This is a genomic window from Actinoplanes sp. G11-F43 (assembly GCF_050589265.1).
GTDB lineage: Bacteria > Actinomycetota > Actinomycetes > Mycobacteriales > Micromonosporaceae > Actinoplanes.
Genome location: NZ_JBNZCE010000028.1, coordinates 1 through 56,870, shown reverse-complemented (window position 1 = coordinate 56,870; position 56,870 = coordinate 1). Strand labels below are relative to the sequence as shown.

The 56,870-nt window shown below is 70.3% G+C and carries 51 protein-coding genes (1 of these 51 running past the window's edge); 21 read left to right on the top strand and 30 right to left on the bottom strand.

Annotation, left to right across the window (positions count from 1 at the left end; translation table 11 throughout):
• Positions 1-181, top strand: the 3' portion of a protein-coding gene (locus ACQ0O7_RS31270; RefSeq protein ID WP_430787301.1) for a hypothetical protein. Its footprint begins 293 nt before the window's first position; the window shows 181 of its 474 coding nt (coding positions 294-474); its start codon lies beyond the left edge, outside the window; its stop codon occupies positions 179-181.
• A gap of 4 nt (positions 182-185) precedes the next feature.
• Here the strand turns inward: ACQ0O7_RS31270 and ACQ0O7_RS31265 are convergent, their stop codons facing one another.
• Positions 186-812, bottom strand: a complete 627-nt coding sequence (locus ACQ0O7_RS31265) for a hypothetical protein (RefSeq protein WP_430787299.1) — start codon at positions 810-812, stop codon at positions 186-188.
• Between the two features lie 111 nt (positions 813-923).
• Here ACQ0O7_RS31265 and ACQ0O7_RS31260 point away from each other — a divergent pair, with 111 nt between their 5' ends.
• The 5 genes from ACQ0O7_RS31260 to ACQ0O7_RS31240 all read left to right on the top strand — a co-directional run bounded on the left by ACQ0O7_RS31260 (position 924) and on the right by ACQ0O7_RS31240 (position 6,091).
• Complete coding sequence (locus ACQ0O7_RS31260) at positions 924-2,807, top strand: MMPL family transporter (RefSeq protein ID WP_430787297.1); 1,884 nt, start codon at positions 924-926, stop codon at positions 2,805-2,807.
• A 5-nt stretch (positions 2,808-2,812) separates the two neighbouring features.
• Positions 2,813-3,883: a sensor histidine kinase gene (locus ACQ0O7_RS31255; protein WP_430787295.1), complete on the top strand. Its 1,071-nt coding sequence runs from the start codon at positions 2,813-2,815 to the stop codon at positions 3,881-3,883.
• A complete protein-coding gene (locus ACQ0O7_RS31250; protein WP_430787293.1) occupies positions 3,880-4,515 on the top strand; it encodes a response regulator in 636 nt (211 codons plus the stop codon). The genes ACQ0O7_RS31255 and ACQ0O7_RS31250 overlap by 4 nt, the downstream gene beginning before the upstream one ends.
• Positions 4,516-4,576: 61 nt before the next feature.
• Complete coding sequence (locus ACQ0O7_RS31245; protein WP_430787291.1) at positions 4,577-4,732, top strand: hypothetical protein; 156 nt, start codon at positions 4,577-4,579, stop codon at positions 4,730-4,732.
• Positions 4,733-4,741: 9 nt separating this feature from the next.
• Positions 4,742-6,091: a serine/threonine-protein kinase gene (locus tag ACQ0O7_RS31240; RefSeq protein WP_430787289.1), complete on the top strand. Its 1,350-nt coding sequence runs from the start codon at positions 4,742-4,744 to the stop codon at positions 6,089-6,091.
• Here the strand turns inward: ACQ0O7_RS31240 and ACQ0O7_RS31235 are convergent.
• The 3 genes from ACQ0O7_RS31235 to ACQ0O7_RS31225 form a co-directional block, all read right to left on the bottom strand.
• Positions 6,078-6,821 (bottom strand): alpha/beta fold hydrolase, encoded by a 744-nt coding sequence (locus tag ACQ0O7_RS31235; RefSeq protein WP_430787287.1) that lies wholly within the window; start codon positions 6,819-6,821, stop codon positions 6,078-6,080. The genes ACQ0O7_RS31240 and ACQ0O7_RS31235 overlap by 14 nt on opposite strands.
• 225 nt (positions 6,822-7,046) lie before the next feature.
• Positions 7,047-8,438 (bottom strand): MFS transporter, encoded by a 1,392-nt coding sequence (locus ACQ0O7_RS31230; RefSeq protein ID WP_430787285.1) that lies wholly within the window; start codon positions 8,436-8,438, stop codon positions 7,047-7,049.
• Positions 8,439-8,630: 192 nt separating this feature from the next.
• Positions 8,631-9,179 (bottom strand): CGNR zinc finger domain-containing protein, encoded by a 549-nt coding sequence (locus ACQ0O7_RS31225; protein WP_430787283.1) that lies wholly within the window; start codon positions 9,177-9,179, stop codon positions 8,631-8,633.
• Positions 9,180-9,248: 69 nt separating this feature from the next.
• Here ACQ0O7_RS31225 and ACQ0O7_RS31220 point away from each other — a divergent pair, with 69 nt between their 5' ends.
• Together ACQ0O7_RS31220 and ACQ0O7_RS31215 are read left to right on the top strand one after the other, a co-directional pair.
• Positions 9,249-10,193: an EamA family transporter gene (locus ACQ0O7_RS31220; protein ID WP_430787281.1), complete on the top strand. Its 945-nt coding sequence runs from the start codon at positions 9,249-9,251 to the stop codon at positions 10,191-10,193.
• Positions 10,194-10,263: 70 nt separating this feature from the next.
• Positions 10,264-10,896: a sensor domain-containing protein gene (locus ACQ0O7_RS31215; protein WP_430787279.1), complete on the top strand. Its 633-nt coding sequence runs from the start codon at positions 10,264-10,266 to the stop codon at positions 10,894-10,896.
• Here ACQ0O7_RS31215 and ACQ0O7_RS31210 read toward each other — a convergent pair.
• From ACQ0O7_RS31210 to ACQ0O7_RS31200, 3 genes are all read right to left on the bottom strand, one after another.
• Positions 10,802-12,070 carry an RNA polymerase sigma factor gene (locus ACQ0O7_RS31210; RefSeq protein WP_430787277.1) on the bottom strand — a complete coding sequence of 423 codons (1,269 nt, stop codon included), beginning with the start codon at positions 12,068-12,070 and terminating at the stop codon, positions 10,802-10,804. The two genes, ACQ0O7_RS31215 and ACQ0O7_RS31210, sit on opposite strands and share 95 nt — an antisense overlap.
• A gap of 119 nt (positions 12,071-12,189) precedes the next feature.
• On the bottom strand, positions 12,190-12,531 hold the full coding sequence (locus tag ACQ0O7_RS31205; protein WP_430787275.1) for a YciI family protein: 342 nt from the start codon (positions 12,529-12,531) through the stop codon (positions 12,190-12,192).
• Positions 12,528-12,986, bottom strand: coding sequence for an SRPBCC family protein (locus ACQ0O7_RS31200; protein WP_430787273.1), 459 nt, complete (start codon positions 12,984-12,986; stop codon positions 12,528-12,530). The genes ACQ0O7_RS31205 and ACQ0O7_RS31200 overlap by 4 nt, the downstream gene beginning before the upstream one ends.
• 126 nt (positions 12,987-13,112) lie before the next feature.
• On the opposite strand from ACQ0O7_RS31200, the gene ACQ0O7_RS31195 reads away from it, so the two are divergent.
• Positions 13,113-13,418, top strand: a complete 306-nt coding sequence (locus ACQ0O7_RS31195; RefSeq protein ID WP_430787271.1) for a hypothetical protein — start codon at positions 13,113-13,115, stop codon at positions 13,416-13,418.
• On the opposite strand, the gene ACQ0O7_RS31190 is transcribed toward ACQ0O7_RS31195, so the two are convergent.
• The 8 genes from ACQ0O7_RS31190 to ACQ0O7_RS31155 are packed head-to-tail and all read right to left on the bottom strand — an operon-like array spanning position 13,411 to position 21,319.
• A complete protein-coding gene (locus ACQ0O7_RS31190; RefSeq protein ID WP_430787269.1) occupies positions 13,411-13,845 on the bottom strand; it encodes an NUDIX domain-containing protein in 435 nt (144 codons plus the stop codon). The two genes, ACQ0O7_RS31195 and ACQ0O7_RS31190, sit on opposite strands and share 8 nt — an antisense overlap.
• Before the next feature lie 37 nt (positions 13,846-13,882).
• Positions 13,883-14,365 carry a cupin domain-containing protein gene (locus tag ACQ0O7_RS31185; protein WP_430787267.1) on the bottom strand — a complete coding sequence of 161 codons (483 nt, stop codon included), beginning with the start codon at positions 14,363-14,365 and terminating at the stop codon, positions 13,883-13,885.
• A 10-nt stretch (positions 14,366-14,375) separates the two neighbouring features.
• Entirely contained in the window at positions 14,376-15,407 is a 1,032-nt protein-coding gene (locus ACQ0O7_RS31180; RefSeq protein WP_430787265.1) for an NAD(P)-dependent alcohol dehydrogenase, read from the bottom strand.
• Positions 15,408-15,412: 5 nt separating this feature from the next.
• Positions 15,413-15,862: a DUF4334 domain-containing protein gene (locus tag ACQ0O7_RS31175; RefSeq protein WP_430787263.1), complete on the bottom strand. Its 450-nt coding sequence runs from the start codon at positions 15,860-15,862 to the stop codon at positions 15,413-15,415.
• A 26-nt stretch (positions 15,863-15,888) separates the two neighbouring features.
• Positions 15,889-18,117 carry a rhamnogalacturonan lyase gene (locus ACQ0O7_RS31170; protein WP_430787261.1) on the bottom strand — a complete coding sequence of 743 codons (2,229 nt, stop codon included), beginning with the start codon at positions 18,115-18,117 and terminating at the stop codon, positions 15,889-15,891.
• A 57-nt stretch (positions 18,118-18,174) separates the two neighbouring features.
• Positions 18,175-19,479, bottom strand: coding sequence for an ABC transporter substrate-binding protein (locus ACQ0O7_RS31165; protein WP_430787259.1), 1,305 nt, complete (start codon positions 19,477-19,479; stop codon positions 18,175-18,177).
• A gap of 18 nt (positions 19,480-19,497) precedes the next feature.
• Positions 19,498-20,373 carry a carbohydrate ABC transporter permease gene (locus ACQ0O7_RS31160; RefSeq protein ID WP_430787257.1) on the bottom strand — a complete coding sequence of 292 codons (876 nt, stop codon included), beginning with the start codon at positions 20,371-20,373 and terminating at the stop codon, positions 19,498-19,500.
• A 16-nt stretch (positions 20,374-20,389) separates the two neighbouring features.
• Positions 20,390-21,319 carry a carbohydrate ABC transporter permease gene (locus tag ACQ0O7_RS31155; protein ID WP_430787255.1) on the bottom strand — a complete coding sequence of 310 codons (930 nt, stop codon included), beginning with the start codon at positions 21,317-21,319 and terminating at the stop codon, positions 20,390-20,392.
• A gap of 437 nt (positions 21,320-21,756) precedes the next feature.
• Here ACQ0O7_RS31155 and ACQ0O7_RS31150 point away from each other — a divergent pair, with 437 nt between their 5' ends.
• The gene (locus tag ACQ0O7_RS31150; protein WP_430787253.1) at positions 21,757-22,212 is read left to right on the top strand and encodes a hypothetical protein; all 456 of its coding nucleotides are present in this window, start codon (positions 21,757-21,759) and stop codon (positions 22,210-22,212) included.
• On the opposite strand, the gene ACQ0O7_RS31145 is transcribed toward ACQ0O7_RS31150, so the two are convergent.
• Together ACQ0O7_RS31145 and ACQ0O7_RS31140 are read right to left on the bottom strand one after the other, a co-directional pair.
• Positions 22,213-22,599, bottom strand: a complete 387-nt coding sequence (locus ACQ0O7_RS31145; RefSeq protein WP_430787251.1) for a DUF1877 family protein — start codon at positions 22,597-22,599, stop codon at positions 22,213-22,215.
• Positions 22,529-23,545, bottom strand: coding sequence for a hypothetical protein (locus tag ACQ0O7_RS31140; RefSeq protein WP_430787249.1), 1,017 nt, complete (start codon positions 23,543-23,545; stop codon positions 22,529-22,531). The genes ACQ0O7_RS31145 and ACQ0O7_RS31140 overlap by 71 nt, the downstream gene beginning before the upstream one ends.
• Before the next feature lie 137 nt (positions 23,546-23,682).
• Here ACQ0O7_RS31140 and ACQ0O7_RS31135 point away from each other — a divergent pair, with 137 nt between their 5' ends.
• The 4 genes from ACQ0O7_RS31135 to ACQ0O7_RS31120 are packed head-to-tail and all read left to right on the top strand — an operon-like array spanning position 23,683 to position 27,951.
• A complete protein-coding gene (locus ACQ0O7_RS31135; RefSeq protein WP_430787247.1) occupies positions 23,683-24,192 on the top strand; it encodes a hypothetical protein in 510 nt (169 codons plus the stop codon).
• Positions 24,193-24,247: 55 nt separating this feature from the next.
• Positions 24,248-26,323, top strand: coding sequence for an NAD-dependent DNA ligase LigA (ligA, locus tag ACQ0O7_RS31130; RefSeq protein ID WP_430787245.1), 2,076 nt, complete (start codon positions 24,248-24,250; stop codon positions 26,321-26,323).
• Positions 26,324-26,362: 39 nt separating this feature from the next.
• A complete protein-coding gene (locus ACQ0O7_RS31125; RefSeq protein ID WP_430787243.1) occupies positions 26,363-27,271 on the top strand; it encodes a hypothetical protein in 909 nt (302 codons plus the stop codon).
• The gene (locus tag ACQ0O7_RS31120) at positions 27,232-27,951 is read left to right on the top strand and encodes a nucleotidyl transferase AbiEii/AbiGii toxin family protein (protein ID WP_430787241.1); all 720 of its coding nucleotides are present in this window, start codon (positions 27,232-27,234) and stop codon (positions 27,949-27,951) included. Before ACQ0O7_RS31125 ends, ACQ0O7_RS31120 begins: the two co-directional genes overlap by 40 nt.
• A 103-nt stretch (positions 27,952-28,054) precedes the next feature.
• On the opposite strand, the gene ACQ0O7_RS31115 is transcribed toward ACQ0O7_RS31120, so the two are convergent.
• Positions 28,055-29,110 (bottom strand): DUF2867 domain-containing protein, encoded by a 1,056-nt coding sequence (locus ACQ0O7_RS31115; protein WP_430787239.1) that lies wholly within the window; start codon positions 29,108-29,110, stop codon positions 28,055-28,057.
• A 60-nt stretch (positions 29,111-29,170) separates the two neighbouring features.
• Between ACQ0O7_RS31115 and ACQ0O7_RS31110 the strand changes: the two genes are divergently transcribed.
• On the top strand, positions 29,171-29,767 hold the full coding sequence (locus tag ACQ0O7_RS31110) for a TetR/AcrR family transcriptional regulator (RefSeq protein ID WP_430787237.1): 597 nt from the start codon (positions 29,171-29,173) through the stop codon (positions 29,765-29,767).
• A 70-nt stretch (positions 29,768-29,837) separates the two neighbouring features.
• Complete coding sequence (locus ACQ0O7_RS31105) at positions 29,838-30,080, top strand: hypothetical protein (RefSeq protein WP_430787235.1); 243 nt, start codon at positions 29,838-29,840, stop codon at positions 30,078-30,080.
• A gap of 199 nt (positions 30,081-30,279) precedes the next feature.
• Here ACQ0O7_RS31105 and ACQ0O7_RS31100 read toward each other — a convergent pair whose 3' ends face one another.
• Together ACQ0O7_RS31100 and ACQ0O7_RS31095 are read right to left on the bottom strand one after the other, a co-directional pair.
• Complete coding sequence (locus tag ACQ0O7_RS31100; RefSeq protein ID WP_430787233.1) at positions 30,280-30,624, bottom strand: hypothetical protein; 345 nt, start codon at positions 30,622-30,624, stop codon at positions 30,280-30,282.
• A 194-nt stretch (positions 30,625-30,818) separates the two neighbouring features.
• Complete coding sequence (locus ACQ0O7_RS31095) at positions 30,819-31,931, bottom strand: alpha/beta hydrolase (protein WP_430787231.1); 1,113 nt, start codon at positions 31,929-31,931, stop codon at positions 30,819-30,821.
• Between the two features lie 85 nt (positions 31,932-32,016).
• On the opposite strand from ACQ0O7_RS31095, the gene ACQ0O7_RS31090 reads away from it, so the two are divergent.
• Together ACQ0O7_RS31090 and ACQ0O7_RS31085 are read left to right on the top strand one after the other, a co-directional pair.
• Entirely contained in the window at positions 32,017-33,228 is a 1,212-nt protein-coding gene (locus ACQ0O7_RS31090; protein ID WP_430787229.1) for a sensor histidine kinase, read from the top strand.
• Between the two features lie 63 nt (positions 33,229-33,291).
• Positions 33,292-33,936: a response regulator transcription factor gene (locus ACQ0O7_RS31085; RefSeq protein ID WP_430787227.1), complete on the top strand. Its 645-nt coding sequence runs from the start codon at positions 33,292-33,294 to the stop codon at positions 33,934-33,936.
• 30 nt (positions 33,937-33,966) lie between these two features.
• On the opposite strand, the gene ACQ0O7_RS31080 is transcribed toward ACQ0O7_RS31085, so the two are convergent.
• From ACQ0O7_RS31080 to ACQ0O7_RS31050, 7 genes are all read right to left on the bottom strand, one after another.
• Positions 33,967-35,724 carry a hypothetical protein gene (locus ACQ0O7_RS31080; protein ID WP_430787225.1) on the bottom strand — a complete coding sequence of 586 codons (1,758 nt, stop codon included), beginning with the start codon at positions 35,722-35,724 and terminating at the stop codon, positions 33,967-33,969.
• Positions 35,725-35,847: 123 nt separating this feature from the next.
• On the bottom strand, positions 35,848-41,259 hold the full coding sequence (locus tag ACQ0O7_RS31075; RefSeq protein WP_430787223.1) for a carboxyl transferase domain-containing protein: 5,412 nt from the start codon (positions 41,257-41,259) through the stop codon (positions 35,848-35,850).
• A gap of 381 nt (positions 41,260-41,640) precedes the next feature.
• On the bottom strand, positions 41,641-44,832 hold the full coding sequence (locus ACQ0O7_RS31070) for an ATP-binding protein (protein WP_430787221.1): 3,192 nt from the start codon (positions 44,830-44,832) through the stop codon (positions 41,641-41,643).
• Positions 44,829-45,461: a hypothetical protein gene (locus ACQ0O7_RS31065; protein ID WP_430787219.1), complete on the bottom strand. Its 633-nt coding sequence runs from the start codon at positions 45,459-45,461 to the stop codon at positions 44,829-44,831. Before ACQ0O7_RS31065 ends, ACQ0O7_RS31070 begins: the two co-directional genes overlap by 4 nt.
• Positions 45,454-46,452: an endonuclease domain-containing protein gene (locus ACQ0O7_RS31060; protein WP_430787217.1), complete on the bottom strand. Its 999-nt coding sequence runs from the start codon at positions 46,450-46,452 to the stop codon at positions 45,454-45,456. The genes ACQ0O7_RS31065 and ACQ0O7_RS31060 overlap by 8 nt, the downstream gene beginning before the upstream one ends.
• Positions 46,452-48,200: a hypothetical protein gene (locus tag ACQ0O7_RS31055; protein WP_430787215.1), complete on the bottom strand. Its 1,749-nt coding sequence runs from the start codon at positions 48,198-48,200 to the stop codon at positions 46,452-46,454. The genes ACQ0O7_RS31060 and ACQ0O7_RS31055 overlap by 1 nt, the downstream gene beginning before the upstream one ends.
• Positions 48,201-48,529: 329 nt before the next feature.
• The gene (locus ACQ0O7_RS31050; RefSeq protein ID WP_430787213.1) at positions 48,530-49,300 is read right to left on the bottom strand and encodes a GNAT family N-acetyltransferase; all 771 of its coding nucleotides are present in this window, start codon (positions 49,298-49,300) and stop codon (positions 48,530-48,532) included.
• 53 nt (positions 49,301-49,353) lie between these two features.
• Between ACQ0O7_RS31050 and ACQ0O7_RS31045 the strand changes: the two genes are divergently transcribed.
• Entirely contained in the window at positions 49,354-49,848 is a 495-nt protein-coding gene (locus ACQ0O7_RS31045; protein WP_430787211.1) for a GNAT family N-acetyltransferase, read from the top strand.
• 21 nt (positions 49,849-49,869) lie between these two features.
• Entirely contained in the window at positions 49,870-51,123 is a 1,254-nt protein-coding gene (locus tag ACQ0O7_RS31040; RefSeq protein WP_430787209.1) for a sensor domain-containing phosphodiesterase, read from the top strand.
• Positions 51,124-51,175: 52 nt separating this feature from the next.
• Here the strand turns inward: ACQ0O7_RS31040 and ACQ0O7_RS31035 are convergent, their stop codons facing one another.
• From ACQ0O7_RS31035 to ACQ0O7_RS31025, 3 genes are read right to left on the bottom strand one after another with little or no spacing between them, the layout of a single operon-like run.
• Complete coding sequence (locus ACQ0O7_RS31035) at positions 51,176-51,844, bottom strand: GTP pyrophosphokinase (protein WP_430787207.1); 669 nt, start codon at positions 51,842-51,844, stop codon at positions 51,176-51,178.
• Positions 51,845-51,867: 23 nt separating this feature from the next.
• Positions 51,868-53,664, bottom strand: coding sequence for a diguanylate cyclase domain-containing protein (locus tag ACQ0O7_RS31030; RefSeq protein ID WP_430787205.1), 1,797 nt, complete (start codon positions 53,662-53,664; stop codon positions 51,868-51,870).
• Positions 53,665-53,696: 32 nt separating this feature from the next.
• Positions 53,697-54,275 (bottom strand): hypothetical protein, encoded by a 579-nt coding sequence (locus tag ACQ0O7_RS31025; protein ID WP_430787203.1) that lies wholly within the window; start codon positions 54,273-54,275, stop codon positions 53,697-53,699.
• 33 nt (positions 54,276-54,308) lie between these two features.
• Between ACQ0O7_RS31025 and ACQ0O7_RS31020 the strand changes: the two genes are divergently transcribed.
• A complete protein-coding gene (locus tag ACQ0O7_RS31020; RefSeq protein WP_430787201.1) occupies positions 54,309-55,097 on the top strand; it encodes a GNAT family N-acetyltransferase in 789 nt (262 codons plus the stop codon).
• Positions 55,098-56,870: the final 1,773 nt, after the last annotated feature.

The window sequence follows — 56,870 nt, the reverse complement described above, 5'->3', positions numbered from 1 at the left end:
GCCGAATCCGGAGGCGGTGCGGCGACTGCAGGACCTGCAACTACAGGACGAGACGAACATCTCGCGGCTGAGTTTCATGGGTCGGCAGCGGTTGTACGGTATCCGGCGCGATCTGGACTTCTATCCGATCTTCTGGGATCCGGAGCACCGGATCTGGCCATCGGTGAAGAAGCACACCTGACCGGTCAGAAGCCGGGGCCGTCGAAGCCCAGATGGGTGCGGTGCCAGGTGGGCGGCGAGCCGGGGGTGGCGGTGATCCGCCAGTGGTAGACGTGGTAGCCGGCCGCCGCGGTGCGGGGGATGAAGCCCCGGCCGGAGTAGAACTCCAGCAGCAGGCCGTCGCCCTCGGTGTCGCACACCGGGTCGGGGTAGACGCCTGAGTCGATGAAGAGTTCGCCGGAGCGCCACGGGAAGTCGGCGGCGCACGCGGTGGCGACGGCGACGTCCAGCGAGTCGACCGACCAGAACTCGGCTACCACCTCGGCGTACGCGAACGGGTCCACGTCGTCGCCGAGCCGCCGGCCCAGCGCGTCGATGGTGGCACGGTCGTTGAGCAGGAGCATGCCGTCGTCGGTGAACAGGACCCCGTACACCTGATTGTGGTTGTAGGACCAGGTGTCCCGCCGGATCCGGACCGCCTCGCGCACGCCGGGCATGTCGGCGATCCACCATTCGGCGGGGGCGGTGCTGATCGTCGCGTCGTCGGTGATGACCCGCACCGAGCCGTCCGGCCGTTTGATCACCTCGCCGTGGAGTGGACCGGCGACGTATGCCTCGATCGCCGCGATCAAACGTTCCTCCGCCACCCGCATGCATCCATCTTCACCTCTGCGGTGGCGAGGCAGAAGGTCCACCGGCCGGTGGACGGGAAGTCCCGTCGAACGATGCTCTCGGTGGCGGCGCCGTTCGGCGAGGCTTCGTCCATGAGGGACGCGAGATCGTGGCGGGTGATCGCCGGCTGGCTGGTGTTCGTGGCGACGTGCCTGGTCGCCGGGCTGGCGGTGGGTGGCCGGGACGCCACGACCGAGGACTACCGGGTGGGTGAGGCGGGCCGGGCGGAGGCGATGGCCGCGGCCGGCGGGCTGGAGCGAAGGCCCCAGGAGCAGGTGCTGATCTCCGGGCCGGGCCGGGACCGGGCCGCGGCGGAGATCGTCGCGCGGATGTCACGGTTGGCGGAGGTCGAGGCGGTCGATCCGGTCGTACGGTCCCCGAACGGCGGCACACTGCTGGTGGTGATCACCATGCGTGGCCCGGAGCTGGCGGCCCGGGAGCATGTCGGCGTGTTGCGGGAGCAGACGGCCGCGGTGCGGGCGGGCCATCCGGACGCGCGGGTGGAACAGACCGGCCGGGCTTCGATCGGCAGTGGCCTGGACGAGCGCCGGGCCGCCGACCTGGCCCGATCCGAGATGATCGCCCTGCCGGTGACGCTGATGGTGCTGTGGCTGGTCTTCGGTTCGGTGGCCGCCGCGACGATCCCGGTGCTGCTGGCGCTGACGTCGATCGCGGCGGCCACCGGCCTGGCCCTGCTGGCGTCGCACGTCTTCCCGGACGCCGGGGTGGGCACCAACGTGATCATCCTGATCGGCATGGCGGTCGGTGTCGACTACGCGCTGTTCTACCTGGAGTTCGACGGTGCCGGGGCGGTCGTGGTCAGTTCCGGGCTGGCGGTGGCGGTCTCGGCGGCGACCCTCTATCTGGCCTCCGACGTCATCTTCTCGTCGCTGGCCACCGCCACGATCGTGGTCACCCTGGTGGCGGTGGCGGGTGCGCTGACGGTACTGCCGGCGACGCTCGGCCGGCGGCGTCGGACCCGGACGAGGACGAGGACGGCACGATGGATCCGGCCGTCGGCCACCATCCTGGTGGTGTCGGTGCTGGCATTGCTCGCGCTGGCCGCGCCGCTGGCCGGGTTGCGGGTCACCGAGATCAGCGTCGAGACGTTCTCCCGGGAGATCCCGGCCATGCGGGTCCGTGACCGGCTGGTCGCCGTGTTCCCCGAACTGCGCGGGCAGCATCAGGTGGTGGTGCGGGCCGATCCGGAGCGGGCGGCGCGGGTACGTGCCGCGCTGGCCGGCATCGACGCTGATCCGTCCCGGACACGGGTGTCACCCGACGGCCGGATCACGGTGCTCACCCTGCCGGTGACCGCCCGGAACGACTCGCCGGAGGCGGTGGACTCGCTGACGTACCTGCGCAAGCGTCTTCTCCCGGCCGCCCTCGGCGCCGTCCCGGGGGCCGAGTGGGCGGTGTCCGGGGACGTCGCCCGGATCGTCGACTATCCGGCCCATCAGCGGGACCGGCTGCCGATGGTGCTCGGCGCGCTGCTCGCGGTCACGTTCCTGACGACCGTGGTGTTCTTCCGGTCGGTGGTGCTCGGCCTGCTCGGGGCGGCGCTGAACCTGCTGTCCGCGGCGGCCGCCATGGGAGCCCTGCTGCTGGTGTCGCCGGGACCGGTCGGGACCCGGGTGCCGCTGTTCCTGGTGGTGATCCTGTTCGGACTGTCGATGGACTACCAGTTCTTCGTGGTGAGCCGGATCCGGGCGGCGGTCCGCGCCGGCCACACCGCGCGCGACGCGGTCCGGGTGGGTCTGTCCGAGTCGGCCGGGGTGGTGACCAGCGCCGCGGTGGTGATGACCACGGTGTTCGTCAGCTTCATCTTCGTCGATCTGACCGAACTGCGGCAGATGGGGATCGTGCTGGCCGCCGGGGTGCTGCTGGACGCGTTCGTGGTCCGGGTCCTGATCCTGCCGTCGGTGTTGCACCTGCTCGGCGAGCGGGCGTGGTGGCCGGGCCGGGCAGTAGGTTGAGCGGTGTGACGGGGCCGTTCTGGGAGAGCACGCTACGGCGGTGGAACGCGGTCTGCTGGGTGCTGTACACGCTGTACTCCGTGGTGGTGCTCGCCCTGGACCCGCCCGGCCCGGCCCGGAACTGGTCGCTGGTGCTGCTGGCCGCGCTGGCCGCCGGTTACGTCCTGACGGTGCGCGGGCCACTCCACCCGTACGGCTATCTCCTCGTCCTGGTCCTCGCCCTGAGCGGACTGTCCTATCTGCGGGGCGGTTACGTGGTGCTGTTCATCGTCACGTTGCCGCACTTCTGGGTGCTCACCCGCTCGTGGCGGGCGTCGATCGGGTTCAGCGCGGCGGGCGCGGCCGGCACCCTGATCGGCAGCACGCTGCGCACCGGGTGGGGCACCGAGTTCGTGCCCAGCGTGATCTCCACCCTGATCGTGTACGCGGCGAGTGTCCTGATCGGCATGTGGGCGCACCGGGTGGTCGAGGAGAGCCACGAGTGGGCGCGGCTGCGGGAACGCGAGCGGATGGCCCGCGAGATCCACGACACGCTGGCGCAGGGATTCGCGTCGATCGTGGTGCTCGCCGAGGCGGCCCGCTCCGGCCTGGACCCGGAGCACGCCAGCGCCCGGCAGTTGCGGTCGATCGAAGCCACCGCCCGGGACAACCTGGCCGAGGCCCGGGAGCTGGTCGGTTCGGCCCGCCCGGCGACCGGCTCGATGGCGCAGACGCTGCGGCGCACCCTGGACCGGTTCGCCGAGGACACCGGGCTGGCCGTGATCGCCGACCTGGCCGACGTGCGCTGCGATCAGCCGTCCCGGGTGGCGTTCCTGCGCTGTGCCCAGGAGTCGCTGGCCAACGTGCGCCGGCACGCGCGGGCCTCGACGGTCGGGGTGACCCTGGCCCGGCAGGACGGCGACGTGGAGTTGGAGATCACCGACGACGGGGTGGGGTTCGACGTGCGGCAGGGCACCGGGTTCGGCATCGACGGGATGCGGCGGCGGTTCGCCGAGATGGCCGGGGAGCTGACGGTGACCAGCTCACCGGGCGACGGCACCCGGATCCTGGCCCGCCTCCCGGAGGCCCCGGCATGACCCGGATCCGGATCGTGGTGGTCGACGACCACACCGTGATGCGGGCCGGTGTGATCACCCTGCTCGCCGGGGACACCGGCATCGACGTGGTCGGCGAGGCCGGCGACGGCCGGGCCGCGCTGGACCTGATCGCCCGGCACGATCCCGATGTGGCCCTGGTCGACCTGCGGATGCCGATCCTGGACGGGGTGGCCACCACCGCCGCCATCGTGGCCCGGCATCCCCGGACCCGGGTGCTGATCCTGACCACCTACGACACCGACGACGACATCGAGCGCGGGGTGGAGGCGGGTGCGGTCGGATATCTCCTCAAGGACACCACCCGCGATCAGCTCGTGGACGCCGTGCACGCGGCCTCCCGTGGGGAAACCGTGCTGGCGCCCCGGGTGGCGGCGAAACTGTTCGCCCGGATGCGCCGGCCGGAGCGGGCGCCGCTGACCGCCCGGGAACTCGACGTGCTCAACGGGGTCGCCGACGGTCTCACCAACGCCGAGATCGGGGCGCGGCTGGTCATCGCGGAGGCGACGGTCAAGACGCATCTGCTGCGGCTGTTCGCGAAACTGGACGTCAACGACCGTACCCACGCGGTGGTCGTCGCTCTTGATCGTGGCCTGCTCCGCCGCACCCGGTGAGCGGCGGCGCCACAGGCCGGACACAACGGATCCGAATCGGTCACCCGGCGATAATGCCGCGATGACGACGGAGACTCTCGCGGCGGCGTTGCGGATGGCGTCCCGGCAGGCCCGGGAACGCTGCGGCGACATCCGCACCATGCCGCGCGACGGCGCTGTGCCCGGCGAGCCGAAACGGGCTCTGACCGGCTGTCTCGCGCAGACGGTCGCGGTCTAGGCTGGCGCGGTGCTTCTGGGGAACAGGTACCTGCTGCAGCAGCGCGTCGGCGCGGGCGGCATGGGTGAGGTGTGGCTCGCCGTCGACGAGGTGCTGCGGCGTACCGTCGCGGTGAAGGTCATGCTCCCGGCCGTCGCCGACGATCCCGACTTCGCGAAACGGTTCGAGGCCGAGGCCACCTCGATGGCCCGGATCAACCACCCGGGCGTGGCGTCGATCCACGACTTCGGGCGCGACCAGGGTGTGCTCTACCTGGTGATGGAATTCGTCGACGGCGAGTCCCTGGCACAGCGGCTGACCCGCGGCCGGCTCGCCCCGGACGAGACGATGCGCCTGATCGAGCAGGCCGCCGCCGGTCTGCAGGCGGTCCACGACCAGGGGCTGGTCCACCGCGACATCAAACCCGCCAACCTTCTGGTACGCCGGGACGGCTCGGTCGTCATCACCGACTTCGGCATCGCCCGGCACGAGTCGGCCAGCCAGCTCACCGCTTCGGGGGCGATTCTCGGCACCCCCACCTACCTGTCCCCGGAGCAGGTGCGCGGCGAACCGGCCGGGCCGCTCAGCGACGTCTACTCCCTGGGCCTGGTGGCGTACGAGTGTCTGGCGGGGGAGAAGCCGTTCCAGGGCGACAATCCGTACGCGGTCGCGCTGCAACGTCTCCAGCAGGGCCCCCGCACGATCAAGGTGGATCTGCCGGTCCCGGTGCAGGCGGTGGTCGAGCGGGCGCTGGCCGTCGACCCGCTGGACCGCTGGCCGTCGGCGCGGGAGCTGGCGGGTGCCGCCCGGGAGGCGGCGGCCCCGAGGACGCCGCGGTTGACCACGGCCGCCCCGGCGTCCCGCAAGCCGGTGCTGCTCGCCGCTCTGGCCGGGCTGCTGATCGTGGTCGGTGGGGTGCTGGCCTGGGGGCTGCTGCGGCCGGACACGGCACCCGCCGCCGACGGTGGGGTGGTCCCGGCGGAGCAGCAGGCCGTGGTGGTGCCGGACCTGTTCGCCGAGTGTGAGTTCGGCTTCTGCCCGGCCGAGCCGCTGTGCTGGGGTGGCCTGGTCGCCAATTCGGGTGTCGCCGTCTCGCCCCGCCGCCGGGACTGCGCCGAGGAGCACTACTGGGAGACGTTCGCCGCTGTGCCGCTGCCCGCCGGCGGAGTCACGATCAGCGAGAAGTCGCTGGTGGCGCGGCCCGAGGTGGGCGCGGTGTGCAACGCCGGGACGCTCGCCGACCGCACCGCCGACCCGTCCCGGGTGCGGAAGTGGCGGATCGACGCGTGGCCGGTGACGGTCGGCGCGGACACCCTGCTGCACTGCATCGCCAGCGCCCCGGGCGGCGAGACGACGGGTGGTGTCGTCACGCCGGGGTGAGCCGTCCGGCCACGAACGCGAACGCCTCCGGGACGATCGTGCTCCAGTAGGTGAAATCGTGCCCGCCCGGACCGTAGCGGCCGGCCGCCGGTTCGACCGGCAGCGCCCGCACGGCGTCGAGCAGGTCGTCGCCGGTGCCGCACCACAGTCCGACCGGGATGCCGGAGAGCTTCGCGGCCCCGGTGGAGACGGCGTCCCCGGGGGTGACCGCGGGGGAGAACGCGGCGACCGCCCGTACGAAATCGGGAAACGTCATGGCCAGTGACAACGCGCCCGCGCCGCCCATCGACCAGCCCCAGACCGCGATGCGGGAGATGTCGAAGCCGCGCTCGGCACACCAGGCCGGGATCTCCTCGCGGACCATCCGCTGTGGATCGTCGCCCGGATGGGGCCGCCACGCCAGCCGGTCGCCGGTGGCCCCGGCCAGCACGAACGGCGGATGTTCCCGGGCCGCCGCGGTCAGGTGCCGGCCCAGCCCGAGGCCCGGGAAGTCCGGCGGCCGTCTGGAGCCGCCGTGCAGCACCAGGCAGACCGGCAGCCCGCGCCCGTCGCCGTGCCCGTGCGGAACGGCGGTGTAGAAGTCGACGAGCCGGCCGCGGGCCGCCGAGAACCGCCGCTCGACCCGCTCAGCTCCGATCGGCGCGTCCGGAATCGTCAGCCGTCCCGGCTCGTCCCGGCAGCCCGCGATCCCGGTCAGCATTGCCGCCGTCAGCAACGTCCGTCGTCTCATGCCCGCTTCAACGAACGGGGCGGGGTGTCAGCTCCCGGAACACCGGGCCGGCGACGGCCGCGCCGTCCGGCACGGAGCGGATGCCGCCGCGCCCGGCCGGCGGCGCCGCGACCATCGTGTCCGTGCCGCCGGCCGGTCACGGACCCGGCAGGATCGCCCGCGGACATCGGGTGGTCCCGGACTTCCCGGAGCTGGAGCCACCGCTGGTCACGATCGCCGGAGCCGTCACGGTACGGTCTGCGGCGCGGTGACCGGCTGCCGGGTGCGCAGGTCCAGTGCCGAGCACGCGGTCGAGGCGATCAGCATCGCCACGCAGATGGCCAGGCCGGCGCTCACCCCGTCGTCGGTGACCATGATCCCGGTGACCACCGCGGTGGCCAGGGTCGCCGAGATCCGCTGGGACACCTGGAGGAACGCTCCGGCCAGCCCGGCCGCCCCGGCGGGCGCGTGGGCCAGGGTGAGCGCCTGGTTCGGCGACAGCATCAGCCCACCGGCCAGCCCGGACGCGAACTGGGTCAGTGACAGCGCCAGGATCAGCCCGGACTCCGGCACGGTCCGCACCACCAGCAGGGTCGCCACCGTGGCCAGCACCGATCCGGCCAGCGCGCCGACCACACCGGCCCGCCCGAACCGGGACACCAGCCGCCAGCTCTGCGACGAGGCGAGGGCGAACCCGATCGCCCCCGGGATCAGCGGCAGCGCGGCCCGCAGCGGACTCCACCCCAGGCCGTCCTGCAGATGCAGGACCAGCACCAGGTTCGCCGACAGGGTGGCGCCGAACTGGAACATCGCCGACAGGGTGCCCAGACTGAACCCGCGCGACCGCAGCAGCTCCGGCATCAGCACCGGGGTCCGGCCGGTCCGGGCGTACCGCCGCTCCCACCAGGCCAGGGCGCCGAGCGCGGCCACCGCCAGCAACGGCCAGGCCGCCGTCGGCAGGCCCGGCCCGTCCGGGAGCACGAACGGCAGCAGCAGGCACAGCGTCACGGCGGCCAGCAGGGCCAGACCGGGCAGGTCCAGAGTGGTCCGGCGAGCGCTTCCCGGTCGCGGTCCACCGGGCAGGAACTTGATTGCCAGCGGTACGGTGACCAGCCCGAACGGCACACTCATCAGCAGCACGACCCGCCACCCGAGGTCACCGCCGGCCGCACCGAGCACGGCCCCGCCGACGAGCGGCCCGAGCACCGCGGTGATGCCACCGACAGTGGCGTACGCGGAGAGTGCCCGGGCCCGTTCCCGGCCGGTGAAGAGATCCTGGAACAGCCCGTACACCTGCGGGTTGACGATGCCGGCACCGGCGCCCTGGGTGAGCCGGGCGGCCGCCACCACCCACGCCTCGGTCGCCGTCGCCCCGACCACGCCGGCCACCGTGAACAGGGTCAGCCCGCCGACGAACAGCCACTTGCGCCCGTGCGTGTCACCGAGCCGTCCGGCCGGCACCATCGCCAGCCCGAACGTCAGCGAGTAGCCCGCGATGATCCACTGGAGGGTGGCCGGGCCGGCGCCCAGCTCGTCCCGCAGCGCCGGGATGGCCGAGTTGAGACTCGCCTGGTCGAGCAGGGTGGTGAACGCGGCGGCGAGACAGACGGCGAGGACCACGGTGTTCCGGCGGGGCACCCACCGACCCTATCGAGTACGGCCCGGTCACGGTTCGTGGTCCTTACCACTCGCCGGGCCGATCCCGACCGGCTTCTCGATGTATTCGACGTACGGGCCGGCGCGCAACGCCGCTCTCGATCCACCCGGCCGGCACCTCGTCCAGCGGCACCACACGGGCGCCCAGACGGATCTCGTCGGCGATCCGCACACTCAGCGCGTGCGCCTGGCCCGGAACGCCACCATGTTGACCCGGTTGCCGCAGCGCACCGAACAGAACCGTTTCGAACCGTTGCGGGACAGGTCGATGAAGATGCCGTCGCAGTCGTCGGCGGCGCAGACCCGCAGACGGTTCGTCTCGTCCATCCGGATCACGTCGATCAGGGCCAGCGCCGCCTCCACCCGGATGCGCTCGGCCAGCGGCGCCGACGGCTCGGTGGCGTGGATGTGCCAGTCGAGGCCGTCGTGCCGGGTGAGGTAGGGCAGCGCCTGCGCCACCCGCAGCATCAGGTTGACGGCGGCGACCGCCTCGTCCCGGTCCAGGGTCCACACCGAGCGCAGCAGATCACGGGTCTCCCGCACCGCGGCCAGCTCGGCGGCGTCGTGGTCGATGCGCCCGGAGAACGGATGGTTGCTCAGCAGCGCGGCCAGCTCCTCCACCGTGGACAGCTCGTCGTCGCCGGTGCGGGAGGCGCCGGCGGCGGTGTTGGCGAGCACGGTGACGAACTCCAGCGCCTCCTCCGTGTCAGGGGCGAAAAGCAATTTGACTCCTTATCCCGGGAAGCCTAGCGTCATGGGCGTATGAAGTTTAGCCCCTGACTGGAGGATGTCGTGAAGCCGCTCCACACCGGGTTGGCCGCCGCTTTCACATCGGCCGCGACCTTCGCCACGTCGGGCGCGTTCATCAAACCGCTGCTGGAAGCCGGCTGGTCCCCGGCCTCCGCGGTCACCGCCCGGGCCCTGCTCGCCGGCCTGCTGCTGCTGCCGATCGTGGTGTTCTCGCTGCGCGGCCGGTGGGACGCGCTGTGGCGGGGCCGCTGGCGGGTGGCCGGCATGGGGCTGATCGCGGTCGCGTTCACCCAGCTGTCCTACTTCGCCGCCATCCGGCGCATCCCGGTGTCGACCGCGCTCCTCGTCGAATACCTCGCGCCACTGCTGCTGGTGATCTGGGTCGCGGTCAGCACCCGGCGCCTGCCCCGGCCCGCCGTGGTGCTCGGCTCGGTGCTCGCCATCGGCGGCCTGGCGCTGGTCATCGGGCCCGGCGCGCTGGAGGCCGTCGACCCGGCCGGTCTGCTGCTGGCCTTCGCCGCGGCGATCGGCTGCGCGGTCTACTTCGTGGTCGCCGCCCGCCCCGCCGACGGCCTGCCACCGGTCGCCCTGGCCGGATTCGGCCTGCTGCTCGGCGGCGCCGCCCTCGGCCTGGCCGGGCTGCTGGGCCTGGTCCCGGTCGGCATGACCTTCGGCGAGGTGGCCCTGCTCGGCTCCCCGGTGGCCTGGTGGGTGCCGCTGACCGTGGTGGCGTTCTTCGGCACGGCCGTGGCCTACGCCACCGGCATCTACGGCTCCGCCAGACTCGGCTCCCGCCTGGCGTCGTTCGTCGGCCTCCTCGAGGTGGTCTTCGCCTCGATCCTCGCCTGGATCGTCGTCGGCGAGTCCCTGACCTGGCTCCAGATGGCCGGTGGCGCCCTGATCCTGACCGGCATCACGGTGATCCCGGCCCCGGAGGAGAGGATCGCGGTGGAGGAGCCGGTGCCGTCGCTCGGCGTCGTGCGGTAGTGCTAGCCCTACCGGACAAGGGTGTGCTGGCATCATCGGCACGGGCCGTTCGGGGGAATAGCGTTCGGGTATGACGACGACGCCGGTTCTCATGCCCGCCATCGCGCCACGGGTCGCCACCGACTCCCGCTATGTCCTCACCGGATTTCCGCTGGCCGCGGGCGCGCTGCTGGTTCCGGTCGCGGCGCTGGCGGTCGGCGCCGGGCTGGAGGTGGCCGGGGTGGGCCTGCCGCTGATGCTGTTCGCCCTGATGCAGGCCCGCGGCTTCGCCGCCGCCGAGCGCGAGAGGGTCGCGGTGGTCCTCGGGAGACAGATCCCCGACCCCGTCTACCGGGCGGTGGACTCCTCCACCCTCCCCACCCGGCTGAGGTCCGTGCTGGCCGACCGGCAGACCTGGCGCGACCTGGCCCACGCGGCACTGCGGTGGATCCCGAGCACTGTCGCGTTCATCGTCGTGGCGACCTGGTGGGCGGCCATCGTCGGTGGTCTGACCTGGGCGTTGTGGGGCTGGTCGCTGCCCGCCGACGGGGCCGAGGTGCCCGAGCTGATCGGTCTCGGCGACTCCTACTCGACGAATGTCGGCTTCCACGCCGCGGTCGCCCTGCTGTTCATCCTGACCCTGCCACCGGTGGCCCGCTGGGCGGCCCGGTTCGAGGCCCGGTTCGCGGAGCGGCTGCTAGCAGGCGTTTCTCAGGTTCGGTAGGAGCCAGTCGGATGGCGATCAGCCGGCTCTCCGCCGACTCCGGTTCCCGGCCGAGCCGGCGCAGCAGTTCGGCACGGGTGGCGTGGAAGAGGTGATAGTCGTGCAGCCCATCGATGTGATCGACGAGCCGGAGCGCCGCGGCCGGCCCGGCGCCGGTCATGCTCACCGCGACGGCCCGGTTCAGTTCCACGACCGGGGACGGCGCGATCCGGAGCAGTTCGGTGTAGAGCCCGGCGATCTGCTCCCAGTCGGTGTCGTCCATGCCCGCCGCCGTCGCGTGACAGGCCGCGATCGCCGCCTGCAGTTGGTATGGTCCGGCCCGCCCGTGCCGCAGCGCCCGCTCGCACATCGCGGCGCCCTCGGCGATCTGCCCGGCGTCCCACCGCGTCCGGTCCTGGTCGGCGAGCAGGATCAGATCCCCGGCGGCGTCGGTGCGCCCGGCCCGGCGGGCGTCCTGCAGCAGCATCAGCGCGAGCGCCCCCAGCACCTCCGGCTCGTCCGGCATGAGCAGGGCCAGCACCCGCCCGAGCCGGACCGCTTCCCGGCACAGCCGCGGATCCCCCGAGTAACCCTCGTTGAACAGCAGGTAGAGCACGGCCAGGACGGCCGACAGCCGGTCCGGCAGCAGATGTGGCGGCGGCACCCGGAAGGGGATACCCGCGTGCCGGATCCGTTGCTTGGCCCGGAAGATCCGCTGCCCCATCGTCTTCTCCGACACCAGGAAGGCCCGGGCGATCTCCGTGGTCCGCAGCCCCGCCACGCACCGCAGGGTGAGTGCCACCTGCGCCTCGTCACTCAGAGCCGGATGACAGCAGGTGAAGATCAACTCCAGCCGCTCGTCCGGGATGTCGCCGTCGTCGATGTCCGTGCCCGGTCCCTCCTCCCTGATCGCGGGTGGTTCGGCCGTGGCGGCCGCCCGTAGCTTCCGGCGTTCCACGCCGGCCCGCCGGATGACGTCGGTCGCCCGCCGCCGGGCGGTCGTCGTGAGCCAGGCGAGCGGCTGGTCCGGCACACCGGTCTCCGGCCAGACCTGCAGCGCCCGAGCGAAGGCGTCCTGGGCACACTCCTCGGCCAGACTCCAGTCGCCACCGGTGAAGCGGACCATCACCGCGACGATCCGCCCCCACCCGCCGGCATAGATCTCCCCGATCCGCCCGTCCACAGCCTCTGACAAGACCCACCCTTCCCGGCCACCCGGCGTCCGCCGCCGGGACGCGGCGGCCTCAATTCGTNGTGGCCCGTGGTGGCCCGAATCGAGCCACCACGGGCCACACGATCGCACCCCGGCCGGGGTCAGTCCTCGTTCCAGGGCCAGACCGGGCGTAGTTCGATCACGCCGTTCCAGGCCATCGGGTGCTGGGACGCCACCTCGATCGCCTGGTCCAGATCCTCGCAGTCGAGGACGTCGAAACCGGCGATCACGTCCTTGGTCTCGGTGTAGGGGCCGTCGGTCACCAGCACCTGCCGGTTGCGTACCCGCACGGTGGTGGCCGCACTGTCCGGCCGGGTGCGGTCACCCATCAGCCGGATGCCCCGGCCGTCCATCTCCCCGGCCCAGTCGTCCACGTCGGGCGCTCCGTCGTCGTCGCCGGGCGTGAAGTCCGGGTCGACACAGACCAGCATCAGGTATCTCATCGGGCCGCCCCCGTCGTCGAAGCCATCGCGGTGATCGTGGCGACCATGTTGCTGCACAGTTCCACCAGCCGCCCACCGAGCCCGTCCGGGGTCCGGGCGCCGGTGTCTCCCGGACCGTGCCGGAAACTCTGGCGGGCCAGGGTGGTTCCCGGTTCACCGCCGTCGGCCAGCTCGTACCGCCAGGACGATCCGGCGAGTCCCGCCTGGTCGAGCACATCCCAGGCGAAGACCGTGCCGTCCCGCCGTTCGGTGACCACGCAGATCGCGGTGGTCTCGGTGCCGTCCGGGAACCGGTTGTGCCCTTCGAACCGGTCCGCGCCGGTCCAGCCACCGCCGATCGTCTCCGGACTCCACTCACCGATCCGTTCCACGGTGGTGATCAGCTCCCACATCCGTTCGCGCGGCACCGGCACCACCACCGTGATCGCCACTCCCGCACCCGTGACCAGGTCCATTCTCATCCTCTCGCCATGTTCCGTCGTGGTGATGACGAACGGCGGCGGGCCGCCACTACCGGCCGGGGCAGAAATCTTCGCCTCGGGTGCGTCGCAGAATCGGATGACGGGTGAGCTGACGGTGCGATGTCCCGGGCCGGGTTCGCCGAGGCGATGGTGGCGGCCGGGCGCGGGCAGTTCGACGCTCTCCACGCGGAGGCGCGGAGGCGCGGAGGCGCGGAGGCGCGGAGGCGCGACGCCGTGGCATTGCCGCGGGGCCCCGACACCCCCGGCATGCCGCTGCCGGCCGTCGCCGGGCGGGCTGCCGCGGAGCGGGGTGCGCGGGCGCTCGAACTGAACGTCTTCGGCACCGACCGCACCGCGATCGCCCTCTACGAGTCGTCGGGTCACCGGGTGACGGCCCAGCGGATGCGCGGGGACCTGGTCAGATGACGGGACGGCCGTCCTCGAGGTAGGCGCACGTGCCGCCGGCGCGGGCCTCTACCGCTGCGGCCACCCGCCGGGCCAGCAGCGGGATCAGGCGTTGTCCGGCTTCCGCCGGGGTGCACCAGGCCCACGAGCGCAACTCGTCGGCGGCCAGGACGATCCGCTCGGCGGTGGCGGCCGGCAACACCCCACCATCGAAGATCAACATCAAGCCGTCGGTACGGCCGGGGCGCGGCGGCACCCAGTCGGTGACCAGCAGCCGTCCGATGTAGACGGTGAGCCCGAGTTCCTCGTGCAGTTCCCGCCGGGCGGCCGTCAACGGCGACTCCTCGGCTTCGACCGCCCCGCCGGGCACCTCCCAGTTGGGCTTGTACGTCGGCTCCACCAGCAGCACCCGATCGTCGGAGCCGGTCAGCAGCACTCCGGCGCCCATCCGTTTCCGGGGCAGCGTGGCGATGTATCCGGACGAGTCAGACCCAGTGATTGTCGTGTTCGAGGAAGAAGGCGGCACGTTCGTCATCGTTCATCTCCCCGAGGTTCGCGAGTCCTTCGAAATAGCCTTCCCGGGGTGCTCCGGGCGAGAAGTGCAGCAGCATCGACACGGGCGCCCCGGACCGGTTCTTGAATCCGTGCACCCCGCCGATCGGCACATGCACCCAGTCGTGCGGTTCGGCGTCGATCCATTCCGTGCCGTTGTAGATGCTCATCACGCCGGACAGGATGTAGAACGATTCGGTGATCGTACGGTGGAAATGGGGGTCGGGCCCGGCCTCGCCCGGCCCGCACTCCCACCGGTAGACGCCGAACAGCCCGCCGGTGGACGGCCCGGTGTTCAGGTAGTGGATGCGGGTCCCGTTCTGGTCGACATAGTCGGGTTCCGCGGTGTGGGGCCGGTGCTGTGCGGCATGGGTGAGGCCGGATTCCCCGAGATATCGCGGCGGTGGATACGTCATTCTCCTATGTCTACCCGAAGGTCAGGACCGGTTTGACGACCGTTCCCTCGGCGGCGTGCCGTGCCGCGGTCTCGATCTCGGTGAACGGGTATTCGGTGACGATGCGTTCCACCGGCAAGCGGCCGAGCCGGTGCAGGTCGACGAGCTGGGGGAGAAAGGTGGCGGGGGAGGCGTCGCCCTCGATGACGCCGCGGATGCGGATGCCGTTGGTCATCACGGTCATGATGTCGAATTCGGCCCTGCCGCCGATGCCGACCAGGGCGAGGGTGCCCCGCCGGTGCAGTGATCCGATGGCCCGGTTGATCACGTCGGGCCGGCCGGTGGTGTCGATGGCGTGGTGTGCCTTGTCGAGGCCGGTGTGGGCGCCGAGCGAGACGGCCAGCGACCGCCGGGCCGGGTTGGGGTCGACGGCGATGACCGTGCAGCCCAGTGACACCGCGGCCATCACCGCGCTGAGCCCGACACTGCCGGTGCCGAAGATCGCGACGGTGTCGCCGGGGGAGGGGCGCAGCACGTTGAGGACGGTTCCGGCACCGGTCTGGACACTGCAGCCGAGGGGCGCGGCGAGCGCGGGACTCAAGGTCGGCGGGACCCGGACGACATTGCTCGCGTACGCCACCGCATGGCTGGCGAAACTGGACTGCCCGAAGAAGTTGCCGTAGACGGTGGAGCCCCCGGCGCTGAGGGGACTGCTCCCGTCGGCCCGGGTGCCCCGCATGTTCAGATCGTTGAGCAGGCAGTACGCCGGATGCCCACCCCGGCACTGGCCGCACTTGCCGCAGCTGCGGTAGCTCAGCGCCACCGAGTCCCCGACGGCCACCGTGCCGACGGCCGCGCCGACGGCTTCGACGATGCCGGCGCCCTCGTGCCCGAAGACCATCGGCAGCCGGCTCCACCGCCGCCGCATGATCAGGTCGGTGTGGCAGACGCCGGCCGCGGTGATCCGGACGAGCACCTCGTCGTCGCGGGGTTCTTCGAGGTCGACGTCGCGGATGACGAAGGGTCCGCCGGCGGAGTCGACGACCGCTGCCTGGATGCGCACCGGGCTCACTCCCGTTCGAGCAGGAAGTAGTAGTGCCGGCCGTCGTCGAGGACGCCTTTGCCGTTCATCACCCCGAGCAGGGTGTGCTCGTCGACGCGTTTGAAGTGGTCGAGGACGGGTTGCCCGTCGTACACCATGGTCGCGGTGATCTGCCCGCGGAACTCGACGGCGTACAGCGCCGCCCCGCCTCTGGCACGTTCGACGTCGTCGAACAGCTCGCCTGAGGAAGAGACGCACACCAATGGCGCGACGTCGGTGAGGGTGGTGAAGCGTTTGCCGTGCCAGCGGATCCTCGGCAGGTAGCCCTCGAACCGGTGGCCGGTGACGAACTCGCTGCCACGCCAGGACCCGAGGATCTCCTCAGGCCGTGCGGCGGGCAGCGAGTCCCAGATCGCGTCCATCTCATCGATGGTCGCCTTGTTGCCGTTGGCGCGGATCTCCGACAGTCGGCTCATAGCGCCAATATAAAATATAGGAACCGTCAGCGGGGAAGGGGAACCTTCGACCAGTCGGTGTCCGAGGCCAGATAGAAGCTCGGGTAGGACGGCTGGTTGTAGGTGGTCTGCTGCCGGGCCACCTCGACGCGGTACTGCGGATCGTGCATCAGCGTGTACAGCTTGTGGTTCGTCACCTCGGTGCTCAGGTGGATCCGGATGGACGAGCTGTCCACCGTGCGGACCAGCAACTCCTCACGCCAGTCCCCGAACACGTCGGCCACCAGGCCCGGGTTGCCCTTGGTGCCGTTGTTGGTCCGGGTGCCGTCGGCCGTCAACAGCCGCCCACGTGTCCAGTCGTCGATGCTCGGCGTCACGTCCTGTGCGCCGTTGACGATCTGCGTGGTGAGATCACCGGCCCAGCGGATGCTCTGATTCGTACCGGGAATGGTGTTCGTCAGCACCTCGCCCTTCGCGCTGTGCAGCCCGAGCGCCTCGGATCCGCCGGGCATGCTGGCCCACGACTCGATGCCCCGGGTGCCGGGCAGCACGTCGCCGATCATGCCGCGGCCGGTGTCCCGGCCCGAGTAGGTGCCGAACAGCACCTCGCCGGTACGGGCGTCGCGCATCGCCATCCCGTACGGCGCCCAGGTCCCGCCCTCATGCACGGTGAAGATCTCCAACCCCGGCCGATCAGGATCGATGTCGGTCACGTGCATGGCGTCGCCGTGCCCGAGCCGGGCCTGGACCCCGGGGGTCGCGCTGCCCTCCGGCATCTCGGCGAACGACGAGTACAGCACGTCGCCGTCGTCGTCGATGGTGGCCGAGCCGTAGACGATCTCCTGTTTCCGGTCGCCGTCCACGTCCGCGGCGCTCAGCGAGTGGAAGCCCTGCGTGGTCAGCTTGCCGTATTTCGGGGAGGTGCCGTCGACCCCGTGCGGGGAGTCGTTGAACGGGTTCGACATCGGCGTCCAGCCCGAGTCCACGAACCAGTCCTTGACCAGCTTGCGGCCGTTCCAGCGGTAGGCCACGAGCGTGGTCCGGGTGTAGTAGCCGCGGGCGAACACCGCCGACGGGCGCTTGCCGTCCAGATAGGCCACCCCGGACAGGAACCGGTCGACCCGGTTGCCCGGCTCGATCCGGGCCATCGCGTAGTCGCCCCACATCAGGCCGTCGTCGTGCCGCCCCGGCTGGTAGTCGACGGTCTGCAACTCACGCCCGGTGGCACCGTCGAAAACGGTCAGATATTCGGGGCCGTCGACGATGAAACCCTCGAACGCGCGCAGGTTGTTACGGGTGCTGCGGGCCGGCGCGTACACGTCCATGAAATAGTCGGTCAGCGCCTCGGCGTCGGCCCGGCTGAGCGGATACCGGTACCGCGGCTCGATGCCGAACGCCTGCTCCAGCGTCGCCGGCCAGCGACCGGCCCGCACCTCGGGATGTCTGTGCCAGCCGAGGAACATGTCGACGACGTGCTCGTAGTATCCGGCGGCGCTCAGCCGGTGGTCCTCGGTCGGGCGGTGCCCCGGCGTGCTGATGTACTTCGACCTGCCGTCCCGGATCGTCCGGGTGCCGGGCGCGGTCTTCATCATCATCTCCGAGCGGCCGTCGCCGTCGAAGTCGTACACCAGGAACTGGGTGTAATGCGCCCCGGCCCGGATGTTGACGCCCAGATCGATACGGTGCAGCAGCTTGCCGTCGGCACGATAGGTGTCCACATAGACCGGCCCGGTGTAGCCGACCTGGGACACGTCCTTGGCGTTCGACGGATCCCACTTGACGATGTACTCGTACGCGCCGTCGCCGTCCACGTCACCGACACTCATGTCGTTCGCCGAGTAGGTGTAGGCCTCACCGGCCGGGGTGACCCCGTCGGCCGGCTTGCTCAACGGCAGCTCGTAGTAGGCGTTCGACCACGCGGTCGCACTGCCGGCCGGGCCGCCCCGGACCGGGACCACCCAGTACCGCGACGTCCCGGAACCGGCCTTGTCCAGGTAGTTCGTGCTGTCGCTGACCGTCGCGATCCGCCGGCCGTCGCGGTAGACGTGGAAGTTCACGCCGGTCAGCCCGGTCGCCGAGCGCCCGGTCGCCTCATGGCCCAGCAGCCGCCAGCTCAGGAAGACACCCTCACTGGTGGGTGCGGCGACCAGGCCGCGATCGAGTTTCTCCAGACGGGGCCCGCGCGCGGCCGACGCCGCCGCGGGGGAGGGGATGGCGGCGACGAGGACGATCGCCGTGGTCCAGGTTCTCAACCATTTTCCGGTACGGGTGGGCATGCTCGTTCCTTCAGTGGTCTCGGGGGACGTACCGCTGCAGGGGTTGTCAGGTTTTGATCAGGCCGCGTCGATCTCGGTCTGCAGCTCCTTGATGAAGGCGTCGGCGGCCTGCTGGGGCGTCTGCCGCTCGAAGAGCACCTCCTCGGTGTGCCGCTTGAGGATCGCCTCGATGCTGCTCGCGCCGTTCGGGGTGACCTGCGGCGCGGTGCCGACCTGAAGCTCGGCCAGGAAGTCGGCGGCTGTCTTGTCGGCGTCGGCCAGCTTCGGCGTGATCGCGGTGCGGACCGTGCCGTTGGACGGCACCCCGCGGTCGGTGAGCAGCACGTCGCCTGCCTCCGGGGTGTTCAGCAGGAAGTCGACGAAGAGCGCCGCCTCGGCCGGGTGCTCCGACCGGGACGACACGGACCAGAACATCGAAGGCTTGTAGTACGGGCTCTGCGCCGCCGCCGGCTGGCCGTTCGACGGCAGTTTGAGCAGTTCCAGCTTCTGCCCACTGGCCGCGGCGAGCGAGGTGAGCTGGGTGTTCCACCACACGCCGAACACCGAGGTGTTGGTCGCGGTACCGGACTGGTCCAGTGGGGCGCTGGCCCGCTCCACCGTCACCGACGGCGACGGCGCGGTGCCGTCCTTGGCCAGATCCAGCAGGTACTGCCAGTACGCGGTGAGCACCGCCGGCTCGATCGACACCTTGTCGGCCTGGTAGAGCGAGCCGCCGGCCTGCCGGGCCCAGATGTTGACGGTGCCGGTGTCGAAGCCCCACGACTGCACACCGGTCACCTTGCCGCCGGACGCCTTGGAGACCTCCTGGCCGATCCGCTTCAGGTCGTCCCAGGTCCACTTCGCGTCGTCCGGGATTGCGATCTTGTACTGCTCCAGCAGCGACACGTTCGCCACGATCGAGAGCGCGGCCAGGCCGGTCGGCACCGCGAACTGCTTGCCGTCGACCTTGCCGGTGTCCAGCGCCGCCGCGTCGATGCCGTCGGTCTTCAGGTGCTTCGACGCCTCACCCAGGTCCAGCAGGGCGCCGCGTTCGGCGTACGACGCGAGGTACAGCTCGTCCATCTGGATGATGTCCGGGGCGTCGTTCGCGGCGACCGTGGTGGCCAGGCTGTCCCAGTAGCCGTTCCACTCCTTGAACTCACCGGAGACGGTGATGTTCGGGTGCTTCTTGGTGAACAGGTCGATCGCCTGCTGCGTGCGCTGATGCCGGGCGTCCGACCCCCACCAGGTGAAACGCAGCTTCACCGCGTCCTTCGAGATGTCCCCACCGGCGTCGCCGCCCCCACCACCACAGGCGGCGAGCGAGGCCCCGGCGACCAGGCCGGTGGCGAGAGTGAGGGCTGACCTGCGGCTGTATCCCATGGGTGGTCCTCTCGAGAGCTATTTGATACCGGTGGTGGCGATGCCCTTGACCAGGAATCGCTGGCCGATGAGGAAGGCGAGGAAGATCGGCAGCAGGGAGACCACGCTCATCGCGAACATGGAGCCCCAGCTCGTCGACACGGTGGCGTCCACGAAGGAGCGCAGCGCCACCGGAACCGTGTACATCTCCGGGTCGGTCAGATAGATCAGCTGGCTGAAGAAGTCGTTCCAGGTCCAGATGAACGTGAAGATCGTGGTGGTGGCCAGGGCCGGCAGCATCAGCGGCAGGATCACCTGGACGAAGATCCGTGGATGCCCGGCGCCGTCGATCCGGGCCGCCTCGTCCAGCTCCTTCGGCAGGCCGCGGATGAACTGCACCATCAGGAACACGAAGAACGCGTCGGTGGCCAGCAGTTTCGGCAGGATCAGCGGCAGGAACGTGTTGACGAAGCCGAGGTTCGAGAACATCACGTACTGCGGCACGATGATCACGTGGATCGGCAGCATGATGGTGCCGAGCATGATGGCGAACCACCACTTCTTGCCGGTGAACTCCAGGCGGGCGAAGGCATAGGCGGCCATCGAGCAGGAGACCAGGTTGCCGATGATGCAGCCGAGCACCACGATCGCCGAGTTCAGCAGGTAGTGGCCGAACGGGTCGGACAGGGCGTTCCAGCCCTCGCTGTAGTTGGCCGTCTCGAAGCTGCCCAGGACCAGGCCGGGGGAGCGGAAGATCTCCTCGTTGGGCCGCAGTGAGCTGACCACCATCCAGATCACCGGGTAGAGCATCACCACCGCCAGGGCGATCAGGGCGGCGTGTTTGGCCGTGGTCTTGATGAGCCGGGGGGTCGGGAAGCGCGGCGGTGGTGGGTCGTCCGTCGTGTCGATTCGCACGACGCGGTCCTTGAGGTCAGTCATCGTAGAAAACCCACTTCTTCGCGGCCCAGAAGTTCACCGCGGTGAAAGCGGCGATGATCAGCAGGAGCAGCCACGCGAGGGCGGAGGCGTACCCCATGTCGAAGTTGTTGAACCCGCGCTGGTAGAGGTAGAGCGTGTAGAACAGCGTCGAGTCGGACGGGCCGCCGGTGCCGTTGGACACCACGAACGCCTGGGTGAACGACTGGAACGCGTGGATGATCTGCAGCACCAGGTTGAAGAAGATGATCGGCGACAGCAGCGGCATCGTGATCCGGCGGAACTGGAGCCATTTGCTGGCACCGTCCACGCTCGCGGCCTCGTAGTACATCGTGGGGATCTGCCGCAGCCCGGCCAGGAAGATCACCATCGGGGCGCCGAACGTCCACACGTTCAGCACGATCAAGGTGGACAGTGCGGTGTCCGGGTCGGAGATCCAGCCCTGGCCACTGATCCCGAAGAAGCCGAGGAACTGGTTGAACAGGCCCTCCGCGCCGAACAGCTGCCGCCACAGCACCGCGATCGCCACGCTCGAACCCAGCAGGCTCGGCAGGTAGAAGGCGGACCGGTAGAAGGCCAGGCCGCGCAGCCCCCGGTCGAGGAGCATCGCCAGGCCGAGCGCCGCCGCCAGCTGCAGCGGGACGCTGATCAGGACGTATTTGAAGGTGACGATCAGCGAGCCGTGCAGCCGTTCGTCGCCGAGCATCCGGGTCCAGTTGTCCAGGCCGTTGAATTCGGGCGGCTGGAGCAGGTTGTAGTCGGTGAAGCCGAGCAGGAACGAGGCTGCCACCGGTCCGGCGGTGATCAGCAGCAGCCCGGCGAACCAGGGCAGCAGGAAGAGGAACGCGGCCTTGTTGTCTCGCTTGTGGGGTGGGCTGCCCTTGGAGGCACTGAGGCGCTGGAGTTCGCCGATGGCACTCAACACGCCCCTCCTTCATGTGTGTCGATGACCTAGCACGAAGCGCTCACCTCAGGGCGGGATGCCAGCAGGAGGAAAGCGCTTTCCAAGAGAGTCTGTATCGATGTGACGAAGTCGTCAACGGTTTCCGGCCGGTAAATTATGGATCGTTTCATCCCGCTGAATCGCGCAGCTTTGCCGGATCTTGCAAGATCATCTTTGAACAATTCAACGCCGCGCGGCCCTACCTGCGTGGGGGCGGTGTGGCCCCGGTCATTGACGGCCCGCGCTAGAGGCGAGTTCCAGCGCGAAGCGCCTCGGAACTCGCCGCTGGGCCTCTCGCCGCTGGGCCTCTCGCCGCTGGGCCTCTCGCCGCTGGGCCTCTCGCCGCTGGGCCTCTCGCTGTCGGGCCTCTCGCCGCCGGGGTCTCTTGCCGCCGGGGTCACTCGCGGTAGCTTTTGTGGATGGCCGGGGACCGGGCGATGTGGACCGCGCTTGTCGCGGTCGAGCAGGAGCGGGCTCGGCTTCGGGCCGAGTTCTGGCGGCACGCCGAGCGGCGGGCCGCGACGCTTGCCCGAGCCATCGACGACGGCGGCTGGGACCGGAGTGTGGCCCTGGAATTCCTGGCCGGCTTTCCCGACGATGTGCCGGAACTGCTCGACCGTCTGATCCCGCTGTCCATCTCACACGGGTGGGCGGGGGCGGTGCGCGCGGCGCTGACCGTGCCGTACCGAATGGGGGATCTGCCCGGCCTGGACCGTGACGTGCTCGCCCGCCTCGACGCCGCGGACGATGACGAATTTCGGCGCCTGGCGGAACTGCTCGACCATCTGCGTGCCTGGACCGCCCTCGCCGAGCTGGTCGAACGCGCCGCCGGCAGCCCGGACCCGAACATTCGCGCGGTGGCTGACGATTTCTGATCAGCAGATCGTCAGGAGCGCAGCCTGATCGTTATCGGCCGCAGCCTCGTAGAAGCGGCAGAGGACTGTGAAGCGCGCGAGCAGATCATCGGGCACCGAGCCCGCCCAGACGACCGGGTAGATCTCCGCGGCTGTCATGGCCGGTGGATCGAATCGGTCCCGCAGGTGTTCCGGATCGAGTGCGGCGAGTGCGGCGGCGACTGTCCGGACGTGATCGGGTTCGAGGCAGCGGGCCGGGCCGTACCCGCTGTCCGGAAATACGGTGACGAGGCCGCTTAGGGCAGGAGGCGGCCTCGTCGAGGAATGACGGCTGGAGTCAGGCCGGCGTGGGTACCGCCGGGACAGCGACCGGGTCGGTGGTGATCGAAATCGGCCGACGGCGGGCACGCAGCGCGCTCGCGAGGCAGAGCAGCGCACCGAATGTGAGCCAGCTGAGGAGGACCGTGACGGGTTGTGCAGCGCCGGCGCCGTCGAAAAAGGCGGTGGAGCGGAGCAGCGAGCCGCCCGCCCCCGGTGGCAGGAACTGGCCGAGGGCGCCGGACCAGCCGGGCAGCATCTCCGGCGCGCTGGACATTCCGGACAGCGGGTTGCCGATCAGCATCATGGTGGCCGCGCCGAGGCCGAGTCCGGCCGCGCCCAGCAGGGATTCCAGGCCGAGCAGGGTGAGTGCGGTGGCGGCGACGCTCAGGGTGATCGCGCCGGCGTTAGCCCAGTAGCCGCCGTCCAGCGACCCCAGCCAGAACTGGAGGATGGCCGCCATCGCCAGCCCACCGAGGACCGCGAAGCTCAGCGCGCCGACCGTCCGGCGGCCGATGCCACGAATGCGGGCGGTGAGCAGAGCGGCGGCCAGGATCCCGCCGATCACCAGGGGTAGCGCCCCGGCGGCGAGGCCGGCACCACGGGGGTCGTCGGTGGGCAGGGCCACGATGTCCCGTACGGCGGCTGGGGTCTGTCCTTGATCTTCTGCTCGGGCGAAGCCGGCGCCGAGTGCGGTGAGTGCCTGGGAGACGGCGGCGCTGGCGGCGGAGGCGGTGATGATCTGTGGTTTTCCTGAGGTCAGATCGATGGCGCCGTACGCGTCTCGGTCTCGGATGAGCCGTTCGGCGGCTGCGGTATCGCCGACCGCGATGACCTCGAAGGCGCCCGGTGCATGCTGGTCGAGAGCGGCGGTGGCCTGCGCGACGGCCGGTGCGGGGCCGGCGACGGCGATCGGGACGTCGTGCACGGTGGACCGCACGGCCGGCCAGGCGAACGCGGTGAGTAGCACGCTGATGGTGACCGTGAGTAGCCCGACCGTCGAGGCGACCCGCGCCCAGGGCTTGTCGCTGGCCATGGGAACTCCTTCTACTCAAAGAGAACGACTGTTCGTTTTAAGCGTGCGCCGAGCCTCGTCCGCTTGTCAAGAACGATCGTTCGTTTTAGCGTGGGCCGGGCGACACATCGACACATCGACGCACTACGGTCGACGGCGTGGAGATGACCCGGATAGCCGCGCGGACCCCGGTCTGGCTGCTCGACGTCGACGGGGTGATCAACGCGTACCGTGCCGGTTGGTACAGCTCGCCTCGCGTCGTTCAAATCTTTTCAACAATTGATGTGTACGACTACCGGATCCGCTTCGAGCCACGCCTCATCACGGCGATCCGTGACCTGCACGAGTCCGGTCTCGTCGAGGTGACCTGGTGCTCGACCTGGTGCGCCGAGGCCGCCGCGCTGGAGGAGGGGTTCGGGCTGCCGTCGTTGCCGCGCGCCTTCAGCACACCCGTTCCCGCCTCCGCGCCGTCCGCCACCGGCTGTGAACTGAAGTGGGCGGCGGCTCAACGGGTGATCGCTTCCGGTCGCCGGTTGATCTGGACGGATGACGTCGAGGTCGACCACCATCGCACTGAGGTGCCGGCCGGTCAGGCGTTGCTGATCAGCCCGAACGCCAGTCGTGGTCTGCGGCCCGCACACCTGCGCCTGATCCGGCGTTTCCTCTGACGCCGCGATCTCGGCAGGTCCCATTTTTGTCGGACCCTGGCCGTAACCTTCGGGCATGGTCAGTCGTTCAACCCCCACAGCTTCGTCCGGCGCAGCTTCGTCCGGCGCAGCCTTGTCCGGCGCAGCCTCGTCCGGCCCGTCCGGCCCGTCCGGCTTCGCGGATCGCACGTCCTTCGACGAGGCGGTCGAGACGGCCCGGCATGCCGCCCGGGCGTATTACGACACCGGCGATGCGGTGATGACCGACGCCGACTACGACCTGCTCGCCGACCGGATCGCGGCGTCGATCACCGAGCACCCGGAATGGGACGACCAGGGTGTCACCACCGCAGTGGCCGCGGGGGCCTCTGCCGGCGGCGACGTGCGTCACCCCACCGCGATGCTCTCCCTTGACAAGATCAAGACGCCGGAGGAGGTCGAGGCGTTCGTCGCCACCCTGGCCGGCGACGGTTGCCTGGTCGAGGTCAAACTCGACGGGCTCGCCATCCGCGCCGAATATGTCGGCGGCACCCTCACCCTGGCCGCTCTGCGCGGTGACGGCGCCACCGGTGAGGACGTGACCGCCCAGGTCCGCCGCGGTGTCGCCGGGCTGCCCGCCACGCTCGGGCTGCCCTGGTCGGGGGAGGTACGCGGCGAGGTCTACATGACCGTCGACGACTTCGAGGCGGCCAGCGCCAACCGGGTCGAGGCCGGTGGCAAGGCGTTCGTCAACTCGCGAGGTGCGGTGGCCGGGGCGATCCGGAGCATCGATCGGGCGTACGACGCTCCGATGACCTTCGCGACCTACGAGATCACCGGCGAGGGGGTCGACCCGTCCGGCACCCATCTCGGGCGGATGGACCGGGCCGAGGAGCTGGGCTTCCCCGCCGCCTGCCGGCTGATCCCCGAGGCGGCCGGGGAGTGTTTCACCGCCGAGCAGGTGACCGCCGCGATCGACCTGATCGGGGCCCGCCGCACGACACTGGCCTTCCCGATCGACGGCGCGGTGATCAAAGCCAACGCCGAGTCCACCCGCCGGCGGCTGGGTCTCGCCAGCCGCACGCCGTACTGGGCGGTCGCCTTCAAATATCCGCCGGACACCGCCTCGACCGTGCTGCGCGACATCGAGGTGCGGGTCGGCCGGACCGGGCGGATCAGCCTGCGCGCCATCATCGATCCGGTCTACGTCAGCGGCACCACCGTCACCAAGGCCACCCTGCACAATCCGCAGTGGGTGGCCGAGCAGGGGCTCGCCATCGGCCAGACCGTCGCGGTGTGGCGTGCCGGTGACGTGATCCCGCGGGTCACCTCGCCGATCGGTGACCAGCCGCACGGTCTCACCCCGTGGGTGGCGCCCGACGTCTGCCCGCAGTGCGGCGAGGCGTGGGACAGGTCGAGCCTGCTCTGGCGTTGCCACACCGCCTCGTGTGCCGCGGCCAACGCCCTGGCCTACTGGTGCAGTCGAGAGGCCCTCGACGTCGACGGTGCCGGCGACTCGTTCTGCGACGCGGTCATCGAGGCCGGCCTGGCCCGCACCGTCGCCGATCTGTATTCGCTGAGCGTCGACACGATCGCCGAACTCCCGGTCGGCCGGACGGCCGCCGGCGGCACGGTGATGCTGGGCCGCGCCAACGCCGAGCGCATCGTCGCCGGTTTGGAGGCCAGCAAGAAACAGCCGTTCAACCGGGTGGTCACCGGCCTCGGCATCCGGATGACCGGCCGCAGTGTGGGCCGCTGGCTGGCGGCCCGCTTCAAGTCGATGCCGGCATTGCGCGCGGCCACCGTCGAGGAGATAGCGGAGATCGACAAGATGGGCCTGATCAAGGCCCAGCACGTGGTCGACGGCCTGGTGGCGATGGGCGAGGTGATCGACCGCCTGACCGAGGCCGGCCTGACCATGGCGGTCCTGGACGACGGCGGCGCCAAGCCCTTGGCCGGCAAGACGTTTGTGGTGTCCGGCTCGGTCCCCGGCTACACGAGGACCACGGTCAGCGAACGCATCGAGGCCCTGGGCGGCTCCGCCAGCAGCAGCGTCTCGGCGAAGACCACGGCTCTGGTGACCGCCGAGACCACCACGGCGAAGGCGAAGAAGGCAGCCCAACTGGGCATCCCGGTGATCGAGCCGGAGGAGTTCGCCCGGATGCTGGCCTGAGCCCGCGTTCCTCGTCGTTCGCGGCTTAGGCTGATCGCTGTGCGCGGGGAGTTCGAGGTCCACCTGACCGTGCTCGGCAGCGAACGACTCCAGGCTGCCGAGACGGCGGGCCGGGAGGGGCTGACGTTCAGCGACATCCTCCTGGACGGCGTTGACGATCCGAGTCGGCCGACGTTGTCCTATCGGGCCCGGGGTTTCCTCGACGACGTCATCGAAGCCGCCCACGAGGAACGGATCCGCCTCCGGGACTGCGGGCTCCATCCGGTGCGTCTCAAGATCACGGCAGACCCGAACGACTGCGGTACGCCGGAGACCGGGCGCTATGCCGAACAGCACCTCGAACTCCGGCTCCCGGATGCGTCGCCGGACCGGATCGCCGAGCTCATCACCCTGATCGAACAGTACGAGGCACGCCTGTCCCGCGATGCCGCACGCCCGGACACCGCCGGCGGCACACAGAGGTTCGTGACCCGACGCTGTCCGGCTCCGGGCCGGCCGTCCGCCCGTGCACAGCTGACCCCTCTGGTCGACGCGCTCACCAGCGCGGGTTATGAGGTCGTCGAGACCGAGGTGCGTAACGTCGTCTGCGACACCGCCCCGGAACCGGGCGGAGACCGGATCACCGAAGGCCGGATCGCTGAGGGCCGGATCGCTGAGGGCCGGATCGCTGAGGGCCGGATCGCTGAGGGCCGGATCGCTGAGGGCCGGATCGCTGAGGGCCGGATCACTGGGGGCCGGATCACTGGGGGCCGGATCACCGAAGGCCGGATCGCTGGGGACCGGATCGCTGAGGGCCGGATCATCGAGGCGGCCGATCAGGTGCCGGAGCTGTCGGGCAGAACGGACCCGTGGCCCTGGAGCCTCGGCCGTTACGACAAAGGCGTCTGGTACGGCGTCGACGGCACCGCGTGGAGGCTGCCCGCCTGGACGCCATCTACTCGATGCTGAAGCGGATCGCCGCGTCGCCGTGGGCCGATCGGCTTGTCCTGTGCGGCAGCGTCGCCCTCCGCGCGCAGCTCGGCGGTGCCGCCCGAATGCCGGCCGACATCGATCTGATCGCTGTTCCCTACCTCCCTGAACTCTGGGATCGCAGCACAGCCGAGCTGCGTGACGGTCTGATCGGGCTCGCCGACGATCCGTCCCGGGTGCAGGACCGGCACCTCTGGGAGTACAACGACGCCCCGGGCCTCAGGCTCGGTTTCCCGTTCGGCACCGAAGCAGAGCCGGATCTGTGGGTGATGGTCGACGTGGTCCTCGGCGAGGACATGCCACTGCCTCCCGAAACGCTGGAGATCATGCCGGGTGTCCGGATGCTCGCCGTGCCACCGGCTCTGGCCCTCGCCTCGAAACTGCGCTGGCTGGAGTCCGAGGAGAATCCGAAGGCCAAGGACCTGTACGACGCCGTGCTGCTCGCCGAACACACCACGGTGGACCCGGTCGTCGTCCGCTCGTTGCTGCGAAGGGACATCGGCGCCGCCGCCGACGGGTTCGGCCCTCGTTCGGCCGAGCGGTGGACAGTCGACTGGGACGGTCTGATACGCACGCATCCGACTCTCGCCGGAGACGTCGAATCCTGGCGAGAACGCCTGATCAAGGGCCTGTGGCGTTCCTTCAGCGACGGGACATAGCCGGACTCGGGGCGTTCGTCTAACCACCTTGAGGAGGTCCGGAACGACCACCGGCAGGCACGATCCGCCCGAGCCCCTCGTTCCGAGATCCCGACGTCGGCGATCACGAGCCGACCGCCGGTGACCGCGAGCCCCCGCGGGACGTATCGGGGTGGTGATCCGGCATGGACGCCTTACCGGCGGCCCTCCGGAGCATGGCCTTGACCACGGCTGGGTGGGCGAGTTCGACCACGGACAGATAGGCGCGCCCGGCCCGGGAACGGGCGGTGGCATGTGTGGAGACGGTCACCGTCGTGCAGTCGTGGGTTGACGAGACCAGGACGCTCGCCCGGAAGTCGAGGTGCCCGGCATCGGTACCCAGCAGGACTTCCCGTTCGCTACGAGCGACCGTGCCGAAGGCCGAACGGTCACCCGGGGCGATACCGAACGGCGCCACCAGTGCGTTACGCAGGCGGAAAAGCCCGTTCACCACAGGCGGTGGATCCCGGAATACGGCGTCGGCCCAGTCTTCCGGATCCCACCCGACTCCCGGCGCGACTGTGACGGTATAGGCGTCGGCCAGATCCGGGCGAGGAAGCGCTTCATGGAGCAGAACAGCCTCCCCGGGAACACCACACGACCGGACCCGCGACGTCGCCGCCTCCGGTTCGTGATCCGCCGCCCTGGACAGCGCCAGGATCAGCCGGACCCGGAGCGGGTAGCGGACCGGGTGGGCGACGGCGCCGGTGACGGCCCGCTCGGCATTGTCCAGAAGGTGTTCCAGGACCGCGTCGTGACAGGCGCGGACAGCCAGTGGCCAGAGGACACGCATCCGACCGTGCGCCCGGCCGGTGATGCGGTGCCGCAGAACGCAGGAGTCGTCGCCGGTGGGCAGAACCTCGAACGTGTGGGTGCCGGTCAAACCGATGCGGGGATGTGTGGTGCATTCCAGTAGCCGGCCGGGCTGGTAGGCGGTGACGTGATACCGGATCGCGCCGTGGCCGCCGTCGGCGCCGACCTGCAGCGGCCGGTCCGGTGTGGTGCTCCCCGGCGGAGGGGTGAACCGCATCGGTGGCCAGGGAGAGGGCCACAGCGGGTCGTCGGCGGACGCCAGCCGGTCCAGCAGTCGCCCCACCTCGGCGGCGGGAGCGGGGAGTGCGCGTTCGTGAGTGTTCTCCACGGGGGCGGACCTCCTTTTCCATACGTAACCGTATGGTTCTCCGTACTGTAGCGTATGGAAATGACGTCGCCCCGCTCGCCGAAGCAGCCCGCGACCAGGCTCACCGCCGACGACTGGACCCGTGCGGCCCTGCAGGCGATCGCCCGTGGTGGGCTCGCGGCCGTCGCCGTCGAACCGCTCGCCGCCCGGCTCGGTGCCACCAAAGGCAGCTTCTACTGGCATTTCGCCAACCGGGACGCCCTGATCGAGGCGGCACTGAACCGGTGGGAGAGCGACCACACCGACGCCGTCATCGCGCTGGTCGAGACCGAGAGCGATCCGCTGGCCCGGCTGCGACTGCTGATCGGTACGGTCATCGGATACGCCGGCGGCTCCCGTGAGGAGTCGATCGAGCTGGGCATGCTGGCCACCGCCGACCACCCGCACGTCGCACCGGTGCTGGCCCGGGTCACCGAGCGGCGGGTGGCGTACACCGCGACGTTGTTCGAAGGTCTGGGCCTGCCCCGGCCGGAAGCCCGGCGGCGGGCCCTGCTCGCGGTCAGCGCTTACCTCGGTCATGCTCAGCTCGCGCACGCCGCCCCGCAGGTGGTGCCCGGCGATGCCGGTGAACTGCGGGATTACGTGGATCGCATCGTCGAACTCCTCACCACTGTCTGAGGGCATGGTGGATCACCGTCCTGGGTAGACAGACGGGGTCTTCGATCCCCGAGCTTCGGGAGGCACCGACATGTCCCACCCCTCCGGCGGCCGCCCGAACTCCGGCGCCCGCATCTGCACGATCATCGCCTTCGTCTTCGCCGTGATCGCTGTTCTCGTCTATCCCGTCTTCGCCGGTCTCATCGCCGTGATCCTCGGTCTGGTCGGTGGCTTCCTCGGTGACCGCCCGCTCGGCTGGTACGCGGCCGCGGCCGGCCTCGGCGGCGCCATCCTGGGTATCGTCCTGGCCGCGGTGGTCCTCAACGCCAGCTGATCGAAGCCGGTCGTCACCGCTCTCGTCCGTCTCCGGCCGGCGGTGTCCGTCGCCGGGTTTGAACGCGGTCCCCATCTCGTGATCATGAGGCGGGTCCGAATGATCACCACCGCCCTGGTGGCGGGGGTGATGGTGCCGGCCGTGAGCGTTTGCTCGGACCAGCTCGGCGACCGCGGTGGTCATGGTCGTTCCCGCCCTCTCAGTGGCAGAGGATCTGCAGCCGCGCGATGTAGCACGCGCCGCAGACCGCCAGTGTGATCGCGGGAACCGCCCGCAGGACCGTCTCGGCACAACCGTGCCGGACGACGGAGACGATCTGCTCCACCACCACGGCCGTCAGCCAGAGAGCAACCAGCAGCGGCATGAGGAGATCCCACATCTCGTCCCGGTAGATGCTCGCGTTGCCGTTCCCGTTGTAGTTGGCACACTGCTCCCACGCCGTCACGGGATCCAGAACCACCAGCAGGATCGTCAGGCCGAGCCCGCCGCCGGCCAATGCCCAGAAGCCCCGGAACGGTGACGCGTGTCGATCATTCTCACTCACGGGGCCACGGTAGGAAGCGCCCGCCAGCGGATCGGGCGGCCTGTCGACGGCCGGTGCCGGGTCCACCCGTGGCACCGGGTCATGTGAGCTGGGGAACCTGACCCGGATCTCGGTGGCCGAGCTCCGGTCTCCGTGCCAGCCGAGGGCGGATCGGGGCCGGCCCCAGCGCGCCAGCAACTCGAAAGCATCCAGGATCATCGGAGATCTCCGTTCGGCCCGGTGACGGCGATGGCGCGCAACGCTCGAAGCGATGACGTGCCGTCGGCGAAGTAGCCGTCGTGGCCCTCGACGTCGTCGCACGGCAGCGGCAGCGCACCGAACTCCGGATCGGACGGCAGCCGCCCGTGACCGACGCCCAGCAGGCGGACGCCCGGGACACTCCTGATCCAGTCGTCCGGGGCGGCACAGGCCCACACCCGGGCGTCACTGTGCAGCTCGGACCGCTCTCCGACCCCCAGCCCGGGGCTGCCGAGCGCGACCAGGTCGGAGACCTGACCGCTCAGGACGGGAGCGGCCAGCCCGGCGACCGTGGAACCGTAACTGTGACCGACCACGGCGACCGACCGCGCCGGCCGGCCCAGCACCAGGCCGTCGACGAAACGGCTGAGGGAACCCGCCCCGGCCGCGGCCCGCTCCTCCCGCATCACGTCGCTGCCGAAACCCTCCGGCGGGTCGTAACCGAGCCAGGCGACCACCGCGACCCGGGCGGACGGGCGCTCGACGTGAACCCACGCGAACAACTGCCGCGCCTGCCACGCGGGTGAGCGCCGCCGGACACCGCCGAGACCCTCGTCGAAGTTGTCCAGACTGGTGTCCACACCGGGAACCAGCACCACCACCCGCTCCGCCGCGTCGAGATCACCGAAGACCTCGGCGATGCGGCCGTCCGCCCGATCGTCGAACGCGAGGATCTGCCGGCCCGCCAGCCGGGGATCCCGCGTCTGGTTCGCCCGGTAGCGGACCGCTGCCGGCACGCCGTCCAGATTGCCGACGATCTCCGGGAAACGGTGGGCCAGACCGATCGCCTCGGCACTGGTGAGACGCGCGAAGAAGGCGGCCACCTCCGGCGGTGCGGTGGTGTGCGGGTCGGGTGGGGCGGAGCTGTCGCGCAGCCACGTGGCGACGGTGTCGTAGGTCGCCGGAGGCGTCGGCCGGAGCGGGCCGAACAGCGCCGGGACCGGAGCGGCGATGGACCCGCTGACGACACCCAGGCCGGCGACGGCGGCCGCCATGAGGGTCTTCCAGGAGAGGTGAGGCATGCCGTCGAGCTTGGCCGGGGATTCCGCCGGGCACAGTGGTGCCAGCACGCTGTTGATGGTGCGGTTAACCGCACCATCAACAGCGTGCTGGCACCATCGCGGCCCGAAGGCGCAGCGCGGGATGCTGTGCGGGATGAAGACGACATTGACCACGATCTTCGGAGACCGCGAGAAGAGAGGCCTGGCCTATCTGTTCCTGGTCCTGCCGATCGACCTGCTGAGCGGGATCCTCCTGCTGCTCGGGAGCCTGGCCGGGGTGGTGCTGCTGCTGACCCCGATCGGCGCCTGGCTGCTGGCGGCCGTCCTGCGCGGTGCGGCCGGTCTCGGCGGGAGCCGGCGGGATCTGGCGTCCCGGCTGCTCGGTGAGCGGGTTCCGGCCCCGCCACGAGCCGTCGGCACAGGTGGCGCGTTCGGATGGCGACGTGCCGTCCTCGGTGACCCCGTCGGCTGGCGATTTCTCACCTACGCACTGGTGAAACCGCCGGTGGCGGTGTTGTCCCTGGCATTGGGAGGTGGACTTTATGTGTACGGGTTGATCAGCCTGATCGCGATTCCGTTCCAGCCGGATCCGTTCGGGCCGGCGGGGATCGCCTCCCTGGTCCTCGGGGTGCTCCTGCTCCTGCTCGGCCCGTGGATCCTGCGCTGGGTGCTGTCGGTGGAGCGTCTGCTCATCCGGGTGCTGCTCGGTCCGAGTCGCTCCAGCCAGCGGATGAGTGATCTGCGGGACTCGCGCGATCGCGCGGTGCGGGACGCCGACACGATCCTGCGGCGTCTGGAGCGAGACCTCCACGACGGGGCACAAGCCCGCCTGATCGGGGTCGGCATGCACCTGGCCATGGTCCGGGAGCTGATCACCGCCCAGGCGCCGACCGTGCAGATCCTGATGGCCGTCGACACGGCACAGGACACTCTGGCCATCGCGGTCGCGGAGTTGCGCGATCTGGTTCGCGGCATTCATCCGCCGGTTCTGGACAACGGATTGGCGGCGGCGCTCGACACCGTCGCGGCCGGCAGCGCGGTGCCGGTGACCATCGAGGCGAATCTGCCGCGGCGGCCACCACCGGCATTGGAGAGCATCGCCTACTTCACGATCTGCGAGCTGATCACCAACGCGGGACGGCACAGCGGGGCACGCGAGGCTACGATCCGGATCGATCTGCGGGACGAGGTCCTGACGATGCGGGTCCGTGACGACGGGATCGGCGGCGCGCACCAGCGGGCCGGTGGCGGGCTGGCCGGCCTGGCCGATCGGATCGGGGTCGTCGACGGGCGACTGGGGATCGACAGCCCACCGGGCGGCCCGACGACGATCACGGTCGAGATCCCATGTCCGGCACCAGCGTGACCGGCTACGGAGGGCGCGGTTGGACGGTTCCCGAAAGACTTTGGAGAGGGCAGGACAGGGTAGATGCGCATTGTCATCGCTGAGGACTCGGCGATTCTTCGAGAAGGGCTCGCCCAGCTGCTGGCGGTGCGAGGGCACGAGGTGCTCGCCGCCGTCACCGACGTTCCCGCGCTCTTCGAAGCGGTGCTGAAGGAACCACCCGACGTCGCGATCGTGGACATCCGGTTGCCTCCCAGCCACACCGATGAGGGGCTGCGGGCCGCGGTCCGGCTGCGGCGGGAGTTCCCCGGGACCGGCGTGCTGATCTTCTCGCAGTATGTCGAGACCGCCTTCGTCGCCGAGCTCCTGGCCGGTGGTTCCGAGGGGGTCGGATACCTGCTCAAGGAACGGGTCGTGCAACTCGACGACTTCGTGGACGCGCTGCACCGGGTCGCGGCCGGGGGCACGGCACTCGACCCCGATGTGATCACACAGCTGTTCGGCCGGAGCCGGCATCGGGAGCAGGTCGCCGAGCTGACACCACGGGAACGCGAGGTTCTGGAGCTGATGGCGCAGGGACGCTCCAACACGGCCATCGCCGCGGCGATCCGGGTCTCCGAGCGGGCCGTGGAGAAGCACGTGACCAACATCTTCACGAAGTTCCGCCTGCCACCCTCCGACGCCGACCACCGCAGGGTCCTGGCGGTCATCCGCTACCTGCAGAACTGAGCGCGGTGATCAGCCGAGGCCGAGGTGTGATCAGCGGCGGGTCGCTTCCCGGACGTTGACCAGCAAGACCAGGAGAGCGGCGGCGAACAGGCTGAACGTCACCACGTAACGACCGTCGAACCAGAGCACCACCAGCACGAATATCAGAGCGGCGGCCAGCAGGATACGGAGGATCACGGCCAGGAACTTGCCCCGGACGAACCCTTCGACCAGGAGAAGGACCAACAGGAGCGCTAGGGCGGTCTCCTCACCGGAGATGTCCAGCGGAGAGATCACGGCACCGATGGCCCAGAGGATCAGCGGGGTGCTGATCACCGCCCACCAGGAGCGGGCCCGGCCCAGGAAGCCGGTGGCCTGCTCCAGAGGGAGACGACGATGCAGGAGATGTGCGTGCGGATGCTGGTTGTCGGGCGTGGCAATGGCCGCGCGGTGCAGTTCATCGGCGAGGCGGGTGCGTTCCATCCGCATGCCGAGCAGTTTCTGCTCCTCAGAGGCGAGGGCACGGACCTCGGGGGCAGCGGCGGGCAGCCCGGCGGCGGCCAGGGTGATCTCGTGGCGCAGTGTGGTGATCTCGCCGTCGAGTTCGGCGAGCCGGTCGATGTCACGCTGGTTGCGTTCCTCGACGAGCCGCTGTTCGGCCTCGGCGTCGGGCACGACCTTGGCGAGCCCGGCCCAGCCGACCGGGTCCGCCCACGCCTGGCGCACGGTGCCGTCCCGCTGGTAACGGGGGCCGGCCGGTCCCCGCTCGCCACCGAGGCGGTCGAGGGTGTCCCGGCCCCACAGGCCGCGGAAGTCACGCACCCAGGGGGTGTCGTCGTCGATGACCACCGCACGCCAGGCCTCGCGCTGGGAGGGGCCGACCGAGCGGCCGTCACCGCGGGCGTAGTCGACGTACGGGATGCCGACGTTGCTCTGGTCCTCGGGGGACCACGGGGCGAGCAGCCGGGCGGACCAGCGCAGGGCGTTAACCAGGCCACGGAGCCGGGGCGGCCGGACGGTGATCAGGTAATCGCCGGGCAGGTAGGCGCCGGAGTGGGAGCCCGCCCCGACGAAGACCACCGGATGCCGCCCGCCGACCACCGACAGGTCCGGGTCGTCCCAGCGGCGCCGCAGGTCGTCGCCGGTCTCGTCGTGTGCCGAGAAGACCACCCACGACGGGTCGGGCAGGCCGTCCGGGCCGGGCGAGCCCGAGGCGTCGATGTAGACGGTGACCTGCTCCCAGTCCGCCTCGTGCTCGTTGACGCCGCCGAACGCCGAACGCCAGTTGTTGAAGCTGTAGAAGAACCAGTACTGGCAGACGATCCACGGGTCGTCGCGCAGCACGCGTGCGTAGTAGGTGGGCCGCAACGTGTCGAGGTGGTCGCGCTGCAACAGGAAGGAGCGTGCCGCGCTGCCGCCGGGGACACTGCCGCGGAACAGCAGCGAGAAACGGTTGAGCGTGTCGACGAGCCGTCCGGTCAGGCCCACCGACGCGAGGCGGCTGGATCTGGCCAGGTGCGGCGGGCGGTCCCGGAGCGGGATGTGAGCGAGATGCTTGTCGCCGTTGCCGATGCCGGACAGCGAGTAACCGAGACCCTGCTCGGCGCCGCCGGCCGCGGCGAGCGTGTCGAGGGTCAGCGCGCCGGGGGCGAGCACCTGGACCGGGCTGCCGCCCCGCGGTTCGACCCGCCACAGGCTGGCCTTGCTGACGTACTGCTCGACCGAGACCGGGAAGAAGTACTCACCTTCGGTGAATCTGGCCACCGGTTCGTAGGCACGAAGCAGCCGAAGGTCGTCGCCGATCGCCAACCCAATCCCTTTCCCCAGGTACAGGTAGGCAAGAGGTTATCCGGAACGAGCCACCGCCCGGGGCGCGGGCTGGTGGCCGTAACCGACCGGAGTCGGCTCGGCCACCAGCGTCGCGGACCCTCGTCAGCTCTTCAGGCCGTGTTCGATGGCCTCGATGATGCGCGGGCGCAGCTCGGCCGTGCTGACGATCGCGTCGACCGAGCCGACCTCGACCGCCCGCTGGACGCTGTGCACCCGGTCGAACTCGGCGGCCACCTCGCTGAGCTTCTCGGCCCGCACCGACGCGTGGACCTCGGCGAGGCGGGCGTTGAGAGCGGCCCGCTCGGCACCGGACGCCGCCGCGACCTGTGCCTGGAGTTCGACGACCCGCGGGTCGTTGGCGGTCCGGTTGTTGACGTCCCCGGCGAACACGACGGCCGCCGCGGGGGCGCCGCCGAGCACCGAGGCCATCGAGCCCTCGATGGCGAGCACGGTCATGTTCGGGTTGAGCATCTTCGAGAAGACCACGAACGCGCCACCGTGGTAACGGGAGATCACCGTGAAGATGATCGGCCCCCGGAAGTTGACGATCGCCCGGCCGATCTCCGCGCCGTACTCCAGCTGGAGGTTGCGCAGCGATTCGGGGGAGCCGTCGAACCCGGACAGGTTCGCCAGCACGACGAGCGGGCGGTTGCCGGAGGCGACGTTGATCGCGCGGGCGGTCTTCGCCGACGACCGGGGGAACAGGGTGCCGGCGGTGTAGGTGTCCGGGCCGTCGGTGGGCGGGAAACCACGCCGGGTGACCGGACGGGACTCGATGCCGACCAGGCAGACCGGACGGCCGCCGATGTGCGCGTCCTGCACCACCGAGGTGTCCGCGTCGGCCATGCCCGCCCACCGCTCCAGGACCGGGTGGTCCTGGTCGGAGACGGCTCGCATGACCGTACGGATGTCGAAGGCCTTCTTGCGGTCCGGGTTGTGGCTCGCCGAGAAGATCTGCCCGACGGTGGTGAAGTCGCTGCCGGCCACCGTGTGCGGGTAGTCGGAGACGTCCCGGTCGGCGGGGTCGGTGGTCAGCGCGGGCCGCGGACCGCTCTCACCCGGCGCCACATAGGTGTGGTCGTAGTGCGCCATCAGCACGTCCCGGGCGGCCGGCAGGCTGGGCGCCCAGTATTGTGCCTGGCCGTTCGGGCCCATCACCCGGTCGTAGCCGCCGATGCCGAAGTTGTCCTCGGCCGACACGCCGCCGGAGAAGTCGAGGGCCTGCTTACCGGTCAGGACCATCGCCGAGTCCGGGGTCATCACCAGGATGCCCTTGGTGTGCATGAGCATGGTGGCTTCGGCGTTCCAGTAGGGCTGGGCGCCGACGTTGATGCCCGCCACCACGATGTTGATCTCGCCGCCGGCCTGGGTGAACTCGACGATCCGCTTGAGGGCGGCGGCGACCCAGTCCATGTTCTCGGTGCCGGAGGACATCGAGATGCGGGCACCGGCGGAGAGGGCGAACCACTCCAGCGGCACCTGCAGCGACTCGGCGAGGTCGAGGGCGGCGATGACCCGGGCACATTCCGGCTCGGACAGCGCACCGAGGGACTTGGTCGGGTCGCCGAGCAACACGACCCGCTTGATGCCTTCCGGGTACCGGTCGGTCGCCGTGGTGACCACACCGGCCACGATGGCCGCCGAGTTGCGGCCCTTGGGGCGGTCGACGGGCTCCAGCACACCGGAGGCGCCCAGGTCGTGCTCCTCGAAACTGCCGAGGAGACCGGTCAGCTCGTACGGGTAGACCGTCCCGCGCCGGGCCGCGCGCAGCACCTTCTGGCGGTAGTCGTCCAGCGGCTGCACCGGATCCGTCGACGGCTCGCCCACGTGCAGGTGCGCGCCGTTGCCCGGTTCCAGGGTGATCGTCACCGCGACCTCGGTGAGTTCCCCACTGGACCGGCGCTGGCGGGCGATGAACTGCACCTCCTCCAGACCGGCCCCGGACGCGGTCGGCAGGATCCGTTGCACCAGCGCGTTCAGTTCGTCCAGCGACAACTCGGTGACCGGCCAGACGTACATCATGATCCGGTTGGTGTCGAACCTCTTGTTCTGCGGGCGCTGCGCCTGGATGTTGCGGATCGCGTCCAGGGTGAGGGTCACGGCCTGTTCGAGGGCGGGCAGCGCGACCAGGCGGCCGTCGGTCTGGCGCAGTGCGGTCAGGTCGCGGACCTGGTACATCGCGATGAGCCGCTCGTCGGCCGGGTTGTTCTTGGCGACCGCCTTGAAGAGGTACATCTCCTCGTCAGTGGAGGGCAGCCGGGTGAGGTCGAACTCCCGCAGACGGGAGATCTGGAGCCGGCGGGCGATCTGCGGGTGCAGACCCCGGATCAGCCGGTCCTCGGTGAAGTTCCCGGACTTGTCGGCGCGGAAGGTGAAGTGGTGGTGCATGACGGCACCGCTGGTCCCGGCGATGGTCGCGGTGATCCGCCGGACCCCGGGCAGGGCCAGCGACGCGAAGTGCTCACCCAGGGCGTCCGCCACCTCGTCGGCGGAGGCGGGCTGGGCGTCCCACGCGATGTACACGTCGGCGACGTCCACGTCGAGCGGCCCGAGGGCCCGCAGCGATTCCGGCAGTTCCGCGATGTCGACGGCGGTGGCCGCGATCCGGGTCACCCGGTCGCCGGCGTGCGACGTGGTCATGAACCGCACGCCGCTGACCTCCCGGGCCTCGACCGGGGTGAGCCCACGGTTGTCGTAGTAGCGGCGGGTCAGCACCTCCAGCAGCGGCACGTGATCGCGGCCGGGACGCCCGATCCGCTGGCCGAGCAGGCGGACGAGGGGTTCCGAGCAGGCGACCATGCTCTGGATGCGGGCGGCCCGGTCCGGTGCCGCCGGGTGGTGGTCGAGGTGGCGCAGGTCGGCGCGGACCGCGGCGTACACCTCGGCCCGGGTGCGCCGCAGCAGCGGCTGCGCGAACCAGCGGAACACGATGCCCCGGGCCAGGTCGGACACCGACGGGAACCGGATCTGGGTGGCCTCGATCAGGTGCTCCAGGGTGATGCCGGCCCGTTCGGCGACGCCCGCCTCGTGCGGCGGGTTCCCGGCGATCCAGCGGCGCAGGATGCCGGAGACGACACCGACGTTGGCCGCCGACTTCTGCAGGGCCAGGAAGATCCGGAAGAGGGCGTCCTCCAGTTCCGGCGTCCGGTCCAGGCTGGTCACACCGTAGTGCCCGAGCACCTGGGTGAGCCGGGTCTGGAAGTCGGCGGTGACCCCGGCCCGCTCCACGTCGAGGCTACGGAGGTAACTGTGGAAGTACTCGCGAGGGCTGTGCACGGCGCTGCCCGGTTCGGGCTTGCTGTCGTCGCCCGGCTTGTTGCGGGACAGCTCCAGCAGGTCGGCGCAGATGGTCAGCAGATCGATCTCACCGGCCGACGGGCGGCGGTCCGCCACAGCGAGGTAACCCTTGACCGCGGCCGGGTCGACGTCGTAACCGAGCAGCAGGGCCCGCAGGTCGTCGAGGCCGTGGTCGGTCTCCGGACCGGTCGGCAGGTCGATCTCCACCGGGGCGGCGGCGGCTTCGGTCTGCTCGTCGGCGTTCCCGATCGGCTCCAGGCGCATCAGCGGCGCGCCGGTCTCGACCTGGCTGCCGACCGCGACCGGGCACTCCCGCACCCGTGCCTTGAACGGCGCCCGCAGCACGTTCTCCATCTTCATGCTCTCCAGCACGAGGATGGGCGCACCGGCCTCGACCTCGTCACCGACGGCGAGCGGGGTGGCCACCACCAGGGCGGGCGCGGGGGAGCGGACCACGCCGCCCTCGTCCCGGCTGACCCGGTGGGTGACCCCGTCGACCTCGATGGTGTGGATCGGACCGTGGGTGGCGGTGGTGAGGCGGAAGCGGTGGCCGTTGACGTACATCTGGCTGGTGTGCTCGTCGAACCGCTCGGTCACCACGTCGGCGTGCCCGAAGGAGGCGCCGGAGAAGATGCCGATCCGGAAGCGCCGGCGGCCCAGGCGGGAGACCTGGACCCGGTAGCCGACGCCGCGCAGTTTCAGGTCCAGCGGGCGGCCGGTGTCGTGCTGCACCTGCGGGCGGCCACCGTGCGCGGTGGTGAGCAGCCGCTGCCGGCTGACCTCCTCCTCGTCCAGGTAGGCCTCGATGCCCGCGGCGGCCAGGGCGATCGCCGAGTGCCGGTGGCTGACCAGGCGGCCCTCGGCGCGGACCCGGTCGATCCAGCCGGTGTCGGCGGAGCCGTCGATCACCTCGGGCTGGTCCAGCAGGTCGAGCACGAAGCTCTTGTTGGTGGAACCACCCTCGATGATCACGGTGGTCTCGGCCATCGCCCGGCGCAGGCGGCCGAGGGCTTCGTCGCGGTCCCGGCCGTACGCAATGATCTTGGCAATCATCGAGTCGAACGCGGCCGGGATGCTGTCGCCCTCGCTGACCCCGGTGTCCACCCGGATGCCCGGCCCGGCCGGCAGCGCGAGACGGGCGATGCGGCCCGGCGACGGCGCGAAGTCCCGGTCCGGGTCCTCGGCGTTCAGCCGGGCTTCGACCGCGTGCCCCTGCTCGGCCGGCTGCTCGCCCTCCAGGCGGCCGCCAGCGGCCACATGCAGCTGGAGTTTGACCAGGTCGGTGCCGGTGGTGATCTCGGTGATCGGGTGTTCGACCTGAAGCCGCGTGTTGACCTCGAGGAACGCGAACAGCTTGTCGCCCGGGTGGAAGAGGAACTCGACCGTGCCGGCGCCGCGGTAACCGACGGCGAGTGCCAGCCGGACCGCGGCGGCCTTGAGTTCGGCGGCCTCGTCGGCGGACATGACCACCGACGACGACTCCTCGATGATCTTCTGGTTGCGCCGCTGGACCGAACAATCCCGGACACCCAGCGCCCACGCGCCGCCCTGCCCGTCGGCGATCATCTGCACCTCGACGTGCCGGGCGCCGGTCACCAGACGCTCCAGGAACACCACGCCGGAGCCGAACGCCCGCAGCGCCTCCTGGCTGGTCCGCTCGTAGGCGTCGGTCAGATCCTCGCCGGAGTCGACCCGCCGGATGCCCCGTCCGCCACCGCCGGCGGTCGCCTTCAGCATCAGCGGGTAACCGATCTCCTCACCGGCCCGCAGCGCGTCCTCCAGCGTCGCGACCTCGCCGCGGCTCCACGGCGCCACCGGGACGCCGACCTCCTCGGCGATCAGCTTCGAGCCGATCTTGTCGCCGAGCTTGCGCATCGCCTCCGCGCTCGGGCCCACGAAGGTGACCCCGATCCGGTCGCACAACTCCGCGAACACCGGGTCCTCGGCGACGAATCCCCACCCGACCCAGGCCGCGTCCGCGCCGGTCTCCAGGAGCGCGCGCTCCAGCAACTCGTGGTTGAGATAGGGCCGCGCGGCCGCCGGACCCAGCGGATAGGTCAGATCCGCCTCACGGACGAAGGTCGAGGTCCGGTCCTCGTCGGTGTAGAGGGCGACCGTCTCGATCGGGTTCCCGGTCTCCGCGGAGAGATCCCGCACGGCGTGGATGAGCCGCATCGCGGCCTCTCCACGGTTGATGATCGCGACACGCCTGAACACTTGCCGAGCCTCCCGGTAGCCCTGTGAGCTTTCTACTCCTCCACCCTCTCGGCTACCGTCCGGTCGAGCCATACGCCGGATCATGCATGTCGAGCGCAGTTAGTTGTAGGAATCCCACAAACGCCGTTGTCCCGGATGGCCAGACCCATCGTGCAAGAACAAAACGACTCATATCGTACGATCCACGGCCAGACAACCGCATTAGTTCGCACCGCTTCGTCCCCGCGACGCGATCCCACCACCGGACCGCCCGGCGACCGCCGGGCGGATGCGGCCCACACCGGCCACGTGCCGCCCGGGCGTCACGCCCGCACGTCACGCCCGCGCGCTGGATCCCACGCGACCGCTCGGAATCCGCCGTATGCCGGACCGACATGCAGGTCAGCGAGCTTTGGCCCGGTTCAGCACCTCCTCGGTGGTCAGCGGGCTCTTCGGATGGTGACTCAGGCACAACGGCGTCCGGATCTTCCGGGGCGCCTCACCCTCGGCCGCCACGTAGAACTCGCCCGACCGCAGCCGGGACACGTCCGGCACGTCGCCGCCCTTCGCCTTCGCCATCTCCCGGGCGGCCTCGATCTGGATCGGGCTGTTCAGGAGGCCGTAGAACTGGGTGGCCGCGTTGCCGGGGATCCGGTTGTGCAGACCCTTCGGCGACTGGGTGGCGAACACCAGGCCCAGACCGTACTTGCGGGCCTGGGACGCCAGCGCCAGCGTGCTCTGCGTGCAGGCGGTCATCGCCCCGGACGGGGCGAGCGTCTGCGCCTCGTCCATCACGAACAGCCCCAGCAGCGGGCGATCCCCGGCCGGATGCCGTTTGATGTGCGCGAACAGCGCCATCTCCAACTGGTTGACGAAACTCTGCCGCATGTCGTCGGACGGCAACCCGACCATGCTGATCACCGAGATCCGGGCACGTTTCCCCGCCGCCGGCGTCAACAGCACCGCCGGGTCCAGAGGTGTGCTGTCCCCGCCGAACATCGGATCGTTGTCGATCGACGCGGTCAGCGTCTGCGCCAGCCCACCAGCGATCTTGTCGGCGCCCTCCAGTTCGCTGACCCCGTCCGGCAGATCGGCGAGTGTGGCGATCAGCCCTTGCAGGGTCCCACCACCACGCCTGCCGTAGTGGTGCACGGCCCGCCGCAGCACCGCCCGCCCCAGGTGCGCCTTGGCCGCCCGGCTGTCCAGTTGCGCCCGCGGAATCAGCGCGGCCACCGCCGAGTCCACCGCCTCGTTGAACTCGTCCGGATCGTCGAGCACACTGCGGAAGTCCGGCAGAGGCTGGAAACTGAGCGGCCGCCCGGTCTCCCGCCGCGGAGTCCACACCATCACCTCGGTCCCGTCGATGTAGGCGGCGGCCTTCTCGGCGTCCCCGTCCCCCCACGCCGCCGGCGGCGAGGGCCACGAATCCCCGAGCCGGGCCAGATCGTTGTTGGGATCCAGGACGATCGCGGACACCCCTTGAAGCGCACACTCCTCAACCAGGCGCCGAATCAGCACGGTCTTGCCCGACCCCGACCCGGCGAAGATCGTGACATGCTTCCGCAGCGATTCGAGCGCCAGCCGAACCGGTTCCCCACCACCGTGGTCATGCCCCACCGTCAACATCGGCACCCCCGGCTCCGCGACGACGGCAGCGGTGACGTCGGCAGCGGTGACATCGGAGGCGGTGGCATCGGAATCGGCGGCGGCATCGGTGGCCCCCGGCGGCTCGGCTGCCCCGGCGGCGGGCACCTCATCCGCTGAGGCGAGCGCCTTGCGGAAGATCTCCAAACCGTGCGCCGGTCTCCGTAGCACCAGCCAGGCGGGCAGGTCGGCCGAGCCCTCATCGAGAAGAACCCGAAGAGCTGAGAGAACCCGGAGATCCGACTCCACCAGCGGTAGCGTGGCCACGTTGTGGCCGGCCAGCTCTTCGATGCGCTTTCTCGTCCCCGCGCCGGTCCAGGCGCCGTTGCGCAGGAAGAAGAGCTTTCGCTTGGGCACCCCGTGCTCGACACTCGCCGCGGTGACCGCACGGTTGATCCGGCTCAGCGGTGCCCGGGTGCGATGCCCGGTGCTGATCGCCCGGAACGACCAGTGCGCCTGGTCCTCGGTGGCCGGATCGATGGTCTCGCGGAGGCGGGCGTGCAGCGCGGGGCTGGCACTGGGCAGCCCGTCCTGGCTGAACTTCTCGTCGGCGACGCCCCGTTCGATGATCCAGGCCGTCAGACCGGCCGAGATCAGCCCGGGTATCCGCCTGTCCTCCTCGGTGGAGGACAGCGGCGTCAGGACGTCCGCCTCGTCGCGCAGTTCACTGAAACGGAGGTCCAGCTTCTCGCGGAGATCCTCGTTGATGTCCGTCGGAACCAGTGGTGCCGGGTTCGCCGGGTCGCGCACCTCACCGAGGCTGGTCAGCTCACGCACCTCACCGGTGGCCAGGCACTCCCGAATGTGGCGGTCGATCTCGATGAGCAACTGCCGGGGGGTGAACTTGGCGGCCCCGGCGAACGCCTCGGGCCGCACCGGCCACGACAGATAGGGCGGCACGAACGGCATCTGCGCGAAGTTGTAGCCGAAACGCTTCTCGACGAGAGTCTGTGCCAGGGCCGGGCTCCGGATGGTCAGCATCTCGTCGGCCACCCGGAAACGATCGCCCACCGTGACGGTCGCCCGCTCCCTGATCAGCTCCCAGGACGGTGGGATGCACGCCACCAGGTTCAGCGTCCGGCGGGTGGTCTCGCGCAAGGACATCAGCCCGTGCGCGACCTTCTCGACCATCAGCAGGTGGGACCACTCGTCGGCGTCCACCGCCCCGGACCTGCCGCCCGCGTGCGTCGCCATCCCCAGCTGGGAGATCAGCGTGTCGATCTGGTCGACGGCGATCACCGACGGCCCGGTGACCGCGAGCAGCCGGGACAGCTCACGGACGATCTGCTGGGAGTCACGTTCGGTGTTCCGCATCCGCCAGGGAGCCCGCTCGCCCGGCACCACCTCGGGCTCGGAGGCCAGGTAGCTCTCGCCGATGTCGCGATGCTCGATGTGGTCCGAGGCGGACAGGGCCAGCGCCCGGAAGGTGCCGTCACACTCTCGTGCCACCTGCCGGTTGTGGGCGCTGAGACCGATGGTGAACGCGTCCAGAGCCTCCGGGGTCAGCCTGGTCTCGCCCATCACCGCCCGGCGCGCCGCCCGGGGGGCGCCGACCACCGCGGACAACCGCCGCAGGAACAACCGCAACTGGGTGTCACTGCCAGGCACCACCCGGAACAGCCCGTCCATCATCGACACCAGGACGCTGTCCCAGAACTTCTTCGCGTCGAAGAGGCTGACCAGGAAGAAATAACCGCCCTGGTCCTGCACCTGCTGCCGGGCCCAGCCGAGCAGATGGGTCTTGCCCGAACCGGCGCGACCCTTCAGCACCAGCCCGAGAGGACTCGGGCCGCTGCTCGCTCCCGCATCGGCCAGGCCCGCGAGCACGTCCCGGACGACGCCCTGATGCATGCCGTCGACGTGGTACTGAGACGGATTCCAGACGTCGTCGGGCACCTGGGCCCAGTCGAAGCGGAGAGTCGCCAGCGCGTTGCGCTCCTCTTCGTTCATCGCGTACCGATGGAGATCAGATGCGTGTCCTGCCCACCGACGCGCACCGCGTCACGCCGGTCCTCGGCGGTGAGGGTCTTCTGATTCGCCTCAGGCATCATCTCCACGTCCTCCGCCTGGCCCAGCAGCCGGAACACCTCGTCCAGCGCCTCACCGGGCACGTCACCCAGTTTCTGGCGGACAGCGGTGTGCTTCACCCAGCCGCCCGGCTCCGGAGCCAACGAGTGATAGACCTGCCGGACCCGTGTCTCGAGATCGTCGTCGGGCGCCGAAGGGGCCCCGGCAGCCAGGGTGAACATCTCGCCGAAGCTGCGGTAGGAGTCTTTGACCAGCACCCGTTCCCGGAGTATGCGATGCAGGGTGCTCAACGCCGCGCCGATCGCCTTGCCGCCGCCGTTGAAGTTCAGGTCCTCGTGGACGCGCACCCAGCCCCTCTCGTCCAGCACATGAACGAAGGAGCGTCCGGCCTTCACGGTCCTGATGTAGCCGAGCGTGTTCAGCTTCGTCCGGCTCTGCCCGGTCAACGTGATGCCGTGACGCTCGTTCAGTTCCGGGTTGGACACCTCCCGGGCCTCGCACATGAGAATGATGAGAATCGCGCTCTCTTGCGGGGTGAGGTTGTCAGCCACCCTGCTGTCCTTTCGATATGTCGTGCCTTCGGGCACGAATCAGGTGTTCGATCTGAGCCGCCACGGCCTGAGCGTCGTGCCGTACCCGGGCGTTGGTGAACCGGAGGACCGCGAAGCCGTCCAGCTGCAGCTGGACGTCGCGCACCCGGTCGGCGTCGTACTGTTCCGGCCGGCAGTGTTCGGGGCCGTCCAGTTCGACCATCACGCGTTCGGCCGGCCACTGCAGGTCGGGCCGGATCGGGTTGCGGGAGGGCGCCGGCTGGTAGGTGCCGTTCCAGATCCGCCCGTGCGCCCACGCCTGCCGCGCCAGCACCGCCTCCAGCAGTGTTTCGACGGCGCTGCGCGGATGCGGCGCCCCGATCGGCATGGTCACGGGCACGGCGGGCGGCCGTCCGGGGCCGGTGACCCGGCTCCCCCATCGGCGCGGGCCGGTGATTCCGACATCCTGCCGGTCGGGGCCGGTGATCCAGACGCCCAGCCGGCCGTGGTGGGCGAGCCATCCGGAACCGGCCCGGACGATGTCCGAGACAGCGCCGGCGAGCGGGATGACCAGCAGCAGGCGTTCGCGGCGGAAGGCGGTCGCGAGCACCCGGGCCAGCCCGGCGACGCGGCTCTCCGGCCGCAATGGCCGGTCTGTCCGGGACGGCCGGCCGGTCAGGGAGCGTTCGGCCAGGTCGGCGAGGAAGGTGCTGGACTGGCCGGTGGCCCGGGCCCGCTCGATCGCCACCGCCCGGATCGCGGCCAGGGTGGCGCCGCGCGGCCCGTCGAAGCCGTCGGCCTGGGGCAGCCAGCCGGGCATCAGGCGCCGGGCGAGGGTGTCCAGGAATTCGATCACCCCGGCCACGAAGGACGCCACCGTCCGGGAGTCCGGTGGCGACACCACGACCGGGGCGGGTAGCGCCGGATCGTGGGCGGCCGCCTCGGCGACGTCTCCGGCGGACAGCTCCGGGAGACGCACCATCCGGTCGACGGGAACGTCGTGCAGCGGCATCAGGTCCCCTGGCGCTGGTAGGGGTGGCCGTCCGCGTTGAGGCCGTGGGCGCGGAGCCGGTCCACCTGGGCCGGGTCGTCCTCCTCCGCGTTGAGCAGGGCGACGAGGCGTTCGGCGGCCTGGAACGTCCCGGCGTCGACCTCGCGCCGGAGTTCGTCGGCCTTGCGCAGGTCGAACAGCAGCGTGGTGAGCTGGCGGGCCGCGTCCTCGTCGCCACCGGCGATCTGCCGGCGCAGGTCGGATATCTGGGCCTGGACGGCGGCGCCGTCGGTGGCGGTGCCGGACGCGAGTAGCTTCTCCAGCCGGTCGGCGGCGGCCCGGTCACCGGCGCGGGCCCGTCTGCGCAGCTGTGCCTCCCGGCCGTGGGTGGCGAGCAGTTCGGCCAGGGCGTCGGCGGCGGGTTGCCGGCCGAGGTCGGCGCGGTCCCGGAGTTCGGCGACGGCGCCCCGGTCGGCGAGGAGTTCGGCGAGGTCCTCCTCGGACAGGCGGCTGCCATTGTCGGCGCGGGTCCGGAGCCGGTCGGCTTCTCCGCAGTCGGCGAACAGTTCGGCCAGGTAGCGGGCGGCGCGGCGGTCGCCGGCCACCGAGGCCGCCCGCAACTGGGCGATTCGGGGCGCCAGCGCGGCGATGTCCTCCAGCAGCGCGACGGCGGAGGCGTCCTCCGGGACGGCCTCGATGTGCTCGCGCAGCAGTATGACGGCGTCCCGGTCGCGTCCGCTGCGGAATAGCAGGTCGGCGAGTTCGGCGGCGCCCTCCCGATAGCCGTTGTACAGCTGCCGCAGCGCGTGCTCCTCGTGGCAGTAGCGCATCCGGGCGTTCGCCGCGGAGGCGAGCCGGCGCAGGTCGTCCGGGTTGTCGGCGGTGATGATCAGCGCGTTCCAGGCGCTCTCCGGCGGGCATCGGTCCCGCCGGATGTGCTGCGCCACGTAGTCGGCCACCACGTGACCGGTGTGATGCCCGGCGCCGCCCTCGTCGGCCGGGGCCAGCGCGGAAACGCCACCTCGGACCTCCTCCTCGCCGAATGCCAGGGCCTCGTCCAGCCACCAGGAGGGCCGGTTGACCCGCTGCGGCGGGGTCAGATAACCGCCTACCGCCATCTCGAAGCAGTCGCGGGGGATCGGGGTCCGAATGCCGAGCCGCCGGGCGTCGGCCGCGAAGTTGATCGCGGCCCGGGCGTAGGGCGGTGCGAGCTGCCACCGTTCGAGCAGGTCGGGTCCGGCGGCCAGCGCCTGCGTGAGGCCGACGTCCTCGACGTCCAGTGCGAGGCGGATCCGGCTGTCGATCTTCGCGACCCGGCGGGCCGTGTCCTTCTCGTCGGCCGACAACTCGTCCGGGACCACGATCCGGACGGCCAGGTCGAGGAGCCGTCGGTTGCTCCGGAGGTCGGCCGGGGCGCGGGACGGCTTCCAGGTGGTGAAATCGGTGGGCCACATGGTGGCGACGACGATCGCGGGGGAGGGGAGGAGCCGGAGCACGTCCTCCCGGGTCAGCGGCGGATCGGCGTCGACGAACCGTTCGAACTCGTCGAGCCAGACGATGATCCGCTGCCGGGGTCCGCGGGACAGGGCGATGATCTCGCTGGTTCCGGCCGGCTGAATGATCGGCCAGTTCGGTACGACGTGATGAACCGCCTCATAAAGCGATCTTGTCTTACCCGTCGACGACTGTCCGGCCAGGACGACGAAGCAGCCCCGCTCGGTTCCGGCGGAAAGGCGTTCACGAAGGTTGTCGTCTATGTCGCGATTCACATATTCGGGCAGTTCGCCGGTACTGTCGTCAGTGGTGATCGCCGGGTGGATGCCCAGGTGGTGGGGCGGTATCTCGTCGAAGCGGGGAAGCTGAGCAGTCGCAAGATCGGATGTCAGGGCGACCGGCCTCCCTCGCGAACGGCGTGTAGGCCGCCCGGCGTGCGGGCGGCCGAATAATTCGCGAACAGCCTACGAACCACTCCTCCGGAAATCCATACCCAAGTCCGTTCGTGCGAATGCCGGAATAGCTCGTCCGAATGGTCGACCGGATTCATCCGGACGGCTTTTCCGGCAGCTCAAGGGTCGAATTCGAAGGGCCGGAGATCAATTCACTTGAGGTACGGCGTGGTGGTGCTCAGCGCGGCGAAGCCGAGCCTCTCCAGGATCGGGCGGCTCTGGTCGGTGGCGTCCACCTGGAGATAGCGGTAGCCCAGGCCGGCCGCGATCCGGGCACGCTCGGCCACCAGCGCCCGGTAGATGCCCCGGCCCCGCCACTCCGGTGCGGTCCCGCCGCCCCACAGGCCGGCGAAGTCGGTGCCCGGGTAGACGTCCATCCGTGCCCCGGACACCGGCTCGTCGCCGGCCATCACCACGAACGGATAGGTGTTGTCCGGGTCTTCGGCCAGTTGCTTCATGACCCGGTGCCGCAGCCAGTCGGCGTTCTCCCCGAACGCGCGCTCACTGGCCCGCGCCATCAGTTCCACCCCGGCGGCGTCGGTGACCCTCTCCACCCGTACCCCGATCGGTAGATCCGACGACAACCGCAGGTCGGCGACGGCCGCGACCATCAGCGTCTCCGGTTCCTCGGCGGTGAACCCGGCGGCCAGGAGCCGGGCGGGCAGGTCGGCGGGCCGGTCGTAGGAGTAGTGCTTCCACTCGAACTCGACCCCGAGCCCGCCGAAGAACCGCACCTGGGCGGCGATCGCCGCGTCCGCGGTGTCCTCGTCCAGATCCGACCAGACCACCGCGTTCCAGTCCTTCTCGCCGCCGACATGCCGGAGCACACCACCGTCGCGTTCCATCCGGGTGGCCGGGGTGTCGGTCTGGGAGTCTCGTCGCATCTGCCGGTCGAACAGGGCCAGCACCTCATCGTGTTTCACGTCCGCAGCCCAGCACCCGCGACGCCCGGAGGCAACGCATTATCGTGTCCGGGATGGGAGAGCCTGTGCTTGTTCTGCGGCCGGTGACCGGGGCCGACGACGACTGGCTGTTCGAGCAGTCGCGGGATCCCGACGCGGTGTGGATGGCCGCGTTCACCAGGCCGGATCCGGACGACCGGGTGGCTTTCGACGCGCACCGGGCCCGGATCCGCGCCCGGCCGGACGTGATCGAGCGGGCGATCGTGGTGGACGGCGTGCCGGCCGGCAGCATCGCGAGCTTCGTCATCGAGGGCGAGACCGAGATCACCTACTGGCTGGACCGGGCCTTCTGGGGCCGCGGCGTCGCCACCGGGGCCCTGGCGCTCTTCCTCGCCGAGGTCCCGCAGCGACCGCTCTTCGCCCGTGCGGCCAGCGACAACACCGCCTCGCTGCGGGTGTTGCAGAAGGCCAACTTCAAGATCATTAACACCGCGATCGGGTACGCCGAAGCCCGCTCCACCGACATCGAGGAGACGATCCTGCGACTGGATCCACTCACCTCGGCCTGACCGCGGCCGATCCTGACCCTCGTGCCAGACATCCACGACCTCCTGGACCGGCGGGCCGTCACCACCGTCTTCCAGCCGCTGATCGACATCGCCAGCGACCGGCTGGTCGGCTACGAGGCGCTGAGCCGCGGCCCGGCCGGCAGCCCGTGGGAGTCGCCGGTGGCGCTGTTCGCCGCGGCCCGCGCCGCCGGACGGCACGCCGAACTCGACTGGATCTGCCGGGCCGCCGCCTACCGGGCCGCCCTCGACGCCGGCCTGGACCGGCGGCTCACCCTGTTCGTCAACATGGAGCCGACCGCCTGGCGGGTGCCCTGCCCGGCCGACCTGCGCCCGGTCGTGGAGCAGGCCCGGCAGCGGCTGCGGGTGGTCACCGAGATGACCGAACGGGCCCTGGCCGACGACCCGGCAGCCGTGCTGTCGGCGGCCGTGGCCTGCCGGGACGCCGGCTGGGGGGTGGCCCTGGACGACGTCGGCGCGGATCCGATGTCGCTGGCGCTGATGCCGTTCATCCACCCGGACGTGGTGAAACTCGACATGGGCCTGCTGCGCGCCCCGGACGACCCGCACACCGCCCGGGTGGTGGCGGCGGTCTACGCCTACGCCGAGTCGACCGGCGCCACCGTGCTCGCCGAGGGCATCGAGACGGCCGCGCACCTGAACACCGCCCGGACCATGGGCGCCACCGTCGGGCAGGGCTGGCACCACGGCCGCCCGGCCCCGCTGCCCCGGCAGGCCACCCCGGTCACCGGGCTGTCCCTGCTGCCGGCGCCGGTCCGCGACGACCGGACCCCGTTCGAGATCGTCAGTGCGGTGCGGCCGGTCACGCGTACCACCAAATCGCGTCTCATGCCGATGAGCCGCCACCTGGAGGCCCTCGCCGGGGACGGGCCGGAGCCGCCCGTCCTGCTGGCCTGTTTTCAGCACGCCCGGCACTTCACCGCGGCGACGGCGGCCCGGTTCAGCCGGGTCGCCGGGTACAGCCCGCTGGTCGCCGCCCTCGGCGCCGGCCTGGACGACGAGCCGGCCGCCGGGGTACGCGGCGCCTGCCTGAACGGCGACCGGCTCGACGGGGAGTGGAACGTGATCGTTCTCGGACCGCACCGCGCGGCCGCGCTGGTCGCCCGCGACCTCGGCGATCACGGCCAGGACTCCGAGCGCGGCTTCGAGTTCGCCATCACCCACGACCGGGCCCTGGTGGTCCGGGCGGCCCGCACCCTGCTGCGGCACATCGCCCCGGTCCGCACCCCGGACCTGTCCGCCCTGCTCGCCGTCTAGGTTCGTGTGGTGATCTGTGGCCCGGATCGGGCCACAGATCACCACACGAACGTCAGCGGCGCGGGCCGTGGATCTCCCGGTGCAGGCGCTCCATCCGCAGGTCGAGGCGGGCGGCGTCCTCGGCGGCGGCGGTCAGCTCGTCGCGCAGCCGGGGCGGCACCACGTCCGGATCGTGCTTGTAATAGATCTTGTGTTCCAGGCTGGCCCAGAAATCCATCGCCACCGTGCGCAGTTGCACCTCCACCGGCACCGCCACCACCCGGTCGGACATGAACACCGGGATCTCCACGATCAGGTGCAGGCTGCGGTAGCCGTTGGACTTCGGCTTGGCGATGTAGTCCTTCGTCACCACCAGGTTGACATCCGGCTGGCGGGTCAGCATGTTCGCCACCGTGTAGACGTCGGAGACGAAACTGCACACGATCCGGATGCCGGCGATGTCCTTGATCCGGGCGCGCAGATCGTCGAAGTGCAGCGGGCAGTTCAGCCGGTGGGCCTTCGCGGTGATGCTGGCCGGGGTCTTCAGCCGTGGACTGATGTGCTCGATCGGGTTGCCGGAACCGCGATGGGTGAGCTCCTCGGCCAGGATGTTGATCTTGGTATTCATCTCAGCCAGGCCGAACTTGTAGACCATCAGGAAGTGGTTGAGATCGGCATACTGCTCGTGCCAGGCCTCGGGGTGGCCCCGGCGGGCGATCTGGCCGGGCTGGTCGGTCGTCACTTCACGTTCTCCACGGGGATCCGTCATCGTCGTCGCGTCGCCGACTTCGCCTGGTACATGGCGGCGTCGGCCTCGCGCAGCAGCAGGTCGGGATCCGAGCAGCCGTCCCCGGAGACCGCCGACCCGATGCTCAGCCCCACCTCGACCCGCTGCCCGTCGATCAGGTAAGGCTCGGTCACCGATGCCCGGATCGAGGCGCGGACCGCCTCGTCCCCACCCGGCCCGGACACGTCGTCGATCAGCACGACGAACTCGTCCCCACCCAGCCGGGCCACCGTATCGGTGCGCCGCAACTGCTGTGTCAACCGCCTGGCCACCTGGACCAGCAGCTGGTCACCGGCGGCGTGCCCGAGCGAGTCGTTCACCGCCTTGAACCCGTCGAGATCAAGAAGCAGCACAGCAAAACGGTAGCCGGGCTCCCGGGCCGCCCGGAGCCCGGCCTGCGCCAGCCGGTCCTCCAGCAGCAGCCGGTTCGGCAGCCCGGTCAGGTGATCACGCATCGCGGCGTTACGCAGCCGCTCCTCCATCACCCGGTAGTCCAGGGCCTTGGCCAGCAGCGAACCCGAATGGTTCATCATCTCCCGGCCCGGCGGGGTGGTCGACTGGATCCGGCCGACCGCCGCCAGCATCCCCCAGTCGGTCAGCCGGCTGCGCACCGGCACCACGAACACGATGTCGCCGTCCGCCCCGTCCGCCAGCTCGAACAACTCGGCGGGCGGAAATTCATCCACCGGGAGTACGCGCCCCGGGGTGCCCGCCGCGAACCGGTACGCCCCGGTCAACTCCAGCCGGTCCGGTTCCGGCCGGCTCCACAGGCCGAAACTGCCGGCCAGCGCGGTGGTCCGGTCCAGCCAGTCCAGATGCCCCGGATCCGCGCCCTGCCCGGCCAGCAGCGCCACGCCCAGCTCGTACTGGATGTTCAAGGTGTCCTGAAGGTATCTGACCTGCCGGAACAGATCCCGGGTGTGGAACTCGGACACCGGCAGACCATCCGACGGGCAACCACACGACTCCCTCGGCTCGAACACCGTCGGCACCTCCCGCTTGCGCGGCGACACACCCATCAGCGCGTGCACCGCGGTGCCCAGCGCGTCCAGCGGCTGCCGCACACTCGACAGGGCCGGCCGCAGGTACGCCGCGTCGGCGATATCGTCGAACCCCACCACCGCCAGCTCACGCGGCAGATCGAACCCGGCCGAGGTCAGCCGCCCGATCAGGCCGATCGCGTTCCGGTCGGTGCCCAGCACGATCGCCGTCACCGGCATGCCCGCCCGGATCAGCGCGTCGGCGACCTGCTCACCGCCGCTCTCATGATTGTCCCCGGTGTCGAACACCATCGGCGACAGGCCGTGCTCGGCCATCCCGGCGCAGTAGCCGGCCAACCGCTCCCGCAGGTCGAAAACGGACATGAAGCCGCCGAACGCGATCCGCTCATGACCGTGTTCGATCAGGTGGACGGTGGCGTCGCGTACGCCGCTGCGGTTGTCGGCCATCACCACCGACATGCCCGGACCGGCCTGCTCCTCGGCGACCAGCACCACCGGCAGCCCGGCCCGCAGGGCGGCCGCCGGATAGGCCTGCGACACCGCGCCCGGCAGCACCGCCAGACCGTCCAGATGACGCCAGGCCACCGGCCGGTGAAACTCGGGCAGCCCGCTGCGGTCCGCGCTGTGCGCCCCCGGATCCAGCGTCTGGACCGCCATCACCCGGTCACCGGCGGCGACCGCGGCGGCATTGATCCCCTCGATGATCGCGCCGTAGTAGTCCCCACCGACGAACGGCGACAGGATCCCGAACGTGCGCCCACTCACACGCTCCATGATCTCTCAGAGTGCGGCGTCGACGCTGGTCATCACCGCAGTCCGACAGCCTCCAGCATCGACCGGACCACCGCGCCGGCCGGCCGCAGGACCTCGTCACGCACCCGCCGGCCCATCCAGGCCAGCACCCGGAACACCGGCCCGAACGTCCACCGCCAGACGAACCGCAGCGCGATCCCCACCGGCCGCAGCACGAAACGGTACACCTGCCGGAACACCCAGGAACTGCCCTCCCAGCCCAGCTTCAGGAACCAGAACAGCGCCCGTCCCACCGGGGCCAGCACCCAGGTCCAGGTCGGCAGGAGAACCCACGTCCACACCCAGCGGGCCACCGGGACCAGGGCTTTCTCCCACAACCACATCAGTGGTACGCCCACCAGCAGCACCGGCACCATCAGAATCCAGGCCAGCACCTTCACCAGCGCCCGCCCCACCCAGGCCAGTGGAGGCCGCAGCACCCGCTCCCACAGCCAGGTGCACGGGATCACCACCACGTGCTCCCACAGCCAGCCCAGCACCCGGAACGGCAGCACCACCACGACGGCGATCGCCCGCACCGGCCACAGCAGCCAGGCGGGCAGGTCATCGGGGGACTGGTCGGCTCTCGGCATCGGCACAAGGTAGCCGACGCGTACCATCCGCCAGTGACCCGAGCAGCCGAGATCGAACAACACGCCGCCGCCGCGTGGCCGGCGACACACAGTTCCCGCTCCGGCGGCTGGCTGCTGCGGCACACCCCCGGCGTCGGGAAGCGCCGCAACAACTCGGCCCTGCCGTACCCCGGCCCGGTCGTCACCCGGGAAACCGTCTCTGCCCCGGCGGCCGGCTCTGCTCTGGGGGCCGTCTCTCCTCCGGCGACCGGCTCTGCTCTGGAAGCAGTCGAATCGTACTATTCTTCGCACGGTCTACCGGTCATCATCCAGATCAGCCCCGCCGAACAGCACGCCGAACTGGATGCCGCGCTGGCCGCCCAGGGTTACACCCATGACGCCCCCACACTGGTGATGACAGCCCCCGTCGTCGAGGTTGCCGGGGATGCGCCGCCGGTCGCGATCGACTCCCGGCTCACCCCGGAGTGGCGGAAGGCGTACGGCAACGACGCGGTGAGCACCCACATCCTGGACCGGATCACCCGCCCCACCGGCTTCGCCTCGGTGACGGTGAACGGCGAGATAGCCGCCCTGGGCCTGTTCGTGGCCGGCGACACCCTGTCCGGAATCTTCTGCATGGCGACCGCCACACCACACCGCCGCCGGGGCCATGCCGCCGCAATCCTGCGGGCGGGCGCGGCCTGGTCCGCCGAACAGGGCGCCGACCTGCTCTATCTCCAGGTGGAGAAGGACAACACCCCAGCCCGCCACCTGTACGAGAGAGTCGGCTTCACCACATCCCACTCCTACCACTACCGCGTGCACCCACATCCCACCGCCTAGCATCACCCCCCCGGCCTCCGCCTCCCTTCCCACGCGCGCGCCCTCTACGGCGTTCGCATCCCTTTCCGCGTCCGGGCCCGCTCGGCGTTGGCATCCCTTTCCGCGTCCGGGCCCGCTCGGCGTTGGCATGCCTTTCCGCGTCCGGGCCCCCTTGTATCCGCATCCCCTCCCACACCCGCGCCCCTCCCACGTCCGCTCCCTCCAGCACCCGCGCCCCTTCCGCACCCGCTTTTGCCCGCTTGCTCCCGCGTTTGCTCCCGCCGACTCGCGCGCACTGCAGCGTTCGAAGCGCACGCGGCCCAGCACAAGCATCCAAGATCGCCCAAAAACCTTCCCAAGACAGAACGTTCGTTCCGCCCGTCGGTGCCTTCGCCGCGGACCGTTAGTGCCGCTGGCACCTCCTTCGAGACAGAACGTTCGTTCCGTTCGGCCGCGCTCCCCGAGGTGGAACATGCGTTCCTGCTCAGCGGCGCCCGAGACAGAACGTTCGTTCCATTCGGCCGCGCTCCCCGAGAGAGAACGTGCGTTCCCGCTCAGCAGCACCCGAGACAGAACGTTCGTTCTTCCGGGTGGCGGCCCGCAAGGCGGATCGTTCGTTCGGCGCGAGCGCCCTTTGGGGCAGAGGCGTTCGTTCCAGCCGGTGACACCTTGCAAGACAGAACGTTCGTTCCACTGTCCATGTCGAGGGCAGTCCGATGCGGAGCCGTCATGACCTTATTGCCACGTGACTCCTTATTTGTTTCATCTTCGGCAAAATAATTGCTTTGCACCCATTTTTGGTACGCCAATCGGCTCCGCGCAAATCGGGTAGCTCTGCCTCGTCCGCGCGGTGTTTGCGTCATTCCGGACCGATCGGCGACCGCCGGGCCGAATGCGATGGTCGCTGCTCCGGCTAACCGTTCGATCTTGGTGGATTCACCGACATATTCGAGGCATGATGCGGCTTTCGAGGTTACATTCTGGTCATTTACCGTGGCGTTTAGCAGCGCGGAGGGGATCTTGGTCGATTTAACACCNTACATTCTGGTCATTTACCGTGGCGTTTAGCAGCGCGGAGGGGATCTTGGTCGATTTACCACCGGAATCGGTGGTAAATCGACCAAGATCTGTCTTGGTGGGACGATTGAGTGGCGAAATGTCCGTGATGGTCCAGTAGTTCAAAGCTCGTTCGGCAACTGACAAGTGAGGCACCGTCCTGGCGGCCTGGTGCCGTGTCGCCTGAGCGGGGTTCGACTGACCGAGGTGCCCGCTCGCCCGCTCGCCCGCTCGCTCGCTTGGCCGTCCGCTCGCTCGGCCGTCCGCCCGCTTGGCCGCTTGTTTGTTCGCTCGCGCGGGGGCTGTCCGAGGTGAGTGCCTACCGTGGGGCCATTGCCGGGGCCTGAGTTGGGTGTTCGCCCTTTCGGGTGTCGCAATTCTTCTGATGAGCCGTGTTATGGCGGCTGCCATCGCATTCGGCCCGGCGGTCGCCGGGCGGTCTGGAGTGGTGCGGACCTTGCGGGGACGAAGCGGGACTACCCGATTTCTGTGGAGCCGATTGGCGTACCATAAATGATTTCAATGGTTTTCGGGAATGTTCTCGGAACGGCATTCGCAAGCTGGGAGATCGGGTTCGGGGGTGTCGGGGAAGGGCTCGCCGGTGGCTTTCCGGTAAGCCTCGTGAAACTCCTCCGGTGACATCAGTACCCACGGCCGTTTCATGATCGATAGTGGCGGTGAGTGACGGTGCCTGCGTTGGCGTGTCGGATATGGACGAAGCTCCGTTGAGTCCAGGTC

Excerpts from the sequence above, each read along its gene's own strand:
- ACQ0O7_RS31265 (WP_430787299.1), bottom strand. The coding sequence starts at position 812 with ATGCGGGTGGCGGAGGAACGTTTGATCGCGGCGATCGAGGCATACGTC.
- ACQ0O7_RS31260 (WP_430787297.1), top strand. The coding sequence starts at position 924 with ATGAGGGACGCGAGATCGTGGCGGGTGATCGCCGGCTGGCTGGTGTTC.
- ACQ0O7_RS31250 (WP_430787293.1), top strand. The coding sequence starts at position 3,880 with ATGACCCGGATCCGGATCGTGGTGGTCGACGACCACACCGTGATGCGG.
- ACQ0O7_RS31245 (WP_430787291.1), top strand. The coding sequence starts at position 4,577 with ATGACGACGGAGACTCTCGCGGCGGCGTTGCGGATGGCGTCCCGGCAG.
- ACQ0O7_RS31235 (WP_430787287.1), bottom strand. The coding sequence starts at position 6,821 with ATGAGACGACGGACGTTGCTGACGGCGGCAATGCTGACCGGGATCGCG.
- ACQ0O7_RS31215 (WP_430787279.1), top strand. The coding sequence starts at position 10,264 with ATGACGACGACGCCGGTTCTCATGCCCGCCATCGCGCCACGGGTCGCC.
- ACQ0O7_RS31205 (WP_430787275.1), bottom strand. The coding sequence starts at position 12,531 with ATGAGATACCTGATGCTGGTCTGTGTCGACCCGGACTTCACGCCCGGC.
- ACQ0O7_RS31200 (WP_430787273.1), bottom strand. The coding sequence starts at position 12,986 with ATGGACCTGGTCACGGGTGCGGGAGTGGCGATCACGGTGGTGGTGCCG.
- ACQ0O7_RS31195 (WP_430787271.1), top strand. The coding sequence starts at position 13,113 with ATGTCCCGGGCCGGGTTCGCCGAGGCGATGGTGGCGGCCGGGCGCGGG.
- ACQ0O7_RS31190 (WP_430787269.1), bottom strand. The coding sequence starts at position 13,845 with ATGGGCGCCGGAGTGCTGCTGACCGGCTCCGACGATCGGGTGCTGCTG.
- ACQ0O7_RS31185 (WP_430787267.1), bottom strand. The coding sequence starts at position 14,365 with ATGACGTATCCACCGCCGCGATATCTCGGGGAATCCGGCCTCACCCAT.
- ACQ0O7_RS31175 (WP_430787263.1), bottom strand. The coding sequence starts at position 15,862 with ATGAGCCGACTGTCGGAGATCCGCGCCAACGGCAACAAGGCGACCATC.
- ACQ0O7_RS31170 (WP_430787261.1), bottom strand. The coding sequence starts at position 18,117 with ATGCCCACCCGTACCGGAAAATGGTTGAGAACCTGGACCACGGCGATC.
- ACQ0O7_RS31165 (WP_430787259.1), bottom strand. The coding sequence starts at position 19,479 with ATGGGATACAGCCGCAGGTCAGCCCTCACTCTCGCCACCGGCCTGGTC.
- ACQ0O7_RS31150 (WP_430787253.1), top strand. The coding sequence starts at position 21,757 with ATGGCCGGGGACCGGGCGATGTGGACCGCGCTTGTCGCGGTCGAGCAG.
- ACQ0O7_RS31140 (WP_430787249.1), bottom strand. The coding sequence starts at position 23,545 with ATGGCCAGCGACAAGCCCTGGGCGCGGGTCGCCTCGACGGTCGGGCTA.
- ligA (WP_430787245.1), top strand. The coding sequence starts at position 24,248 with ATGGTCAGTCGTTCAACCCCCACAGCTTCGTCCGGCGCAGCTTCGTCC.
- ACQ0O7_RS31110 (WP_430787237.1), top strand. The coding sequence starts at position 29,171 with ATGACGTCGCCCCGCTCGCCGAAGCAGCCCGCGACCAGGCTCACCGCC.
- ACQ0O7_RS31105 (WP_430787235.1), top strand. The coding sequence starts at position 29,838 with ATGTCCCACCCCTCCGGCGGCCGCCCGAACTCCGGCGCCCGCATCTGC.
- ACQ0O7_RS31090 (WP_430787229.1), top strand. The coding sequence starts at position 32,017 with ATGAAGACGACATTGACCACGATCTTCGGAGACCGCGAGAAGAGAGGC.
- ACQ0O7_RS31085 (WP_430787227.1), top strand. The coding sequence starts at position 33,292 with ATGCGCATTGTCATCGCTGAGGACTCGGCGATTCTTCGAGAAGGGCTC.
- ACQ0O7_RS31070 (WP_430787221.1), bottom strand. The coding sequence starts at position 44,832 with ATGAACGAAGAGGAGCGCAACGCGCTGGCGACTCTCCGCTTCGACTGG.
- ACQ0O7_RS31060 (WP_430787217.1), bottom strand. The coding sequence starts at position 46,452 with ATGCCGCTGCACGACGTTCCCGTCGACCGGATGGTGCGTCTCCCGGAG.
- ACQ0O7_RS31045 (WP_430787211.1), top strand. The coding sequence starts at position 49,354 with ATGGGAGAGCCTGTGCTTGTTCTGCGGCCGGTGACCGGGGCCGACGAC.
- ACQ0O7_RS31030 (WP_430787205.1), bottom strand. The coding sequence starts at position 53,664 with ATGGAGCGTGTGAGTGGGCGCACGTTCGGGATCCTGTCGCCGTTCGTC.
- ACQ0O7_RS31025 (WP_430787203.1), bottom strand. The coding sequence starts at position 54,275 with ATGCCGAGAGCCGACCAGTCCCCCGATGACCTGCCCGCCTGGCTGCTG.